The organism is Commensalibacter sp. M0133 (assembly GCF_016101485.1).
GTDB lineage: Bacteria > Pseudomonadota > Alphaproteobacteria > Acetobacterales > Acetobacteraceae > Commensalibacter > Commensalibacter melissae.
This window is the reverse complement of sequence record NZ_JACFQI010000004.1, coordinates 1-57,671: the sequence shown is the minus strand read 5'-3', so window position 1 is coordinate 57,671 and position 57,671 is coordinate 1. Positions and strand designations below refer to the sequence as shown.

45 protein-coding genes, 1 tRNA gene, 1 other RNA gene and 1 pseudogene (1 of these 48 running past the window's edge) are annotated in these 57,671 nt (G+C 35.4%); 35 read left to right on the top strand and 13 right to left on the bottom strand.

Annotation, left to right across the window (positions count from 1 at the left end; all coding sequences use genetic code 11):
* The 3 genes in view from thyX to H3T46_RS07640 are tightly spaced (at most 38 nt apart) and all read left to right on the top strand, a layout consistent with a single transcriptional unit that may run on beyond the window.
* A protein-coding gene (gene thyX, locus H3T46_RS07650; protein ID WP_198184773.1) for an FAD-dependent thymidylate synthase crosses the window boundary here: on the top strand, window positions 1-458 show its 3' portion. 466 nt of this gene lie to the left of the window's left edge; 458 of the gene's 924 nt are visible here — the last part of the coding sequence; its start codon lies off the left edge, out of view; its stop codon occupies window positions 456-458.
* 38 nt (window positions 459-496) lie between these two features.
* Window positions 497-637, top strand: a complete 141-nt coding sequence (locus H3T46_RS07645) for a hypothetical protein (protein ID WP_155565153.1) — start codon at window positions 497-499, stop codon at window positions 635-637.
* Window positions 638-663: 26 nt separating this feature from the next.
* Window positions 664-1,026 (top strand): hypothetical protein, encoded by a 363-nt coding sequence (locus H3T46_RS07640; protein ID WP_155569000.1) that lies wholly within the window; start codon window positions 664-666, stop codon window positions 1,024-1,026.
* Between the two features lie 19 nt (window positions 1,027-1,045).
* Here the strand turns inward: H3T46_RS07640 and H3T46_RS07635 are convergent, their stop codons facing one another.
* Window positions 1,046-2,215 (bottom strand): Mrp/NBP35 family ATP-binding protein, encoded by a 1,170-nt coding sequence (locus H3T46_RS07635; RefSeq protein ID WP_198197027.1) that lies wholly within the window; start codon window positions 2,213-2,215, stop codon window positions 1,046-1,048.
* 134 nt (window positions 2,216-2,349) lie between these two features.
* Here H3T46_RS07635 and H3T46_RS07630 point away from each other — a divergent pair, with 134 nt between their 5' ends.
* From H3T46_RS07630 to H3T46_RS07620, 3 genes are all read left to right on the top strand, one after another.
* Window positions 2,350-3,501, top strand: coding sequence for an OpgC domain-containing protein (locus H3T46_RS07630; protein ID WP_347401012.1), 1,152 nt, complete (start codon window positions 2,350-2,352; stop codon window positions 3,499-3,501).
* Window positions 3,502-3,764: 263 nt separating this feature from the next.
* Window positions 3,765-5,333 (top strand): Do family serine endopeptidase, encoded by a 1,569-nt coding sequence (locus H3T46_RS07625; protein ID WP_232349969.1) that lies wholly within the window; start codon window positions 3,765-3,767, stop codon window positions 5,331-5,333.
* Window positions 5,334-5,380: 47 nt separating this feature from the next.
* Window positions 5,381-6,400 carry an aromatic acid exporter family protein gene (locus tag H3T46_RS07620; RefSeq protein ID WP_155569001.1) on the top strand — a complete coding sequence of 340 codons (1,020 nt, stop codon included), beginning with the start codon at window positions 5,381-5,383 and terminating at the stop codon, window positions 6,398-6,400.
* A 16-nt stretch (window positions 6,401-6,416) separates the two neighbouring features.
* On the opposite strand, the gene H3T46_RS07615 is transcribed toward H3T46_RS07620, so the two are convergent.
* Together H3T46_RS07615 and H3T46_RS07610 are read right to left on the bottom strand one after the other, a co-directional pair.
* Window positions 6,417-6,635, bottom strand: a complete 219-nt coding sequence (locus H3T46_RS07615) for a Trm112 family protein (RefSeq protein ID WP_155569002.1) — start codon at window positions 6,633-6,635, stop codon at window positions 6,417-6,419.
* Window positions 6,636-6,681: 46 nt separating this feature from the next.
* Window positions 6,682-7,659, bottom strand: a complete 978-nt coding sequence (locus H3T46_RS07610) for a co-chaperone YbbN (RefSeq protein WP_198197028.1) — start codon at window positions 7,657-7,659, stop codon at window positions 6,682-6,684.
* 189 nt (window positions 7,660-7,848) lie between these two features.
* On the opposite strand from H3T46_RS07610, the gene H3T46_RS07605 reads away from it, so the two are divergent.
* The 4 genes and pseudogenes from H3T46_RS07605 to H3T46_RS07585 all read left to right on the top strand — a co-directional run bounded on the left by H3T46_RS07605 (window position 7,849) and on the right by H3T46_RS07585 (window position 11,144).
* Window positions 7,849-7,923: transfer RNA gene (locus H3T46_RS07605), tRNA-Gly, on the top strand.
* A 574-nt stretch (window positions 7,924-8,497) separates the two neighbouring features.
* Window positions 8,498-9,235 carry a DNA/RNA non-specific endonuclease gene (locus H3T46_RS07600; RefSeq protein ID WP_198197029.1) on the top strand — a complete coding sequence of 246 codons (738 nt, stop codon included), beginning with the start codon at window positions 8,498-8,500 and terminating at the stop codon, window positions 9,233-9,235.
* Between the two features lie 90 nt (window positions 9,236-9,325).
* Window positions 9,326-9,925 (top strand): annotated as a pseudogene (locus tag H3T46_RS07590) (LysE family transporter).
* 100 nt (window positions 9,926-10,025) lie between these two features.
* Window positions 10,026-11,144, top strand: coding sequence for a glycerol dehydrogenase (locus H3T46_RS07585; protein WP_198197031.1), 1,119 nt, complete (start codon window positions 10,026-10,028; stop codon window positions 11,142-11,144).
* A 51-nt stretch (window positions 11,145-11,195) separates the two neighbouring features.
* On the opposite strand, the gene H3T46_RS07580 is transcribed toward H3T46_RS07585, so the two are convergent.
* The 3 genes from H3T46_RS07580 to H3T46_RS07570 form a co-directional block, all read right to left on the bottom strand.
* Complete coding sequence (locus H3T46_RS07580; protein WP_198197032.1) at window positions 11,196-11,657, bottom strand: hypothetical protein; 462 nt, start codon at window positions 11,655-11,657, stop codon at window positions 11,196-11,198.
* A complete protein-coding gene (locus H3T46_RS07575; protein ID WP_198197033.1) occupies window positions 11,654-12,172 on the bottom strand; it encodes a hypothetical protein in 519 nt (172 codons plus the stop codon). The genes H3T46_RS07580 and H3T46_RS07575 overlap by 4 nt, the downstream gene beginning before the upstream one ends.
* A 164-nt stretch (window positions 12,173-12,336) precedes the next feature.
* A complete protein-coding gene (locus tag H3T46_RS07570) occupies window positions 12,337-13,458 on the bottom strand; it encodes an asparaginase (protein WP_232349968.1) in 1,122 nt (373 codons plus the stop codon).
* A 142-nt stretch (window positions 13,459-13,600) separates the two neighbouring features.
* Between H3T46_RS07570 and H3T46_RS07565 the strand changes: the two genes are divergently transcribed.
* Window positions 13,601-15,313 (top strand): hypothetical protein, encoded by a 1,713-nt coding sequence (locus H3T46_RS07565; RefSeq protein ID WP_198197034.1) that lies wholly within the window; start codon window positions 13,601-13,603, stop codon window positions 15,311-15,313.
* A 244-nt stretch (window positions 15,314-15,557) separates the two neighbouring features.
* Here H3T46_RS07565 and H3T46_RS07560 read toward each other — a convergent pair whose 3' ends face one another.
* A complete protein-coding gene (locus H3T46_RS07560) occupies window positions 15,558-16,043 on the bottom strand; it encodes an ecotin (RefSeq protein ID WP_198197035.1) in 486 nt (161 codons plus the stop codon).
* A gap of 184 nt (window positions 16,044-16,227) precedes the next feature.
* On the opposite strand from H3T46_RS07560, the gene grxB reads away from it, so the two are divergent.
* Window positions 16,228-16,878 (top strand): glutaredoxin 2, encoded by a 651-nt coding sequence (gene grxB / locus H3T46_RS07555; protein ID WP_122123307.1) that lies wholly within the window; start codon window positions 16,228-16,230, stop codon window positions 16,876-16,878.
* Between the two features lie 7 nt (window positions 16,879-16,885).
* On the opposite strand, the gene cysG is transcribed toward grxB, so the two are convergent.
* Window positions 16,886-18,277 (bottom strand): siroheme synthase CysG, encoded by a 1,392-nt coding sequence (gene cysG, locus H3T46_RS07550; protein ID WP_232349966.1) that lies wholly within the window; start codon window positions 18,275-18,277, stop codon window positions 16,886-16,888.
* 461 nt (window positions 18,278-18,738) lie between these two features.
* On the opposite strand from cysG, the gene H3T46_RS07545 reads away from it, so the two are divergent.
* On the top strand, window positions 18,739-20,295 hold the full coding sequence (locus tag H3T46_RS07545) for an inorganic phosphate transporter (protein ID WP_198197613.1): 1,557 nt from the start codon (window positions 18,739-18,741) through the stop codon (window positions 20,293-20,295).
* A gap of 336 nt (window positions 20,296-20,631) precedes the next feature.
* On the opposite strand, the gene H3T46_RS07540 is transcribed toward H3T46_RS07545, so the two are convergent.
* The gene (locus H3T46_RS07540; protein ID WP_122123309.1) at window positions 20,632-21,213 is read right to left on the bottom strand and encodes a YqgE/AlgH family protein; all 582 of its coding nucleotides are present in this window, start codon (window positions 21,211-21,213) and stop codon (window positions 20,632-20,634) included.
* A 187-nt stretch (window positions 21,214-21,400) separates the two neighbouring features.
* Here H3T46_RS07540 and H3T46_RS07535 point away from each other — a divergent pair, with 187 nt between their 5' ends.
* From H3T46_RS07535 to H3T46_RS07525, 3 genes are read left to right on the top strand one after another with little or no spacing between them, the layout of a single operon-like run.
* A complete protein-coding gene (locus H3T46_RS07535) occupies window positions 21,401-22,156 on the top strand; it encodes an SDR family NAD(P)-dependent oxidoreductase (RefSeq protein WP_198197037.1) in 756 nt (251 codons plus the stop codon).
* A 41-nt stretch (window positions 22,157-22,197) separates the two neighbouring features.
* Entirely contained in the window at window positions 22,198-23,181 is a 984-nt protein-coding gene (locus tag H3T46_RS07530; protein WP_198197038.1) for a PPK2 family polyphosphate kinase, read from the top strand.
* Window positions 23,182-23,187: 6 nt separating this feature from the next.
* Window positions 23,188-23,658, top strand: a complete 471-nt coding sequence (locus H3T46_RS07525) for a DUF3465 domain-containing protein (protein WP_198197039.1) — start codon at window positions 23,188-23,190, stop codon at window positions 23,656-23,658.
* 78 nt (window positions 23,659-23,736) lie between these two features.
* On the opposite strand, the gene clpA is transcribed toward H3T46_RS07525, so the two are convergent.
* Window positions 23,737-26,064: an ATP-dependent Clp protease ATP-binding subunit ClpA gene (gene clpA, locus H3T46_RS07520; RefSeq protein WP_198197615.1), complete on the bottom strand. Its 2,328-nt coding sequence runs from the start codon at window positions 26,062-26,064 to the stop codon at window positions 23,737-23,739.
* Window positions 26,065-26,187: 123 nt separating this feature from the next.
* Entirely contained in the window at window positions 26,188-26,508 is a 321-nt protein-coding gene (clpS, locus tag H3T46_RS07515) for an ATP-dependent Clp protease adapter ClpS (RefSeq protein WP_196424101.1), read from the bottom strand.
* A gap of 532 nt (window positions 26,509-27,040) precedes the next feature.
* Here clpS and H3T46_RS07510 point away from each other — a divergent pair.
* The 3 genes from H3T46_RS07510 to H3T46_RS07500 all read left to right on the top strand — a co-directional run bounded on the left by H3T46_RS07510 (window position 27,041) and on the right by H3T46_RS07500 (window position 31,075).
* Window positions 27,041-27,997 carry a D-alanyl-D-alanine carboxypeptidase family protein gene (locus tag H3T46_RS07510; RefSeq protein WP_230873038.1) on the top strand — a complete coding sequence of 319 codons (957 nt, stop codon included), beginning with the start codon at window positions 27,041-27,043 and terminating at the stop codon, window positions 27,995-27,997.
* A gap of 107 nt (window positions 27,998-28,104) precedes the next feature.
* On the top strand, window positions 28,105-28,893 hold the full coding sequence (map, locus tag H3T46_RS07505; RefSeq protein WP_232349963.1) for a type I methionyl aminopeptidase: 789 nt from the start codon (window positions 28,105-28,107) through the stop codon (window positions 28,891-28,893).
* A 520-nt stretch (window positions 28,894-29,413) separates the two neighbouring features.
* Window positions 29,414-31,075, top strand: coding sequence for a dihydroxyacetone kinase subunit DhaK (locus tag H3T46_RS07500; protein WP_198197040.1), 1,662 nt, complete (start codon window positions 29,414-29,416; stop codon window positions 31,073-31,075).
* 79 nt (window positions 31,076-31,154) lie between these two features.
* On the opposite strand, the gene H3T46_RS07495 is transcribed toward H3T46_RS07500, so the two are convergent.
* Complete coding sequence (locus H3T46_RS07495; protein ID WP_198197041.1) at window positions 31,155-32,504, bottom strand: discoidin domain-containing protein; 1,350 nt, start codon at window positions 32,502-32,504, stop codon at window positions 31,155-31,157.
* Window positions 32,505-32,683: 179 nt separating this feature from the next.
* Here H3T46_RS07495 and ggt point away from each other — a divergent pair, with 179 nt between their 5' ends.
* The 7 genes from ggt to folB all read left to right on the top strand — a co-directional run bounded on the left by ggt (window position 32,684) and on the right by folB (window position 39,123).
* Entirely contained in the window at window positions 32,684-34,519 is a 1,836-nt protein-coding gene (gene ggt, locus H3T46_RS07490; protein ID WP_198197042.1) for a gamma-glutamyltransferase, read from the top strand.
* A 90-nt stretch (window positions 34,520-34,609) separates the two neighbouring features.
* An RNA gene (ffs, locus tag H3T46_RS07485) (signal recognition particle sRNA small type) lies at window positions 34,610-34,704 on the top strand.
* Between the two features lie 95 nt (window positions 34,705-34,799).
* Window positions 34,800-36,794 carry a DNA polymerase III subunit gamma/tau gene (locus H3T46_RS07480; protein ID WP_198197043.1) on the top strand — a complete coding sequence of 665 codons (1,995 nt, stop codon included), beginning with the start codon at window positions 34,800-34,802 and terminating at the stop codon, window positions 36,792-36,794.
* Between the two features lie 30 nt (window positions 36,795-36,824).
* Window positions 36,825-37,148: a YbaB/EbfC family nucleoid-associated protein gene (locus tag H3T46_RS07475; RefSeq protein WP_110438740.1), complete on the top strand. Its 324-nt coding sequence runs from the start codon at window positions 36,825-36,827 to the stop codon at window positions 37,146-37,148.
* A gap of 80 nt (window positions 37,149-37,228) precedes the next feature.
* Window positions 37,229-37,822 (top strand): recombination mediator RecR, encoded by a 594-nt coding sequence (gene recR / locus H3T46_RS07470; RefSeq protein WP_198197044.1) that lies wholly within the window; start codon window positions 37,229-37,231, stop codon window positions 37,820-37,822.
* Between the two features lie 84 nt (window positions 37,823-37,906).
* The gene (locus H3T46_RS07465; protein ID WP_198197045.1) at window positions 37,907-38,713 is read left to right on the top strand and encodes an SDR family oxidoreductase; all 807 of its coding nucleotides are present in this window, start codon (window positions 37,907-37,909) and stop codon (window positions 38,711-38,713) included.
* A 14-nt stretch (window positions 38,714-38,727) separates the two neighbouring features.
* Window positions 38,728-39,123: a dihydroneopterin aldolase gene (gene folB / locus H3T46_RS07460; protein WP_198197046.1), complete on the top strand. Its 396-nt coding sequence runs from the start codon at window positions 38,728-38,730 to the stop codon at window positions 39,121-39,123.
* A 174-nt stretch (window positions 39,124-39,297) separates the two neighbouring features.
* Here the strand turns inward: folB and H3T46_RS07455 are convergent, their stop codons facing one another.
* Entirely contained in the window at window positions 39,298-39,621 is a 324-nt protein-coding gene (locus tag H3T46_RS07455) for a TIGR02300 family protein (protein ID WP_122123317.1), read from the bottom strand.
* 155 nt (window positions 39,622-39,776) lie between these two features.
* Between H3T46_RS07455 and aroA the strand changes: the two genes are divergently transcribed.
* The 9 genes from aroA to H3T46_RS07410 all read left to right on the top strand — a co-directional run bounded on the left by aroA (window position 39,777) and on the right by H3T46_RS07410 (window position 57,549).
* A complete protein-coding gene (gene aroA, locus H3T46_RS07450; RefSeq protein ID WP_198197047.1) occupies window positions 39,777-41,120 on the top strand; it encodes a 3-phosphoshikimate 1-carboxyvinyltransferase in 1,344 nt (447 codons plus the stop codon).
* Window positions 41,121-41,162: 42 nt separating this feature from the next.
* Window positions 41,163-41,807: a (d)CMP kinase gene (gene cmk / locus H3T46_RS07445; protein ID WP_198197048.1), complete on the top strand. Its 645-nt coding sequence runs from the start codon at window positions 41,163-41,165 to the stop codon at window positions 41,805-41,807.
* A gap of 244 nt (window positions 41,808-42,051) precedes the next feature.
* The gene (gene rpsA / locus H3T46_RS07440; protein WP_110438746.1) at window positions 42,052-43,779 is read left to right on the top strand and encodes a 30S ribosomal protein S1; all 1,728 of its coding nucleotides are present in this window, start codon (window positions 42,052-42,054) and stop codon (window positions 43,777-43,779) included.
* Window positions 43,780-44,022: 243 nt separating this feature from the next.
* A complete protein-coding gene (locus H3T46_RS07435; protein WP_198197049.1) occupies window positions 44,023-47,376 on the top strand; it encodes a glycosyltransferase in 3,354 nt (1,117 codons plus the stop codon).
* Between the two features lie 95 nt (window positions 47,377-47,471).
* Window positions 47,472-52,544, top strand: coding sequence for a glycosyltransferase (locus H3T46_RS09040; protein WP_198197050.1), 5,073 nt, complete (start codon window positions 47,472-47,474; stop codon window positions 52,542-52,544).
* Window positions 52,545-52,553: 9 nt separating this feature from the next.
* The gene (locus tag H3T46_RS07425) at window positions 52,554-53,558 is read left to right on the top strand and encodes a glycosyltransferase (RefSeq protein ID WP_198197051.1); all 1,005 of its coding nucleotides are present in this window, start codon (window positions 52,554-52,556) and stop codon (window positions 53,556-53,558) included.
* 60 nt (window positions 53,559-53,618) lie between these two features.
* Window positions 53,619-54,305 carry a DUF805 domain-containing protein gene (locus tag H3T46_RS07420; RefSeq protein ID WP_198197052.1) on the top strand — a complete coding sequence of 229 codons (687 nt, stop codon included), beginning with the start codon at window positions 53,619-53,621 and terminating at the stop codon, window positions 54,303-54,305.
* 326 nt (window positions 54,306-54,631) lie between these two features.
* Window positions 54,632-55,090 (top strand): DUF805 domain-containing protein, encoded by a 459-nt coding sequence (locus H3T46_RS07415; protein ID WP_198197053.1) that lies wholly within the window; start codon window positions 54,632-54,634, stop codon window positions 55,088-55,090.
* Window positions 55,091-55,185: 95 nt separating this feature from the next.
* Complete coding sequence (locus tag H3T46_RS07410; protein ID WP_198197054.1) at window positions 55,186-57,549, top strand: P-loop NTPase fold protein; 2,364 nt, start codon at window positions 55,186-55,188, stop codon at window positions 57,547-57,549.
* Window positions 57,550-57,671: the final 122 nt, after the last annotated feature.

The following is a 57,671-nucleotide window of genomic DNA, read 5'->3' as shown; positions in this document are numbered from 1 at the left end:
CTGCTGACCAATCAGAGGCAGTTTTATCGCTTTTACGTAATGATGCGCAAAAATGCTATGATGATTATGAAAAAATGCTTCGTACTCCTGAAGAAAATGGTTTTGGGCTGGCTCGTGAGCTTGCCAGAATGAACTTGACCTTGAACAGTTATAGTCAATGGTACTGGAAGGTTAACTTACATAATTTATTTCATTTCTTGCAGCTAAGAATTGACTCGCATGCACAATATGAAATCCGTGTTTATGCCGAAGTAATGCTGAAAACGGTTCGGGCATGGGTTCCTCTGGCTTGTGAGGCATTTGAAGATTATCGCAAAGGGGCTGTAACTTTTTCCTCGACCATGATGAGTGTTATTGGCAAGTTGTTAAATGGACAATCTGTTGATCAAGCTGACAGTGGATTAAGCAAACGTGAATGGACAGAAATGATGCAGATTCTGGATCATTACAAATCCTAGAGTTAATGTGTATATAAAATCTCTTGGAAAGATTGAAAATGGAAAAACTTTTATATGTTGCTGGTATTATCATTTTATTTATCGGCATTGTTGCAGCGATGTGGTTTCTTCCTTTTGGACGTAATCTGGATGCGGATAATCAGTATCTACATGAGACTTTTTATACAAAGAAAAAATGAACTATGGTAAATATTTGATTATAAATATGAAAGTAGTTGAAAATTTCATTATGGATTATAAAGATAAAAAGAATCTTCCTGTCGATGAATATGAGTATGAATTACCTGGTGAATCCGTCCATTCGTCATCTGAATCAATGGGAGAAAGTTTTTTTACCCAACCTTCAAATCTTGATTCTGACATTAAACCTCTAGATCCAAATCAAAAAATTGAATTTGCCACTTTACGTCCTTGGTATATTGCCTGTACTTTCGTTTTGGTTTTGGGGTTGATTTTTGAATTTGGAATTTTAGGAAAAAACGGAAAGCAGGGACCTTTATGTCGGTATATGCCAAAAAATAAGGTTTGTTATGTTTTGGCAGGTCCTGGATCTTCTTTAGAGAAATAGATTCGGGGTGACAGGGTTTTTAGGAATTTTTGCTATTTGCAAGTCCTGTTTTACAAATGGCGGGATAAATTAAATCTGCAATAGCATGGTAGGCTTGACTTTCTGGGCCATCAGGTTGTTGAACGGTTATGGGAATTCCCTCATCTGATGCCGTACGGATCGCAGGTAAAATAGGTATTTCCCCCAAAAAAGGTATATTCAAAGCTTTGGCTTCTTTTTTAACACCATCCTGTCCAAATATATAGGTTTTTTCCTGACAACGAGGGCAAAGAAAATAAGACATATTTTCAATGATACCCAATATAGGGGTTCGCGTTTTCTGAAAAAGAGAAATACCTCTTTTGGCATCCAATAAAGCAATATCCTGAGGTGTGGAAACCATTATCGCACCATCTAATTTAATGGATTGGCCAAGGGTAATTTGAACATCACCCGTTCCAGGAGGCATATCAATCAACATGATATCCAACTCTCCCCATTTTACGTCTGACAACAGTTGTTTGACCGCCCCCATTACCATGGGTCCCCGCCATATAACCGCCTGATTCGTGGGAACCAGCATGCCAATGGAAATTGCTGAAATACCCCATGCCGTCATTGGGATCAGTTTGTGGTCTCTTACTTCTACCTTGCCTTTTAGATCAAGCATATGTGGAATGGAAGGGCCATAGATATCAGCGTCCATGATGCCAACCTTTAATCCTTTTTGGGACAAGGCAATCGCAAGATTGACAGTTGTTGAGGATTTTCCAACACCTCCTTTTCCTGAAGCGATTGCAATGACACATTTAACCGAATTGAGAGCTTCAATGGGTTTGGCATTTTTTATATTATTTGCTTTTATTGAAGTTGTATCTGATTTGGTATGACCGGTTTGTTTGGGTGGGAATACCAAGCGTTTTGATATGGTTGGATCATGTAAGCCGGAAGAAATTGCATTCATAAAAACACGGGCTTGTTCCACATTTTTAAGCTGACTTAAATGGTGTTCGATTTTTGCCCGTAATGGTTCCACTTGAGTGGGATCGACATTGGGGACTTTTAACGTTATATGTATTTTTTGGTTTTCAATATGAAGCGTTTCAATCAAATCAGTGTCTAGCAACCGAATATGGGGAGACCATGGAAGCGTAAAATCTTTCAAAGCCTCTTTGACTTTTTGCCGGTTAATTGAAATAGGGTTATTCATGTAAAACCTTGAAGAAACAATCATTAAAAAATGTAATTATCAAGTTTATTTTAAAAAGTATATAACAGATTTGTAAAGTTGTAATGAAGCTCTGAAACTAATTTTCTTCATTTTATTTAGAAAGAAAATGTAGAATAAATTGGAAAGAATCGTTAAGGAATAAAGTTCTGATCAAACAGCAAAAAAAATCAAAAAGGGATCATCGTATCGATGCTTTGCGTGGATTGGCGCTGATCATGATGTATATTGACCATATTCCTGAAAATCTTCTAAATCGTTTTACCATGCGGAATGTAGGGTTTGCCGATGCAGCAGAAATTTTCGTATTATTAGCTGGATATGCTTCCTGGCTTGCATATGGAAGAAGGATTCCGCTTGACGGGTTTTGGAAAATTTGCAAAAGGATTTTTGCACGTTGCTGGAAAATTTATCTTTTTCAGATAGGCTTGGTATTAATTACATTATTCAGCATTTATCAGTGGCGTCGGATATGGATACTGCCAGTTGATTTTTTAGAGCCTGAATTGGCGCATGGTCACAGTATCTTAAGAGTATTCTGGCGGTTGTTACTTCTGGATGCATTGCCAAGTAATTTGAATATTTTGCCACTCTATATCATTTTACTCGCCTTTTTTCCCATCCTTTATTTAATCATGAAATATCGTTGGTGGTTGGCGTTGGGAATAAGTTTTTTGCTATGGAGTTGGGTTAATCTTGATCCATGGTTCAATTTTCCTAACTGGCTCGATCCTGATGGTTGGTTTTTTAACCCTTTAGCATGGCAGTTTTTATTCACGCTTGGGGTTTATGGTTCTATTCTCGCAGGTAAGCATGAAGGTGATTTTCCATATTTTATATGGTTACAGGGACTTGCTATCGCTTATTTAATCTTTTCTTTCCTAGAAGCGTTTCCATGGGGATATTGGGGATTACCCGATTTGAGATTGATAGAACTGCATACTCCTGCAAAGGCTTATCTTTCACCATTGCGATTGATGGACGTTATCGCAATATTTTATCTTGTTCAATCTTCAAAATGGACCAAACATTTTTCCGAAAATAAAATTGGGCAGCTTTTGGCTTTATATGGTCGACATTCGCTGGAGGTTTTTTCCTTGAGTACGGTTTTTGATCTATGGGGGCGTTTGATGTTCGCTAGCTGGGGACAATCAGTATTTTTGCAGCTAGGTATAAATTGTATCGCAATATATATTCTTTATCTCCTGTCTTTATATCTTGATAAAAAAAGACAACGATTAAGAACTATCAATCTAAGATCCCAATAATATTATTAAAGTTCAATAATTTCAAAAATCAGGATTTATTCAGAAATAAGCTTATCATGAATTCATGTCTAAGATGTTAGAATTTTAAAACAGTGTAACCATAAAATCATGATTTTAGATAGATTTATATTTATTTTAATGAATTTTATGGTTAAATTAATTCAGTTATTTGATCTCTACATGATTTTTAGAAAAGAGATAAGTTTGCGCATGAAGTAACCTGTAATAATGCTGTTATTATTTTTAATGAATAAAGAATAAGTATGTCAAAAAATCTTTTTCAAGGGGATTTGACACGTTGTTTGATCCTTACCATGGGGATATTCGGTTTTGTTTCAACTCATCGGTTGCAAGCTCAACCTGCTGTTAATTTACCTTTTATAGGTCGTTTAACTTGGCTAGATAAATTTAGTTCTCGATGTTCTTCTGGTAGTTTTGCAAATGTTGCCGAAAAATTATTGCCGACGGTGGTTAATATCTCAACCAGTCGAGTTCTTAAACCGGGGCAGCATGACGATGAAGATGATGACAATACGGAGGATACCGCTTCTGATCCAGATTCCCCTTTCGAAAAATTCTTTCAAAACTATATGAATGGCAAGAGTGGTCCTGATGACGGTATGGATCATCTTCAGGCGTTGGGTTCTGGTTTCATTATTGATTCATCAGGTCTTATCGTTACAAATTATCATGTTATTAAAGATGCCGACCAGATTTTGATAACTTTACAGGACAATCGGACGGTTAAAGCGGTATTGAAGGGATATGACGAAAGAACAGATATTGCCTTACTTAAGATTAATGTGAAAGAACCATTAACCATTGCGCATTTTGGCAATAGTGATTATTCAAGGATAGGTGACTGGGTTTTGGCAATTGGTAACCCATATGGTTTATCTGGAACCGTGACATTCGGTATTATTTCATCAAGGGGAAGGGATATAGAGCAGGGGCCATATGACGATTTTATTCAGACAGATGCCCCAATCAACAAGGGAAATTCCGGAGGTCCCTTATTTAACATCAAAGGAGAGGTCATAGGCATTAATACAGCTATTTTTTCACCTTCTGGAGGGTCAATAGGCATTGCTTTCGCCATACCTGCCAATGAGGCAAGGGATATTATCAATCAGCTTCGTGTAAACGGCAAGGTGACTCGTGGATGGATTGGTGTTCGTATTCAGGAAATTAATGAAAGTATAGCGAGTAGCCTGAATGTAAAACCGTTTCAGGGAGCCTTGGTTGTAAAAATTGAGAAGGGTAGCCCTGCTGATAAAGCTGGATTAAAATCTGGCGATATCATAGAAAAAATAAATAGCCAGGTTGTTACAGCCCACACAATGCCAAGGATGGTTGCTGCCGCTCCCATTCATTCACAAATTAATTTAACAGTTATAAGACGGGGAAAAGTTGTTGATTTACCCATAGGGATACAAAATCTTGAAGAAAATGAGGAAAGTAAGGAGAGTGATATTCAGGATGAAAAGGCAAGGGTATTAGTAATTAAAGATCTGAATATTACGGTCAGTACGATAACGAATTTACTAAGACAGAAATATAATCTGGCAGAAAAACAGCAGGGCGTTGTAGTGACCACCGTACATCATAAAGAGAAAAATTTGATGCAGCGTTTAAAGCCTGGAGATGTAATTGTGGGAACAAATACTAAAACTGTAAATGATGTTGATATGCTTCAACAGGCAATCACAAGTGCAAAAAAAGAAAACAGGAATCCCACTTCAATGCTTTTGCTGGTTCAAAGCGGTTCCGTTATGCATTGGGTTGCAGTCCCGTTCGTTTCCGAAAGAAACAAAAGCGATCATAAACGATAATTCTGATCATGAATTCCAGGATTTACGGTTAATCGAGCAAGGTATAAATGAGGTTTGGAATTAAAAGGCTGAATTTATATCCCGCTGTTATTCAAAGTGTTCGGTTATTATTATCTGTAGCAACAGCAAGTCTACTTGCACATCTATGTAAATTGAACGAACCTTATTGGGCTTTAATTACAGCTGTTATCGTGACGCAAAGTCGTATCGCTCAAACTCTTCAGACCAGTCGTGATCAAATTATTGGTTCTCTGATTGGTGGAATTGCAGGGATCATAGCCATTGCCTTGCAGATTTATTGTGGCTGGTCACCGATTATAGTGTTTACAATCGTAATGATTCCGATGGTTATGTTCGTTTCATGGCGTCCCACCATGAGGCTTGGAGTTGTGACACTTGCAGTCGTTTTTCTATTCCCTTCACCCGGAGGGATTTTTGAAAGACCTTTTGATCGTATCTTTTCAATTGTTGTAGGTGTATTGGCCTCTTTATTGGTTAGTTATTGTATATTGAGACCTCAGGCTAGATATCATGCCTTTTTACATGCCAAGGAAGCTTTTAGTAAATTATATAAATTATTGCACGCTGTATTGATTGAAGGAATTTCATGGGATGCTGTTGAAGCCAAAAATGATGAAATCATTACAGAACTTCGCGAATTGGCCAGTGATATAGATGAAGCACGTAAAGAACGGCCTACCTGTGTTTTGGAAGAAACGGATCCTGTGCTTGTGCAGTTATTCCCAATTTTGCGACGTTTGCAAAGTGATAGTATTTTCGTGGCAAGAGCAATGGAGGCTTATGGTCAAAAATTACATCCCAATACCGAAAAAGCCTTGGAACATGCCTTAAAAGAAATATTTTATTTTTTTAAGATTCAGTCTGTAAGGCAGGCCAACGGCAAACATAAAAAATTGCCGAATGCCTGTGATATTCATGTTGATTTTGATTCCTTGTTAAATCCACTGCTGGAAGAGGCTAAAAAATCTTGCCCTTCCATCATTCAATTTACATTAAAGGCGCTTTGTAATGATTTTTGCAGAGGTCATGATATCTTTTCCTCATGAAATGCTTTTAACGATATTATTTTGGTTTCTTATAGTTTGAGATTTCATCATCGCTTAATGTTCTTGCTTCATTGGCAAGCATTATTGGTATGCCATCCCTAATTGGATAAGCCAGACCTGCATTGCAACTGATCAGTTCATCAGCTTCACGATCATAAATAAGAGGGCCTTTTGTCACAGGACAGACAAGGATTGAAAGCAGTTTTGGATCAATGGGAGGGGTATTTTGAGACATTTGTTTATCCTTTAATGAATCAGATAAATTCTATTGGCAATCGGGCTTAAGAAAATAATAAGGTTGATAATTGACGACGTCCCTGCAACGTGGCTGGATCGTCAAATCCCCAAGATTCAAAAAAACGTAACAATTGTTTTTTTGCCGCTTCATCATTCCAGTTTTTGTCTCTTTTCATAATTTCAAGCAATTCATGTGCGGCTTCATTTTTTTTTCCGGCACCATTTAAAGCGGTAGCCAGTTCATAGCGAGCCTGATAATTATCTGGATCCGATTTGATTTTATCCATTAATGCCTGTGTATCCCCAGTGTTTTTTTTACCTTCCAAAGCAAGGTCAATGGCAGATTTTGCACCTATAATTTCGGCATGATCCTGTATGGATTCCGGAATTTGATCAAGACTTTCCTGTGCCGCTTCTGGTCCTGCACTGGCAAGAATTGATCGTATCAACCCGCCCCATGCTTCCGGTTTTTCAGGTTCCAGTTCAAGGGCTTGGGAAAAAACACCCATTGCCTCATCGAATTTTTTGTCATGCAACAATGTTTGTCCCTGTTCAATTAAATCCGTGCTGGGCATTGCACTGCCAGCGGTTTTTAATAATTGACTGACAAATTGTTGAATTGCACTTTCAGCTTGCACCCCTTGAAATAAATCGACTATTTGCCCCTTCCAAAAAGCAGCAACCAGAGGGATAGACTGAATGGGAAGGCCGATTTGCATCAATTGTTGGACAAGGGCTTGATTTGCGTCTATATCGATTTTTACAAGTTTCACGCGTCCTTGAGTGGCATTTGCAATTTTTTCCAATAATGGTGTAAGTTGTTTGCAAGGGTTGCACCAATTCGCCCAAAAATCAACTAAAACAGGAATTTTTTGGCTGGCTTCAACGACTTCCTGAACAAAGCTATTTTGATTACCTTCAATAATACTCGTTTTGGAAGAAGAAGCCGATGAAATGGCTGTTCCATGTTCAGTCAAAAGTTGACCTTTTGCAGGTTGGGACGGGGAGTTAAAAAGCGCCATAAATCATATCCTGTTTCATTTAAATGAAAAATTTGATTCTCATATGTTTAACAATTTCTAGATATTAGAATTGATTTTTGTATATATTATAGTGGATGAGAGACAGGAAATAAAAATAATTTTTAATTTTTGTTTTTTCCGCTTGCATCTTTAATAGAAATATCATAAAAGGCTTTTACGTTCTTCAGAGCGGGCGTAGCTCAGGGGTAGAGCACAACCTTGCCAAGGTTGGGGTCGTGGGTTCGAATCCCATCGCCCGCTCCAATTAATAATTTATTAAGTTAAATCTTACTTAATATAGATTAATTTTTTAATCAAATAATCATTATATTTTCTGTAGCGTACAAAAGAAATTATATGAAATTAATTCATATATTGTTATTAAATGTATAAATGCTTGAGAATAAGATATTATCGTCATAACTTGGTTTTTATTTTAAATATTCCAACTAAATATAGTTCGTAATAAATTCAAAAGATTATATGATTTTCTATTTCAAAAATAATTTATAGAAACTGAAAATTTCCATTATTGATTTTTCTCGGAATTTATTATTTGAATTTCTATCAGAAAAATTTGTTATTCCAAACAAGTGTATATCGTTATTTTTAAGTTAATATAATAAAGTTATCGTAATTAGTGTTTTAAGGCTGTTATGGTCTTTACATGACAAAAAATTGATAATTTTAAAAAAACCAAATTTTATAATTTTTAAATATGGTTCAAGAGATTAAATTTAATCAGAAAAAATTGCCTTTATATTGTGCAATAGGTTCGCAGTAATTATGTATCAATCATTATTTTTTTAATGGACTAGATAAAGATTGAAGAGTAATTGTGAAAAAAAAGTTATTGGTTTTACTTTTTATTTTATTGGGATTTGGAATTTGTGTTCAAGCGCAAAATCCATGTCAAAATAAGTTTTTATATGGAAAACCGCCAGTTATTGAATGGCCGATAAAAACAGTCTGCTTCAAAGATTATGCCGCTTCTTTTTCAGATATAACTTTGGGGAATATTTATTCAGCTGAATTTTTGACAAAAAATCAGGTAATGGCCAGTAAGAATATGAAAAGATATGGTAAATTTGATAATCGTGATCCTGTTATCAGGGATTACAGAGGATCAGGTTTTGATCGTGGTCATATGACGCCTAGTGGGGATATGCCTGATTATCAATCTCAGGTACAGACTTTTATCTCCAGTAATATTGTACCTCAGACAAAGCAGCTGAATAGTGGAAAATGGAACTGGATTGAACATAATGTAAGGAAAATGGCAATATCCTACGATCAGTTATATGTTATAACAGGTTCTTATTTTCAGGAACCGGTCAAAAGAATCGGTTATGACGGAGTATGGGTTCCGTATGCGGTCTGGAAAGCGGTTTATATTCCTTCCTTAAAAAAGGGTGGGGTTTATTTTTGTAAAAATTCACATAGGCCTGTATGTTATCGCATGAGTATAGCTTTTTTCATTAACAAAACCGGGATTGATCCTTTTCCAGCGTTATCCAATGATATCAAGGAAAATAAATTTCCCTTGCCTAAACCTGTTCGTCTAAGGGTTAAGTAATATTTTTTATATTTTGAAGACAAGAATTGAATTTAATATGGAATACTGTTTCTGACCTTTTTGAATAGTTAATGAGAATTTTATTGTATTATGCTTTTTATCAGCATATTTTTCATACACTTATGTGTATTGGTAGTACCGGGCCCTGATTTTCTATTAAATTTAAGAACAGGGTTAACAGGCAATAAAAAAGCTGTCATTCAAGTTGTAACGGGTACAACATTGGGGGCAATTATCTGGGCTTTGTTCTCGTTGTTGGGATTGCACCTTATTTTTTAATATTATCCTTTTTTACGTGAATTAGTTTTATTTGGCGGGTTAGTTTATTTATTTTATATGGCATGTCAGATTTACAGATCGGCTGATTTACCATTGCCGGTAAAGCACGGCATTGGTCATTCATATTTTTTTACCGGATTGTTTACCAATTTAACCAACCCGAAAGCTTTACTTTATTTTTCAAGTATTTTTTCAATTATTCATTTTGGGTTAAATCCTTTTACTGTTTTTTTTATTTTTATTATGATAACGCTTGAAACCCTGATCCGGTTTCTTTTTGTAGGATTGGCTTTTTCACATTCCGGGATACAGGCCTTTTATCAAATCTATAAATCCAGGATAGATAGATTATCAGCATGTGTTTTTGTTATGTTTGCATGCTCAATTATATTTAAATTATTTGTAAAATAAATTATCCTTATTATGTATAATTAAGTTGGTTTTAAACTATTTAGTATATTCCATGGTTGTGAATATTTGAAAATAGGAACACATAATCAGAGGATTTGTGATGTTAACGATTATTCAATCTCCGTCAAAATATATCCAAGGTGCTGGTGCACTTGAAAAAGTTGGTAAATATGCCTTGATGCTGGCCAATAGTTATTTGGTTGTCGCTGATAGTTTTGTAATGAATTTGACACAAGCCACATTGGAAAAAAGTTTCCAGATTTCCTCGGTGCAGGCATATTTTAAAATTTTTAGGGGAGAGTGTTGTAAAAAAGAGATTAATCGTTTAGGGGAAATTCTAAAGAGACACGGTTGCAAAGGAGTTGTCGGTGTTGGTGGCGGGAAAGCCCTTGATACAGCGAAAGCCATTGCGTTTTATAATAAGGTTCCGGTTATAATTGTTCCGACAGCTGCATCGAATGATGCGCCAACCAGCGCTTTATCTGTAATTTATACCGAAGATGGCGGTTTTGAGGAATATTTGATGTATCCTTCCAATCCTGATATGGTAATTATGGATAGCACAATTGTTGCCAATGCACCTCTTCGTTTATTGATTTCAGGAATGGGAGATGCATTATCTACCTATTTTGAAGCCAGAGCCTGTTATGAGGCAAGAGCTGTCTCCATGGCAGGGGGGCAATCAACATTGGCAGCCTTGAATTTGGCCAGGTTATGTTATGAAACCTTGTTGGAGGAAGGATTGAAGGCGAAAGCGGCTGTCGAGGCTGGAGTTGCTATAAAAGCTGTCGACAACATTATCGAGGCGAATACGTATTTAAGTGGTATCGGATTTGAAAGTTCTGGCCTGGCAGGTGCACATGCAATCCATAATGGATTAACCGTTCTTGAAGAATGTCATTCCATGTTACACGGTGAAAAAGTTGCATTCGGCACTTTAGCCCAGCTTGTACTTGAAAATGCGAAACAGGAAGAATTGGAAACCGTTCTTGATTTTTGTGTACAAATAGGTTTACCGGTTACTCTTGACCAAATTGGTATACAGGATAATGATGATCTTAAGGGAAAAATAATGAAAGTGGCAAAGGCAAGTTGTGCAAAAGATGACACTATACACAACATGCCTTTCGAAGTTTCTGAAGATCAGGTTTATGCCGCTATTATGGCTGCTGATAGAATTGGTCATAAATGGTTAAAAAACTATAATATTGTTTTGTAGCTGCATTCAATCATACGCAATTTCGTGAGATTGTGTATGATATTTTGTTAATTATTCTGTATTAGATTGAAAATCAATTTTTCTTAAATTAGAAAGCGCCCTAAAATTACATTCCTTGACATGATAAATCATACATGCTTCAGTTTCATGTGGATTTTTTAGGGATTGTCCATCCTGGTCAAAAAATATCCTGCATTTTTTATAGCTGATAATTAATTTATTTTTCTTGAGTGCAAAAGGGTCAACAAAACCTGTTATCTCAATTTTGCAGCTTGGAGTGTTATAATGAATCATGCCATAAGCCGGATAGTATGGCATATAACCTACAGCCGCATAATTAACCTGAGTTCTGTTTTCATAGAGGATCAGATTAACGGGATCCTTTTCGACAGTTTGTTCTGTAATAGATTGTGAGGAATGAGAAGGATTCATTGCCATTGTGGGTAAAGATAAAATAATGCAGATAATTGTATATGCATATTTTATTTTTGATATCAAGGATAAGGATTTCATTTGGGTTGACCCTTTTCTTCGGATTTGCTTGAAGAAATATTCTCTTTAATCGTTATCGGATAAATACGGTTTACTATTGGCAATGTTTCAAAAGAGCAAAAATCCCCATGCCATGTACTACAAGGAATTGTCTCACTAAGTATTTTCAATTGATGGTTTTTTGTAATTTGCATAGATATTTTGCAATAGGGATCTTCTTTGGCAGTGAATTCTAGTTTTGATGGATCATGATGGTTGAGTACCGTATTTCCATGGGTATTGGCCTGACAGGTAGGAGAATTGTAGGCTATTAAAGTTGCTCCAGGATGGATGGGATCTAAGGCTATAATATAATTTTTGCTTATGCCGACATGGCTTTCGAAAATTTCTATTTGTGGTAAGATGCTAGACGATTTATTTAATGGACCGATTTTAACACTGGATTTTGTATTTACAGATCTTGCATATGTCAAATTCGATAAAACAGTCAAAGAGATTATTAGAGACAGGATTGTATACGATAAAAATTTTATCAATCTAAAACTCCACATTTGGGTTTTAATAAAAATTATTCTAAATGAAGATTTAGGATAAGCGTAATCTTGTTCTGATTTCAAGCTTGTAAAAAAATTAAAGCTTACGAATCAAATTGTGAAAATTAGGATGCCATATTTATAATAATAATGGCATTTATTTTAAATCAGTTCATTTCATAAAAAAGTTGTTGAATAGTATCTAATTCATTAATCTTGTTTGCCAAGATAAGTTGTAACAAAATTCTGGCTTTTTGCGGGTTTAAATCAGCTGCGGCTATAAATTTGTTGGCATCATCATTAACTTCAACATTACGATTGACAAATCCGCTTCCCGTTCTGCTGGATCGAACAACAATAACACCCTTGCTGGCGACCTCTTTCAATGCTTGTATTGCCTGGGTTGATGTATTTCCATCACCAACGCCAGCAAGGATTATGCCTTTTGCACCTCTTTTGACCGCATCATGAATAAGATCTCCATCCATCTGGATATGAGAATAAATAATTTCAACACGCGGAAAAGGGGCTTTCTCAGGTATGGCGTAAATATGTTTCCTTGCATTACTGGACGTACGGTAAAAATATACATGATCATTATTGATAATGCCGATTGGCCCTGTATTGGGGGATTGAAAAGTTTGGAGGCTGGTTGTATGGCTTTTTTGAACAGAATGTGCATCATAAATCATGTCATTCATTACAATCATGACAGGTTGGTGATAAGCCTCGGGGCGTGTAGCCAATTTAACAGCATTGACAAGATTGGATGCACCATCTGAACTGATAAAATTGGTCGGGCGCATTGCACCCGTCAAAATAATTGGTTTTTTCGAATTTATAAGTTTATCAAGAAAAAACGCGGTTTCTTCCATGGTATCAGTGCCATGGGTAATGACAATTCCTGATACTGAAGGATCATTTTCAGCAGCCTGAACTTTTTTGGCCAATTTTAACAAAATTGTATCAGACATATCCTGAGAACCGATTTGCGCCACGGGATCAACATGAATTTTTGCCATGTTTTGCAAAGCAGGTATGGAAGCGACAAGATCTTCTCCTTTGGTGTTGCCTGCTTTATATTCGAGCTCGTCTGTTGTCGCTGATCCTGCGATGGTTCCTCCGGTAGTTAGTACAAGAACCTGTTTTTTTTCAGGCCTGATAACACGATCTATATCATTCATCGGTTTATCTTTCTCAGTTTTTGCATAAGAAGGGGAAAGTAAAATCAGACTTAATCCCATGGGGATAATTAAAAACTGAAAGAGGGATCTAGGTAAAATATTCATTATATCAGAATTAATTTTATATAATTTAATTATATTGATTGATCCAGGTTACTACCCTACCCATATTCAATATACTATTTTTCTATTAATTAAAAATATTATTATTAATATGCTCTAATAAAGAGACAAGGTACAGGTTAAAATGGTTTTGAGTGTGTTCAAAAAAGGCTGTAAACGGTTCATGATGCCTTATTTTTCACAGTGGAAGATGACAATTTTACCTGTTTTGCAAAAAGGATATAAAACAGATTTTATACAGGTAACTGAAAATTGTGACATGACCTGTTTAATTGATCTATCTTACGCCCTGCATCCACAATCATTCATTAATACGATAGAATTTGAATGTGGAGATCCTACGATAATTCTGAATGAATTCTTGATTTCAAAACGTAAATTTTCAGTCAATATTTCCGGAGGAAAAATAAATACGAAATCGACGATTGCATTGAAAATCATTACTGATACAGGATTAGAGCAAATTTTTACGGTTTTACTGGATGTTATTGGTCAAAATAAAACAGTTTATAATCAAAAGCATGGTTTAAGAAAACCTGAATTATGGGTTATTAACAGCGATCCAGATCAACATTATAAGCAGGAATTTGGATTGTCCTGGATTGAAGGTGATTTATTATTAAATCTTAAAACACACAATCTCTGGCAATATGACCCTAAAATTAATTCAAAATGGTTCAAGATTTTTACAATGCAGGGGGTCGTTAAGCCGATTTCAATTGAATATAACCTTTTTGACAAGTCTTATCTATCGCAAATTGAAAAATCATCAAGTCCTGATATAAAAAGGAATTCATTGTGTAATGAGAATATTGATGTCAAGTCCATTCATACAGATGCATTTATATCTGGGAATCCTATAGGAAAAGGAATTTCTGTCGTTACAGAAGGAATGATTGCCGGACAAAGTCTTTATATTGGAACAGCAAGAATAAAACCTAAAAATATTTATCTTGGTTGTAACGGGGTTGTTTCGACTAAACATCTTTCAGCAGATTTTTTGCAGCTCGCATTCTTCTCCATTAAAGAACTACCAAATTATGTTCCAATAGGCACATTAATTTTATGTCATGATTATCCAGGTTATTCTTCACCAGTTTTACTTTGCTCCATCAAGGATAAACCGAAAAATTCTGGGGAATGGAATATTGTTAATGATAAAGTCTTGGTAAAAAATAACATATCGGGAAAACCGGATTTAACTGTAGTTTCTTCCAATTTATCATTATTGGATGATGATAAAATTGTAGAGATAAGACCCTCGGTCACAAACAATTCAAATCGGATTGTCAAGCCTGTTCCATCAGAAAAATCTTTTTCTGCAAATAATCACCATTATATAAGGTTGTCATTCAAAGATTTAATCATTCCACATTCAAAGAAAATAGAAAATTCATGGACTAAACTTAAACTGGATAAAATATCCCTTGTTCAAAACATTTCAGATGAGTGGCAAAGTAAAAATGAATTATGGCGGATTCCCGCAACGGGCTTGTTACAAATAAATGGCTCATTCATATTCAAGGAAGAAAATATGGATTTGTCAGGACCAATCTCTTTTCATGGTGGCGATCAATTAATTTTAAAAATTGTTAAAACCGATAAAACAATTCGGTTTCAACCTGTTAATCAAATTGAATTTCCCCTGATTCCTTATATCAACGATGTGATGAATACAATTTGTGCCAGTGCAAAGCTAACTTTTTCTAATGCGATTCCTGTAACAAAAGGAGATCAAATAAGTTTTGAAACGGTTTATTTGCATCAGCCTGATACCTTGAAAAACAATCTGGACCTGAAAATTAGTAAAGCTGTTTTCGAGATATATATTTTATAAGTAATTTTATCAGGTTCAAAGTGAAAAATAGTTGAATAACCATATGATTCTATAGCCTGAAACATATACTCATCGATAAATCCAAATTTGTTTGTAAAATATATGACGTTATGACCAAAGCATATAAATCTTATAAATCAATGGGAAGTTATTTAAATAAATATTCAGTTTTGCTGAGGTAGATGAACCAAAAAATTTTGTTTCAATCTTATCTTTGTTGTTTCTATGAAGTTATGCCGCAAATTTATTTATTTCTAGCTTGATGCATTGAAGAAGATGTCCAAATCCGATAAGCAAGAGTTATATCGTCTGGCACATAGACAACGAGGGGTAGTTTACTATTGTAGTTTATAAAGGTTAAATTGGTCGTAATTGAAACCTGCTTCTCTTGTTTAATGATCTGTGGACAGGCCATCAGGGTGGAAGCCGGTTTGCTGATTTTGTCTAATCTGTAAAAATCATATCCCCATCCTTGAATTGTTTGTGTTGTAATATGACCATGGATTATGACCGTGTTACAGTCTGATTTAATTTTTTTCTGGGGAATCAATTCAACACGTGCATTGTATTCATTGGAGAGGGGTGGTAGTTGAATTACGATTCTTTGATATCCTTTTTCTGCTTTAGGCCATATGGATAGTTGATTTTTACCAAGATTAGCAGAAGCGTGATATAGTGGTATTAAATAACACATGGATAAAAGAAGAAGAAATTGTTTTCGAATTAACATTTTTATTTCCTAAATGATAATTTTAGTTTTTAATTATAAGTTATGATAGTAAAATTATTCAACAAGACCTTGTAATTTTATTTTCAAATATAATTTTTAATTAAAGTAAAAGGGATTTAAATATATTAATTTAAATTTTGATAATTTGCAGGGTTGATCATTTGAGGGGTGTTGTTTAATTGCTATGAAACTTTATATTTACGAACATTGTCCTTTTTGTGTTATGACAAAAATGATTTTTGTTTTAAAAAATTATCCCGTCGAAATATCATATTTACTATATGATGACATTCATGGTCCCATGCAAATGGTAGGGCGTAAACAGTTGCCTATATTGGAATATCAGCAAAATCGCTTTATGCCGGAAAGTCGTGATATTATTAACTATATTGATACAACCATAGATAAGCCAAAGATTACGTTGCCTGATAATGAAGAAATTATGGAATGGATCAGTCATGTTCAACGTTTTATTTATCGCTTGACCTATCCTCGTTGGGTAAATGCACCGTTTCCTGAATTTTCCACAGAAGAGGCAAAGAAATATTACCGTAAAAAAAAGGACCCCTCTGGCGGGGGATTTGTTTCTGATCTGGCTGATCCGAGCTTGATCCAGAGAACTCAAAAGGCGATTGACTGTCTGGAACCCTTAATGAAAAATTATCCTTTGTTGGATTTGAAACGGCAGCTATCTTGGAACGACTTTTCACTTTACAGTATGCTTCACTCGCTATCGATTATCAAGGGGATTACCTATGGCGTCAATGTTGATCGATGGCGTAAGAAAGTTTCTGAAACATGTTCCATTCCCTTGAATGATGCTTTTGCAAACTGAATGTGTTTTATGTAACTCTGTGATGAATGACTTGACCGATTATTATTAAAACGGGACTACCTATTTTTTTTTGCATAACCAAATCAGGTAAGGTTTTTAAATTTCCGATAATTACCTGCTGATCGTGAAAGGTACCTTTTTCAATCGCAGCAGCAGGCCATGTTTGTTCCAATCCCTTATCAATTAGTGTTTTACATAAAAGAGGTAAAGAAGAAAGTCCCATATAAATAACCAAGGTTTGGTCTTTAAATATCATGTTCTCCCACGGTAGGTTAAGTTGATCTGTTTTCTTGGTATGACCGGTTAAAAATAAGCAGGCCTGTGCACATTCACGATGTGTTAGGGGAATTCCGGCATATGCCGCACAACCATTAGAAGCGGAGATGCCGGGTATAATTTTAAATGGAATTCCAGCATGCATTAATGCCTCGGCCTCTTCCCCACCGCGGCCAAATATAAAAGGATCACCACCTTTCAATCGTAAAACACGTTTGCCTTGTCGTGCATATTTGATTAGTGAATCATTTATTTCTTCTTGTTTTAAAGTATGGTGATTTTTTTGTTTTCCTACAAAAAATAATAATGCATCACGACGTATGTAATCTAGGATTTTGGGTGATAATAAATTATCATATAAAATGACATCAGCATTTTGCAGGTGATGAAGTGCTTTTATGGTTAGTAAATCCGGATCACCCGGTCCTGCCCCAACCAGCCATACCTCACCTTTATTTAAAAAAGGTTCTTTTGCAATATTCTTGAGAAAATCAAATGCTTGTTTTTCTTTTTGTTGGCTAATAAGGGAAGTGCCATAGCCATCAATGAATCTTTCCCATAACCGTTGTCGTTCTTGATGGGTTGATAATATTTCCTTGGCCCAATTCCTGTGTTTTCCGATGAATGAAGCTAATGGACCGATGACTTGTCCGAGTAGAGGTTCAATTTTTTGACGTATTCGCCGTCCCAATACAGGAGCGCAACCTCCTGTGGAGATGGCGATCTGTACAGGATCACGATCAATAATCGAAGGGGTGATAAAGGTAGATAATTCCGCATTATCAACGGTGCAGACAGGAATATTTAATTTTTTTGCCCATAGGGAAATAAGAGTATTATATTCATGATTGTCAGTTGTGATAAAAATTAAGGTAGCGTCTTTCGCATTTTGAATAAAATCATTTTCGTTTAGTAAAGGGGGACAAAATTTAATCAGTTTTTCTTTTTCATAGGTTTGCAATTCTTTATTAAAGGTTTGCGCATAAACTTCAATTTGTACATTTTTCCTTAATAAAAGCCTGATTTTACGTGCTGCAATTCTACCCCCGCCAATTATCACTATTCGCGTTCCATCTATACGCAAAGTTATTGGAAAATAAGAGGGAACTTCCGAATTTATCAAATTGTCATTCATGGATAGTAGAGAGTAAATAGAGTTTCAACTGAAGAAATTTATCTGACAAAAAGCCTCATATTTATTTAAACAAATAATTTGTAAAAATAAAGAGAAAACAGAAAAAACACGTAAGAAAATAGTTCTTAATTGTTCGGGGTGTATCTTTGCGATGACGGATATGATTTTTTTATTCATAAATGTGAAAGATATAAATCTCATATCTTGAGAAGCATATTTTTCTTTTGTAAAAAAAGATTGATGATGATAAATATGAAAACATTATAAATTAAGGTTTGGATGACTATATGAAGACCTATGATAAAGGGGTCAGGCCATTGTAAACAATTAATCTATCCGTAAACAATTCTATCCAACTAAATTGTAGCGTTTCTGAAATAAAGTTAATTTTATGATCAATTTGATGATGCAAGAAACGGATTTTGTCTATAGTGAAAAAAGCCTTGAATATGATCCTACCTAATAATCCACGTTTCAACAAGATCGCTTTTATCTTAGTTTTATTGGGTAGCATAATCTACATTATCCTTCATTTGCGTGAAGATATAATAGGCGTTACCAATCCATCTTTTTTGGCATTTGTATTATTGGCTCTGGCTCTTGTTATTGCTTTGGGTTTTGAATTCATAAACGGTTTTCATGACACGGCCAATGCTGTTGCAACTGTAATTTACAGCAATTCCTTGCCGCCAATTGTAGCTGTTGTTTGGTCAGGTTTATGGAATTTTTTGGGTGTTTTGTGTTCAAGCGGCGCTGTTGCTTTTACAATAGTTTCTCTTTTACCTGTTGAATTAGTTCTCAAGGTTGGAAGTGAAGCTGGATTTTCAATGGTTTTTGCATTACTTCTGGCTGCAGTGATCTGGAATCTGGTAACCTGGTTTTTCGGGATTCCGAATTCTTCATCTCATACTTTAATTGGTTCGATTTTGGGCGTTGGTCTAATGAATCAGTTGCTTATGGGAAATAACAGGGCAAGTGGTGTTGACTGGGGACAGGCTTTACAGGTTTTCAAGGCCCTTGTATTCAGTCCTTTGGCAGGATTTACGATTGCATTACTGGGAATGTTTCTGTTGAAGAATTTTTTGCCCATCACCTCTTTTTACAAAGTACCTGAAGCAGGAAGGACACCTCCTTGGCCGATCCGTTTATTATTGATTCTTACATGTACCGGTGTAAGCTTTAGTCATGGTTCAAATGATGGGCAAAAGGGTATGGGATTAATCATGCTTATTTTGATAGGAACCGTACCAACCGCATATGCGTTGAATAATGCGGTTTCATCAAAACAAGTCGAGAATTTCATGAATAAAGCGGTAGTTATTGATCAAGTTCTCATGAAATATAATAATAATCCTGATTTACCTACAATTGATCAAAGTCGTCAAATTCTGACAAAAACAATTCAGTCCAGTAAAATTTTTCCCGAAACTATTCCTGCTATTCGGATGATGTTGCAATCCATTCAGCATGATGTAAATAACAAGGAAACTTTTAAGCAAGTCCCTGTTGAATATCAGGCCAATTTAAGAAACGATTTGTATTTGGTTGAACAGAATCTGGTGCATTTTACCAAGGTATCTCCCCTGACATCTTCTCAAAAGGATTTATTTGAAAAATTCGAGAAAGAGATTGTCACGGCAATACAATTCATTCCTCCGTGGGTCAAGGCTGTAATTGCAATTGCCCTAGGTTTGGGAACAATGGTTGGATGGAAAAGAGTGGTTGTTACAGTAGGCAGGAAAATTGGTAAAAATGAAATGAGCTATGGTCAAGGTGCGGTTGCTGAAACTGTCGCAATGACAATGATACAAATGGGAAATCAGTTTCATATGCCTATTAGCACCACTCATGTCGTGACTTCTGCGGTGGCAGGAACTGCATTGGCCAACGGTGATGGTATTCAATGGAGAACAATACGTAATATGGCAATGGCGTGGATTTTAACCTTGCCTGTTTCAATTATGTTATCTGCAGTTCTATTTTGGATATTTTTAAAATTATTTTAGTTTGGGATTTATGTTCAATAAACGAATAAAATTTTTGTGTAAAATGTCTATCTACTACTTGAAATAAATAAAAAATCTGTAAATAATTTGGTAAAATTACATATCGTTTTTCTATATTTGTATATAGAAAAACGTAAAGATAAAAATCTGTTTATTGTATGTTTTTATTTCATTCAATAACAAATTGTAAGGGCTAACAAATGTATCATTAAATAATCAAACTTGTTTTGTCATATTAGAAAAAAAATCATAACATGCTTTGTTAAAGTTGAGCTGGCTATTCAGGAAAGGGAAACGATTAAATATTTGAGTTATTTTTTTATGTATCAAACTAAATCACGCTTCTCCGGAATATAAAGATATTTTTCTTGGATTTGTTAGAATGGATTTATAGCAGTCTGACCATTTATTCTTGAAATTTTTGTTGTATAAAATGCTTTCCTGACAGGGAGCAACATACCAAAGATTATTATTAAGTTCCTCTTCCAGCTGTCCTGGTGACCAATTGGCATGACCAAGGGCTAGTAACGCTTTTGAAGGACCATGCCCTTCTGATAAATCACGTAAGATATCCAGGCTTGTACTCAATTTGATTTGTTTTGTTACATAGACTGATTCCTTACCTTTCCAGTCATTTGTGTGCAGAACCAGACCATGGGCATTTTCAATTGGACCACCCGCTGTAATGGAAAAATTATTTGATGTTGGCATCGTTTTAATTCCAAGCTGATTTAGCAATTCTTTTGGGGTTGGTTTGGCAATATGACGGTTAATGACAATGCCCATTGTACCTTCCTTCGGAGAATATGCACAAATAAAAACAACTGTCTGTGCAAATGCGGGTGAGGTTGTAAAAGGACTTGACATTAGAAAACAGCCTGCCAATCCTTTGGTAAGATCAAGGAAAGAATGTGTCATTTTTCAAAGAAACCAAATATAATAATTTATTTAAAATGAGATGATTCAAATTAAACTATACTATCAGATTTAATGAAATGTAAATGAACAGCTTTTAATGGTCCGTTTCAAAAAAATAATTTATAATTGCGGTGATGTAATTATTATAATTTACTTAGTTTTTTTAATAGTTAGGGGAACGAAAATCATGAGGGGAACGGTACTGGTCACAGGTGCATCGGCTGGATTTGGAATGGCAATAGCCGAAGTATTGGTGCAGGAGGGTTATCAGGTTGTTGCAGCGGCACGTAGGATGAATAAATTGGAATCCCTATCAAGCAAACATCCTGGAAAAATTTTTCCACTTGAAATGGATATGACCAAATCAGAATTGTTTTTGCGTCAATTGGGTAGTTTACCAGCCAAATTTCAGAATATTGATGTTTTGGTCAATAATGCAGGATTGGCACTTGGCGTGGAGCCAATTCCCAATATTGATTTAAAGGATTGGGATCGGATGGTTCAAACAAATATTATTGGATTAATTCATTTGACTCAGTTGGTTATTAGTGGAATGCTTGAAAGAAAGAGGGGACATATTATTTCCTTGGGCAGTATTGCAGGTACGTATCCATATCGTGGTGGGAATGTTTACGGTGCGACAAAGGCATTTGTTAAACAGTTTATGTTAAATCTTAAAACTGATCTGGTTGGCACTGCATTGAAGGTAACAAATATTGAACCGGGTCTTTGTGGTGGAACCGAATTTAGCGAGGTAAGACTAAAAGATTCTGCTAAAGGTAAAGAAGTTTACAAAGGTACAATTCCCTTAACAGCTATGGATATTGCTGAAACGGTACGTTGGATTTTAAGTCTTCCCTCTCATTTCAATGTTAATCGAATTGAACTTATGCCTGTTTGCCAAGCGCCGGGTGGGGTTGCAGTAGTAAAAACAGGAAATTGATATATCGTAATAATTTATCGTTAACATTAAAGGAGCTTTAAATGTCGGATCAATCAATACGTGAGTTGTTAAGAACAAAATATCGTGTAGAGGATGGAAAAAAATTTCTTATAACGGATTATAATGCGGATGATACTGCCGGATTATCCCTATCTCCCAAAGAAGCAAAAAAAGTGCTGAAGAAACGTATTAAACGGTTAAGCTATTTACAAGAGCTGTTATTTGCGAATGGGCATTCAGCTTTATTGCTCGCTTTGCAGGGTATGGATACTTCTGGTAAGGACGGTACGATTAAACATGTCACTTCTGGAATAAATCCGCAGGGCATTACGATAACTTCATTTAAGCAGCCTGGTCCTGTAGAATTGATGCATGATTATTTGTGGCGTATTCATATGGCCGTTCCTTCCAGAGGTAAGATTACGATTTTTAATCGAAGTCATTATGAGGAAGTGCTTGTTACCAAGGTTCATCCCTCTATTTTGGCCAATCAAAAACTACCGTTGCGGGTACTTAACAATAAAAATTTCTGGTCTGACCGTTATGAAGATATTCGTAATTTCGAAAAATATATTTATCGACAAGGTATTGGAATAGTTAAATGTTTTTTAAATATATCCAAAGAGGAACAGCGCAAGCGTTTATTGGCACGTTTGGAAAATAAAGAAAAACAATGGAAATTTTCCCCCAATGATCCAAAAGAGCGTCAATTTTGGGAAGAATATCAAGGTGCATATCAAGAGGTTATTGTGCAGACAGCGGCACCAAACGCCCCCTGGTTTGTGATTCCTGCCAACAACAAATGGTTTGCACGTTTGGTTGTTGCGGAAATCATGATTGATGAATTGGAAAAACTTCATATTCCAGAACCCAAGCCAAGTCAAGAAGTTCTGGAATCTTTAAATTCACTGAAAGCTGAATTAGGAGGTAAATTTTCTGATAATAAAGTAGGAAAAAAAATCAAAAAGAATAATAAAATCGGTAAAGATAAAAAAATAAAAAATCTAAATAAGTCTAAGGAATAATCTTCAATGATTATTGAAACTCGTTTTTTTTCTTGGCTGTTCATATTGTCCAGCCTCTTTTTTTACTCTTTTCAAAGTCTGGCACAACCTGTTTCTGATAAATGTGATAATGAAAATTTTTTACATATTCAACAAGAGTATGAAAATAATATTGAACATTTAACTTTTAAGGATGTTCCTGTTCATCTTTGTGGTAAGGTGATCACAGTAAGTGATGCACGTTATACCAGAAGTGGCTTACATGGCTATTTTTATCTTTATGTCGGGAAAGGTGTATCCATTCGAATTGTGAATAATCTCGATGAAATGAAAGCTCCAACCTGGCCTTGGGTAAAAAGAGGGGACTATGCTGAAGTTGTCGGGCGATATTATTATGATAGTCCAAGACATCAGGGAGTTGATTGGACGCATAAGGGAGCAAGGAGAAAATGGCCCTATCCAGGTTATGTGATTATAAATGGTATAAAATATTATTAATTCAATTAGAATTTTAAATATAATAATAAGATTATGCGTTTTGAAACATCATTTTTTTGATGATAAAGTAAAATTTATTTAAACCAGCTCGTTTTTTCTTGATAGAATTGAATTTATTTTTTTTAAGCAATTAAGGGATATTTTATTATTTTTTACTACTACATGAACTTTGCCACCTTTTGTTAATGTACCAAACAATATTTCATTAGAGAGGGGTTTGTTAATAAAGTCCTGAATAATACGATGCATAGGACGTGCTCCATACAATGGATCATATCCATTTTCAACCAGCCAATCCTTTGCCGATTTGGAAATTTCTATAATAATGTTTTTATTTGATAATCTAGTGTTTAGTTCATTAATGAATTTATCTACAATTTGAGCAACGATTGGTTTTGATAAAGGTCTAAAATTAATAATCGCATCGAGACGATTTCTGAATTCTGGTGAGAATTTTTCGTTTATGGCCTCGTTTGCATATCCAGCTTGATGATTTTTTACAAAACCAATTGCTGAACGAGTAAATTCTGTTGCCCCTGTATTGGTGGTCATAATAAGGATAATATTTCGAAAATTAATTTCCTTACCATTATGATCTGTTAAAATACCATGATCCATTACCTGTAAAAGAATATTATGTAAATCAGGATGAGCTTTTTCAATTTCATCAAGAAGAAGAATGGCATAGGGATTCTGGTCAATTATATCTGTCAACAATCCGCCCTGATCAAAACCGATATAACCGGGTGGTGCACCAATCATTCTTGAAACAGAGTGTTTTTCCATATATTCAGACATGTCGTATCGGATGAGCTTGATGCCAAGATGAATTGAAAGTTGTCGAGCGATTTCTGTTTTTCCAACGCCTGTTGGTCCTGCAAAGAGGTAGTTACCTATTGGTTTTCTTTCGGAACGCAACCCGGCACGGGAAATTCTTATGGCTGAAGCTAATGTCTCAATTGCTTGATCCTGCCCAAAAATAACTTTTTTCAGTTTATTATCAATTTGAGAGAGAACCTTTTTATCACTGGTTGAAACAGTATTTTCAGGAATGCGGGCGATATTAGCAATTGTTTTTTCAATGTCATTGACTGTAATCGTTTTTTTGCGTTTTTTGGCAGGGGAAATGGCCTGTATAGCACCAACCTCATCAATTATGTCTAATGCTTTATCCGGAAATTTACGGTCATGGATATATCTGGCAGATAAGGTAACCGCTGTTTCAAGAGCATCATGAGTGTATTTTACATTGTGATATTTTTCATAATTTTTTTTAAGACCTTTTAAGATGTTGATTGTTTCATCTATCGAAGGTTCGGGAATATCGATTTTTTGAAATCTTCTGACTAAGGCATGATCTTTTTCAATATATTGCCGATATTCCTTATAGGTAGTTGATCCGATACATCTTAAACTGCCTTCGGCGAGTGCTGGTTTTAAAAGGTTTGATGCATCCATGGATCCGTTTGTAGTGGAACCAGCTCCGACTATTGTATGAATTTCATCAATAAAAAGAATGGCATTTTTTTCTTGTTTAATGGATTGAATGAGGGATTTTAAACGTTCCTCAAAATCACCTCTATATCGTGTACCAGCCAATAAAACTCCCATGTCTAATGCATAAATTATAGAATTATGCAATAACTCAGGTGCTGTCTTGTTTACAATCTGTAAGGCCAGACCTTCTATGATAGCGGTTTTTCCTACACCAGGATTTCCAACCATTAACGGATTGTTTTTTGTCCGGCGTGCCAATATTTGGATTGCACGCTGAATTTCATATTGCCTTCCAATCAAGGGATCAATACGGTTTTGACGGGCTTTATCGTTTAGATTAACGCAATAAAGTTGTAAGGGATTGGTATTCTTAGAGTTTGAATTTTCTTTTTCACTATAGGTAAACAGATCATTCAACTGGTTATCGATATCATTCTGAGGTAAAAAATTTGATCCAAAAAAATGGGTGGATTCTGTATTTTTTGTTATACCATGTGCGATAAAATTCAGAATGTCCAATTTTGACAAATTATGCATTTGTAAAAAGTAAACCGCATGACTTTCCTGCTCAGAAAAAAGAGCAATTAAAACATGCACGGCACTAATTTTTTCACTTGGGTCTGAAGAAAGATGGACAGACGCGTTTTGAATGACCCTTTGAAATGCATGCGTGGGTTTGGGGGATGGTTTTTTTTCGGTTACTAGAATATTCAGGTCATTTTTAATAAATGTGAAGATATCTTGACGTAATTTTTCAAGATTTATCTGACAGGCTTCAAAAATTACAATAGCATCGGGATCGCCTGTCAATGCATAGAGCAAATGTTCAAGCGTCATGTATTCATGTTGAAAATTTAAAGCAAACTCAAAAGCTTGTCGTAAGGAATGTTCTAAGTTATCAGATAACATCATTTAAACTTTCAAACTGTGAAATATCGAAAGAGAAATCCTGCATATTCCTTTTATTTATTATATAGTTATTGAAAAGGGTTTATACAGTTAATATTTTGATCAAATCATATTTAATTAAATTTATTCTTTTTCTAATAGGCATTGCAGTGGATATTGATGTTGTTTGGCAAGATTCATAACCTGCATAACTTTTGTTTCAGCAACCTCGTATGTGAATATACCACATATTCCTATTCCATTGTGATGGATTTTTAACATGATTGAAACAGCATTTTCAGTTGTTTTTCTGAATATTGTTTCCAATGTGTAAATGACAAAATTCATGGGAGTGAAATCATCATTGAGCATAAGAACTTTATACAGGGTGGGTTTCTTCAAATTTGTTTTTGTCAGCGTTTTTGTGTTCTTTCTAGAATCATGCTGGTTCTGGTTGGAAGTCATACAATAAAGAGAAAATGATTTACTAAAGGGATTCATTATGATGTATTTGGAGTGCATTTTATAAATTTCATAAAATATTTTGTTAAGGTTCAAATTAAGGAAGAATCTAATTGAATGATTTTGATTTGGACTTGTATGGTTGCAAAATATGGCGTAAATTCAGATGTATATTTTTTATATGAATATAAAGTCCCAAATATATATTCGTAAAGATAGTGGTGTAATTTCTTGTAACGTTTTGTTTAACATGGGGATTTGATTCCAAAAATAAACAAAACAATTTAAGAAGTAAATCATTTTTAAAGGTCGAGTAAACGTTTAATGAAAAAGAAGCTGGAAAATTAAAGTGTCCACTTATTGCAATCATATAAAAAAATTGAAACAGTTAAACTTTACCGTAAGTCTTAAGAAAATTATGAGAAAAACGTCTAGGAATTTTTTCTTAGTTTTTTTTACGGCTGTATATTCTTATACACTATTTTATGCGCATTGTGCGCATGCCCAGTATGTAGGAAGAATCAGTTCAATTGTAATGGACGTTAATGGCCGAGTCTTGTCAGAACAAGATGCTGATTTGAAACGGTTTCCAGCCAGTTTGACAAAAATGATGACCTTATATATGGCATTTCGTGCCTTAAATGCCAATGCCATACGATTTGATCAGAGAATTCCTATAACCATTCATGCAGCTTCAATGGAACCTTCCAAATTAGGAGTCCGTCCAGGTTCATATATTACTGTCAGGGAAGCTGTTTTAGGCTTGATTACTAAATCCGCGAATGATGCGGCTAGCGCTCTTGGCGAATTTATTGGAGGTGGAGACGAAGAACGCTTTGCCAAAATGATGACACAACAGGCCAAAGTTTTGGGAATGAATCGGACACGTTTTTATAATGCTTCTGGCCTTCCAAATCCTGGGCAACTAACAACTGCGCGTGATTTGGCAATTTTGGCACAACATTTGATTTCGGATTTTCCTCAATACTATCCTTTGTTCAGAACACCTTACTTTTATTTTCGTGGACGGACAATTCCCAATCACGATCCCCTGTTAAAAGGTTATGCTGGTGCGGATGGGTTAAAAACAGGTTATACAGCTGCGGCAGGGCATAATCTTGTAGGATCAGCCGTTCATGATAATGTCCGTTTGATTGGTGTTGTTATGGGTGCATCAAGTAATGGTTCACGAAATCAATACATGATGAGTGCACTAGATGACGGGTTTGCAAAAAGTGGTGTGGCTCCTGTTGCTAGACCGGTTTATCTGGCAAGAACAAATTCCTTGAAAAAACACCCACGTTATAATAAACATCCAAAAGTAATTCTTGTTCGTGCAACCCGTACTACAAGAGGTAAAAAGTCGGTTGAAGTGGCACAGGCCTCGTCACGTACTTCAATTGCAAAAAAACGGGATTCGATTTTTAAGCGTAATATCAAAAAGGCGGCTGTGAGACATCATACCATATCCAGACATAATCGGAAAAAGTAAGACTGGACAGGGATCATAATCCTAGCTAGGTATATAAGAAAAGTTCGTAAATTATACCAGGTTATTTATTATTGGTAATTTGATAAAGTCTTATTGGAGAGTTAGGAATGACAGATCGTCGCATGATGTTTTACACTCAAGAGGATTTTGTTGGGTTAAGAGCTGTGGGACGTTTGGCAGCAGAAACACTTGACATGATTACTCCTCATGTTCAGGAAGGTGTTACAACAGACGAACTTAACCAGATTATTCATGATTATACAATTGATAAAGGTGCCATTCCAGCACCACTTAACTATCATGGTTTTCCAAAATCTTGTTGTATATCTATCAATCATATAGTTTGTCACGGTATTCCTGGAGATCGTAAATTAAAAAATGGAGATATTGTTAATATCGATGTTACATCTATTCTTGATGGATGGTTTGGTGACAGTAGCCGTATGTATGTCGTTGGCAAGGCCTCACGCTTGGCACAACGATTGATAGATGTAACCTATGAAAGTCTGAAAAGGGCAATAGATATTGTTAAACCCGGGAACACTTTGGGAGATATAGGTTACGTCATTCAGCAATATGCAGAATCACAGCGTTTTTCTGTTGTACGCGATTTTTGTGGTCATGGAATTGGACGCGTTTTTCATCAAGAACCCAATGTATTGCATTATGGAAAAAAGGGGCAGGGACTTGTGTTAAAACCAGGAATGGTTTTCACTATTGAACCTATGTTAAACGCTGGTAAGGCAGACGTTAAAATTCTTGATGATGACTGGACAGCCGTAACGCGTGATCGATCTCTCAGTGCGCAATTTGAACATATGATGGGAGTAACTGAAGATGGATGTGAAGTATTCACCTATTCACCCAAAGGTTGGAATTGTCCTCCTTATATTTGATGATTTTTATCAAAATGGAAATTAATAAATCAAAATTTGATAAAGAGTTATATAAAATGAATATTTGTTTGAAATTCTAATTTAAGACTAATAAATTCATCAAAACAATATAGATGAGAATTTCAAAAACGTTGTAATATTGAGTTATTTAGAATTTTTAAACAGAGTTGAAACTTAGTTTCAATCAAGTTTTTTATTTTTGGAAACTCCAAATAATTATTTATTTATAAAATTATTATAAATTAAAGTATTTACCATAGGATAAGAATGCTTTGGTCTTGTATTTAAACAATATATCAAGACCAAAAGTTTTAATTAGTGTTTTAAAAACGTTCATTAAACTGGCATTATTATAAAATTGACTATCGAGCATTATAAATGATGTTAATTTGTTTAGTTCAATTAAAATTATAAATAATAAAACAAACGGTTGTCTTATTAAGTCTTTATTTAATTATTATATATAGATATTATAAGTCAATTTATAGTGATTTGAACTTTCAAAAATGAAAGATATAAAATGTCCAATTTCTTTTTTAATGATCGTGCTTCATTAGTGAATGATGCTATTGAAGGTACATTAGTCACAGCTCCCTATAATAATCTTGTGAAACTTGATACTGACCCTTCTATGCGAATTGTGGTTCGTAAAGACTGGGATAAGAAAAAAGTTGCCGTTATTTCGGGGGGGGGATCTGGACATGAGCCTACTCATTTGGGATTTGTCGGTAAAGGGATGTTGACAGCCGCTGTATGTGGCGATTTGTTTGCCTCTCCTTCAGTTGATGCCGTATTGACCGCCATTACAACAGTAACAGGTGAAGCTGGCTGTTTATTGGTAATCAAAAATTATACAGGAGATCGTCTAAATTTTGGACTTGCGGCTGAAAAGGCAAAACAGTTAGGCTACAAGGTGGAAGTTGTTATGGTTAAGGATGATATTTCTTTACCTGAAAATAAACAGCCACGTGGTATTGCTGGCACTATTTTTGTCCATAAAATGGCCGGTTATGCTGCCGAGACCGGGTATTCTCTTGAGGAAGTTAAAAAATTTGTTGATTATGCAAATAGGCAGATTTTTAGCCTGGGAGTTGCCATGACTGGGTGTGATTTACCCCAGTCCCAAAGTGATGATAAACGAATTCCGGAAGGGTCTATTGAACTGGGTCTTGGTATTCATGGTGAACCAGGCGCCACGACAATTAATACTCAAAATAGTCGTGAAATCATGGATATCATGACAGCAAAAATCAAGGCTTGTATAAATGATTCGGATCGTCTTGCCGTCATGTTGAATAATCTGGGCGGTGTTTCGGTTACAGAAATGGCCATTTTGGCTAAAGAACTTTCATATTCTGCACTTGCTTCAAATATTGACTGGATTGTAGGACCAGACTGGTTTACGACAGCGCTTGACATGAAGGGTTTTTCATTATCAGCCATGGTTTTGGATGACAAGATCGTCAGCGCTTTGACAGCACCTGTTGAAATTACAGGATCTTTTAAGGCTGTTCAACCTGCTAAAATTGTACATATGCCTGTTAATCCTGTTGAAACTAAAGTGCAATTCACACCTTCTGATAATCCAGTTGTGGCAAATGTTATCGCCGTTGTTACAAAGACATTAATTGATCTTGAAGGAAAATTGAATGATCTGGATGCCAAGGTTGGGGATGGAGATACAGGTTCAACATTTGCTGCAGGGGCAAGAGGTATTGCCGAATTGTTAAATACCAATCAATTACCCCTAAACGATCTGACAAAACTATGTCTAGTCATTGGTGAAAGACTGGCTGTTGTTATGGGGGGCTCCAGTGGCGTTTTAATGTCGATTTTCTTTACTGCAACAGGTCAAAAAATTGCTGAAGGTTCATCATTTGTTGAAGGTCTTGTATTTGGCTTAAAACAGATGAAACATTATGGTGGGGCTGACCTTGGGGATCGTACGATGATTGATGCGTTACAACCTGCTTTGGAAATATTGCTTAAAGATCAGAATGATTTAAAAGGCGCCGTTCAAGCGGCTGAAAAAGGCGTTGAAAATACGGCAAAAGCAACGAAAGCAAATGCAGGACGTTCATCCTATTTGAACAGTGGTAGTTTGGCGGGAAATCCTGATCCGGGTGCTGTAGCTGTCGCAGATGTTTTTACAGCCTTGTCAAAACAGTGTCCAAATAGATAAGTTATAAATTATTCTTGAAAAGCTGGCTATGTTGTAATAACAAGCTAGCTTTAATTTTTGGATAATGAGAAATCAAATTTTATTGGTCATATACTTCTACTTGATTTAAATGTAATATACTTTCGTCATAAAGACTTATTTTGACATACTGGGCGTTAATATTATTTACTCTTATAATTAATGGATTGCCATCGGCTCCACCAAAAATAATTCCGTCAGGATAATCAGCGACAATTATCCAGTTTTCGTGATCATCAGATATTTCAACTTTTATTTTTGAGGCACGATCTTCAAAGTTTAGACGGTTATAAATTATTATATGTTTAATGTTGATTGTGCGAGGTAATTCCAGTTTCCACCAAGGGTTATATTCCGTTGCAGTATGAAAATTGTAATCTGGACCAATACGTCCATTAACTGCGCCCGCAGCATCTTTGTATATATCATTGAATTTTGAATGTGCACAAACGGATGATTGTGAAGCTTTACCACCAAGCGCCCAGTTCACGGCCTCAGGTTTTTTTATCCATCTTTCCTGAAGTGCAATTTCATTGAATTGTTGATAAAAACCCACATTTCCTGTCTTTTTTATTGTATCATGAATATATTGATAAAAGTCACATGGCTTAAGATTCTTTAGACCTCTTCTTAATGAAGAACGTGGATTGAAAATTGGATTGATACCGTCATGTGTTATGCAACGTTCCACAAAATCTTTGCCTTTGACAGGATGGCATATCGTTCCATGAATATTAACATATGGATCAAGATAGTAATAACCACTACAAAAATCATATGGTTGTAATTTGCAGAAATTGCGCAATTCTTCTACAATAGGGTTTTCCATTTCAAAAACAGCTGATGGAATAAATCCCTCACAATATGGCCATATGATGGAATTATCATTATTGTATAGGTGTGAAATTTCCTGTTTTTTTATAAGAAGATGGTCAATTGCCCGGGCGGATAGTGCCAATACCGGTAAAAAACAATATTTAGAATTTTTAAAATAGGGTGTTATCGTATCTTTGAAAACCCAATGATCTGGTATACTTAAAATGTTGTGGGCAATTATATCTGTCTGTTTTTTTTCAAGGGATGTTATTAAAGGGTCTAGATTAATATTTATTAAGACATCATTTTCAATCATTATATAATGATTATAGTTAGGCAATGCTTTGCGTAAGGCATATAAAGGATAATCAGCGTTATACCATAAAGTTTTTTGACCGGGAATATTCGGGATATTGAATTCAGAAAAATCAGAGGTATGACCTATTTTAGGAAAATCACCTACATCCAAGATCTCCCTGCTTTCATCAGCAAGAATAACAAAATCAGCTTTGCTAAAAGAACCTTTAAGGCGTCTTGCCATATATTCGATATCATCATTCCAAATATGAGTTCTAAATGCAATAATAACACTCATTGAAAAAACCTTAAAATAAAATATTGAAAGTTAATATATATTTTGTAAGTGTTATTTTGTCTATTTTTATATTAAAAATAAAATTGTGTTATGTTTGTTTATGCAAGATATAAAAAATATTTCTTTAATAGATTTTTTCAGAAATATTTTAATTAAATAATACACGTTCAGGAAGTGATATGAAAAGCGTAATCAAAGAAATAAGACAAAAAAAATATAAATATTTATTAGGTATATTACTCCTTTCAAGTGGTTGTTTTTCAGGGACAGTTTATGCGCAGGTTGGTAATGGGGTTGATGCCTTAGCATTTGGTAAAGTTGTTCAAGAAACCATGTCTCCAGAACCTGTTGTGGCATCAAAAGGAATGGTTGTTTCAGCAAGTAATCTTGCTGCAAAAATTGGATCTGAGGTTTTAAAGAATGGCGGAAATGCAGCTGATGCAGCTGTGGCAGTTGCCTATGCAATGGCGGTTACCTATCCTGCCGCTGGAAATTTAGGAGGCGGGGGGTTCCTCACGCTTCGTTTACCAAATGGGCAGGCTTATTTTATAGATTTTCGAGAGAAGGCGCCAAAGGCAGCAACTTCCAAAATGTTTGTTGACAGTAATGGTAAGAAAATTCCCAATGCCTCTATATTGGGATGGAAAGCTGTTGCTATTCCCGGAACGGTGGCAGGTATGGAAATGTTGCGTAAACGATGGGGAAGCAAGTCTCGTGCGGAATTAATGGCTCCAGCTATTAAACTTGCGCAAAATGGATATATCCTGACGCAGGAAGATATCGATCTGATGGCGACTTCTCTGTCTGATTTTGCCAAAGATCGCAATGCAGCTAAAATTTTTCTTAAATCAGACGGAAATCCATGGAAAAAAGGGGATATCTTTCGTCAAAAAGATTTGGCAGATACCTTGCAAACTATTTTAAAGCATGGGGAAGATGTTTTCTATCATGGTTCAATTGCAAAAAAAATAGTTGATGCCAGTAAAAAGCATGGTGGAATATTGTCCTTGAAAGATTTTGAAAATTATCATCCACGAATGATGCTGCCATTAACCTGTTCTTATCGAGGTTATCATATTGATACAGCCCCACCTCCAAGTGGTGGGGGAATAGCTTTGTGCGAAATGTTAAATATTTTATCCGGTTATGATTTACATAAAATGGGTCTTCAGACAGTTCCTGCGGTGGAAAGACAGGTTGAAGCAATGCGTCGGGCCTATTCAGATCGGAGAGATTTGGGGGATCCAGAATTTGTTGATAATCCTGTAAAACACCTGAATGATCCCGATTATGCAGAAAAAATACGCAAAAGCTTGACCTTTAAAAAAGCGGTTGTTTCCTCCGATTTGGTTCCAGGAAAGGTTACCGAGGCAACATCGTTGAATAAGAAGGAAAGAAAAGCATTACTATCACATGAAAGGAATGAAACGACGCATTTTTCTGTGATTGACAAGGATGGCATGGCGGTTTCATTAACCTATACGCTTAATGGCTGGTATGGAGCGAGGGTTGTTGCTGGCAATACCGGTATAATTATGAATGACGAAATGGATGATTTTACTACGGTGCCAGGTGAAGCAAATATGTATGGAATAATCGGGGGTAAGGCTAATGAAATTGCCCCGGGGAAAACGCCCTTATCTTCAATGACACCAACAATAGTTTCCAAAGACAATAAGGTCTTTATGGTTATAGGCAGCCCTGGGGGGTCAAGAATTCCCACTATTATTCTTTCTGTAATAACAGGTGTCATTGATTACAAAATGAATATTCAGCAGGCGATTAATCTCCCCCGTATACATGAACAATGGCAGCCTCAGGGAATTCAGCTTGAACATAATGCGTTAAGCGGTCAAGTTCGTAAAATTTTAAAAAGAAAAAACTATCTCTTGGATCTTTACTCTACTTGGGGAATTGCCGAAGGGATTCTTGTTGGACGTGATAAAAACGGAAAGACTGTTTATTATGGCGGGGTGGATTATCGTCATGCTGGCGGGGGAGCTATAGGATACTAATTTTTTTGATTATTCATATGAAAAATAATTTTTTTGAAAAATCAAAAAAAATACTTGCCAATTTTTTTTAATTTGTAATAGAAAGAAACTGGAAAGTTTGGGTGGACGAACACCTTGTGAACTCGGTCAGGTCCGGAAGGAAGCAGCCATCACGAGTTTCGTTTGGGTCATTCAAGCTTTCCCTGGATTTAAGACAAATAAATTAGAATCTCAGGTAATTTAGTGGTATAATCAAAATTCGCAAAAACTGGTTTTATCATATTTTCTGGAATGGTTGTTAATGAAAGATATTCCGGACGAGCAATTACCCGCCCCAGATATTGAGCCCGCTGGATTATTTGAATCCTTATCGAGCGATGATTCTGAGATCAAATCATCATCTGATGAAAAGTCCTATCGTGTCTTGGCACGAAAATATAGACCTCGGGATTTCAAGGATTTGATCGGTCAAGAAACAATGGTACGCACTCTGCGCAATGCTTTTGCAATGGGTAGAGTTGCTCATGCTTTTATGCTTACGGGAGTTAGAGGAGTTGGCAAAACAACAACCGCCCGTATTATCGCGCGTGCATTAAATTGTATAGGAATTGATGGTCAGGGTGGACCTACGGCAGACCCCTGTGGTGTTTGTCCAAATTGCAAGGCAATTTTGGCAGATCGACATCCTGATGTATTGGAGATTGATGCAGCTTCTCATACGGGTGTTGATGATGTAAGGGAAATTATAGACGGTTCACGTTTCCGTCCTATTCAGGCCAGGATGAAGGTTTATATCATTGATGAAGTTCATATGTTATCGCGTAATGCGTTTAATGCATTGTTGAAAACACTCGAGGAGCCACCTGACCAGGTTACATTCATTTTTGCAACAACTGAAATTCGCAAGGTTCCCGTAACGGTATTATCACGTTGTCAACGGTTTGATCTGCGACGTGTCCCGCAGGATCAGCTAAGTCAATTTTTTCAAAAAATTTCAAAACGGGAAAAAGTAAACATATCTGATGAGGCTATTCATTTGATTGCGCGTGCAGCTGATGGATCGGTCCGGGATGGTTTATCCTTGTTAGATCAGGCTATTGCACTTGGCCGTGCCACTATTCCTGATCAGCAAGAAAATGATAAACTGGATCATGAAATAACGGCTGAAGCTGTTTCAGGCATGTTGGGATTTGCGGATAAAACCCTAATATTCGATTTACTTGAAGCAATTATGTCAGGAAAAGCTGATCAGGTTCTAAGCTTGACTGAACAGGCTTATGCAGGCGGCGTTGACCTAGGTGTGTTATTATCCGATCTTCTGGAACTAATTCATCTTCTTTCAAGAATGAAATCATTGCCAAATCTGCGAAATGGTTCTGAATTATCAGAACTTGAACGAAATCGTGGTGGTCATATGGCTTCCATGCTTTCCATACCCGTATTGGGTCGCGCATGGCAAATGCTGCTTAAAGGGATCAAGGAGGTTGATATGGCTCCCAATCGTAAGGCAGCAGCTGAAATGATTTTGATACGTTTATGTTTTATAGCCGATTTACCCACTCCTGGTGAAATAATCAATCATTTATCCAATTCCCCGGAACAGAAGTCAGACCAATATTCTCATCATTCCTCATTATCATTTTCAGATATGCAATCATCAAAGCCAACGTCATTGGTATCTGTATCAAAAGGGGGTAGCAATTTTCATGGATATGGTAAAGCTTATGCCTCAAATTCATTGATAAAATCAAAATCTGAAGTTCAGTCATTGCCTAAACAAAATTCCGAGATCAAAAACCCCCAAATTTTATGGAACAGTTGGCGGGAAATCATATCTTTTGTAAAGCAGCAACAGGCTGCAATTTTGCATGCCCATTTACGTAACGCGGTTCATCTGGTTAAATTCGCACCACCAATGATTGAAATAAGAATTGAAGATAGGGTTCCAGCAAATCTTCCCCAACAATTATCAAGATTGTTGAATGAACATTCAGGGTTGCGATGGACAATTGTTCTTTCCCAGCAAAAGGGTGAACCAACCTTGATGGAACAGGAATCTTTACAGGTTCAAGCCGATTTTGACAAAGTTGCATCTGAACCAATCGTAAAAGAAATTATGCGTATTTTTCCTGGGGCTGTTGTTAATAAGGTTATCAATCCACATCTTGATGAATATGGTCTATTTCCAGAACACAATTCATTTACAGACAGGGATGAGCAAAGTATGCCATCAGATCTTGAAACTGAAAAAAATTTAGCAATGATAGATGATTTTGACGAATTGACATATAATTAATCCCAAAATTAAATTTTGAAAGAGAATTGAATGAAAAATTTTGCCAATCTTATGAAACAAGCTTCTCAAATGCAAAGCAAGATGACCGAGATGCAAGAAAAGCTTGCCGCCATTACGATTGAGGGTGTTTCAGGGGCCGGTATGGTAACTGTAACATTGGGTGGAAAAGGTGACATGAAATCTATAAAAATTGACCCGAAATTGGCTGATCCGGCTGAAATGGAAATGTTGCAGGATCTTATTGTTGCAGCTTATAGTGATGCACGTAGGCGACTTGATGAAACAACACAGGAGGAAATGCAGAAAGTTACCGGGGGAATAAATCTTCCTGAAGGTTTAAAATTTCCTTTCTGATTGACCAGAAGTTATCTTGTGAATATTGGTAATAAAGGTAATTCGTTGTTAGTTAATTATCTTGGTAAGAAGAGGGTATCGTGGGTGGTCCGGAAATTGAACGGCTAATTACTTTATTTGGTAAATTACCTGGTTTTGGACCACGTTCGGCGCGTCGTGTTGTTTTGTCATTACTAAAACAGCCACATTCCCGTATGATTCCCTTGGCAAACGCGTTAGAACAGGCAGCCAAGATGGTGAGAATCTGTTCTTCTTGTGGTAATTTGGATAGCAGTGACCCATGCCAGATCTGTAATGATTTAAATCGTAATCGTGAATTGATTTGTATCGTTGAGACAGTTGGGGATTTATGGGCACTGGAAAAAACCGGAGCGTTCAGGGGCTATTATCAGGTGTTGGGCGGCACTTTATCCCCCTTGGTTGGGGTAGGGCCAGAGGATTTAAATCTAGCGCCTCTTTTAAAACGGTTAAAGCGCAATGAAGTCAAGGAAATTATTCTTGCACTTGGTGCTACGGTTGAGGGTGTAACAACTATGCATTGGCTATATGATCAATTATTACCCTGGCATGTAAAAATAACCCGTGTTGGTCAAGGCATTCCAATGGGTGGCTCACTGGAAATTCTTGATGAAGGAACCCTGACAGCGGCTTTGACTGCCAGACGTCCAGCTTAGTTGTGCAAATTCGTAATTTTTTACTGCAAAAATCATGTTGTTTATGATAATAAGTTGCATCTTTACAAAATAAAGGAAATTTTTGTGTTTAATCAAGGGAGATCAACTAATTTTTTCCCAGTTTCTGATTCACTCCCTAAAGTTGCTTTTATTACAGGGGCGACCGTAAGGTTAGGGCGTGAAATTGCTTTAACCTTGGCAAGATTTGGATTTGATATTGTTTTACATGCCCGTAAGCGCACTCAAGAAGCTGAAACATTGATAGAGGAAATTCGGCAGCTTGGGAGAAATGTAATTCTACTGACAGCCGATCTTTCCGATGCTGATCAGGTTAAACGTTTGATTGAACTGGCAGTAGATCAATTGGGATCAATAGGTATTCTGATTAATAATGCAAGTGTATTTGAGCGCGATGAATGGGATAGTGTAACCTTGCAATCCTGGCAAGAACATTTAATGCCCAATTTATGGGCTCCTTTTCAGTTAATTCAGGATTTTGCAAAATTATTACCGAAGCAATCTAGTGGATGTGTTATTAATTTGCTTGATCAACGCGTATGGTCTCTAACACCACATTTTGTCAGTTATACAGTTTCCAAATCCGCATTATGGACATTAACACAAACAATGGCCCTAGCATTGGCTCATAAATCAATTCGAGTTAATGCTGTTGGGCCCGGTCCAGCAATGGCCCATAAACGTCAAACCGCCGAACAATTTGCCAATCAATGCAAATCTGTTCCGTTGCAGCGTGGCACGTCTGCACAGGAAGTGGCGCGAGCGGTACTAAGCTTGATATGTTTACCCTCTGTGACGGGACAGATGATCGCTTTGGATGGAGGGCAACATTTACAGTGGTCACCGACATTAATGCCAGATAAAAACGAGTAAAACAGGATTTATTTATGAATTTTTCCCTAGTATGGTCAGGGCATTATGACATACCCTTACGTCGAATTTTTATTCGTGACTTAATTTTGATGGCACGTATAGGTGTTTATGATTTTGAACAAAAAAAAACTCAGCGTATTCAATTGAATATTTCCATTGGAATTCAGGAGGAAAAAGGCGTTGGTCCAGATATTTTATCCCGGACGGTATCCTATGCGGATATTGTTGACGATGTAAAACACACTGTTCTTCAGACCCATTTTCATTTGGTCGAAACGTTGGCTGAGACCTTGGCTGATCGTATCTTGAAGGATAAGAGGATTCAGGTTGTTCGCGTCATGATTGAAAAACTGGATATTATTCCGGAGACAGCTGGGGTCGGCGTAGAGATTGAACGATGGAATAGATAAAGTCTGCTATTAATACCAGAAAATTTGCAAAATACTTTTTTATCTTCAATTGATTAAATACAAATTTATTAAAATTCAAGTTTGTTATGATATCAAATGCGATTTAAATGGAAAGATTGGTTGATGTATTTATAACCAGAAAAGAGGAATTCATAATGAATTCCTGTATCATTTTTAAGAATCGTTATCGTCGTCGTTATTTTTAATTGCTTCTATTTCAGAGCCGATAGCATCAACATCGTCCTCAAGATCTGAAGCATCCTCAATTACATCATCGACATCAGCATCTGAATTTTCCAGATCATCAGTATCAATCATGGTATCGATTTCTTTTTCTTCGTCCAGATTGCCGCTTCCTTCAATTTGACGATGACGAGGTAATTCAATGGGTTGTTCAGTGCCACATTTTGGGCATACAGGTAACATTTTGTTTAAATCATAAAAACGAGTCCCACAAGCACAACATGTTCTTTTAATACCCAATTCTAGCTTGACCATTTATGTATCCTGTTCTCTGATCGAAAAAATAAAACATAAATATGGCGAAATGCCAGTTTATTGTCTTATTGTCAAATGATAAAATACGATTTGTTGATTTAAATCAAAAGTTTTTTTGTTTTTATACTCTATTTGTTAAATTGGAAAATAAAATTATGACAGTTACTCACTCAAAACAACCACTTGTTGTTTCTTTTCTACAACAGCCTTTGAAAGGTAAAGTGAATGTTCCAGGTGACAAATCAATCAGCCATCGTGCTCTAATGTTATCGGCTCTGGCAAATGGAGAAACAAAAATCACGGGATTGCTTGAGGGTGAGGATGTTATGCAAACCGCTCAGGTCATGCGTGCTTTGGGAGCAATTATTCGTCAAAAGGCACCCGGTGAATGGCAGGTTATAGGCAAGGGGGTTGGATATCTGAATGAACCCGATGATGTTTTGAATATGGGAAATTCCGGAACGTCGGCGCGGTTGTTGAGTGGGATTTTATCAACACATAATATTTTCAGCGTTATGACAGGTGATTGCAGTTTGAGAAAACGCCCCATGAGAAGAGTTATAGAACCCTTGAGCCAGACTGGTGCCCAGTTTAGTACGCGCGATGGGGGACGTTTGCCTATGGCGATCAAGGGAGTGGAAAAGGCTAATCCCGTTACATACCGGTTACCTGTTGCGTCTGCCCAGGTAAAATCCGCCATTTTGTTGGCGGGTCTAAATGCCAATGGTATGACAATTGTAGAAGAACCGATTGCAACAAGAGATCATACAGAAAATATGTTGAATCATTTTGGGGTAAAGGTTGATATTAGCACCTTAGCTGAAAAAGGGCGCAAAATCTGTTTGCAAGGCCCAACAAAACTAGTAGCTAAAGATGTTAATGTTCCAGGTGATCCATCCTCTGCTGCATTTTTGATGGTAGCTGGCTTGATTATTTCCGGATCAGAAATACTGATAGAGAATGTTGGACTTAATCCTTTGAGAACCGGGATAATTGAAGCGTTGAAAATGATGGGAGCAAATTTGCAGATATCTAATAAGCGTCAGGAAGGTGGTGAAATAACGGGTGATATCATTGTTAAAAACACGACATTAAAGGGTGTTGACCTTCCGGCTTCAATTGTCCCATCCATGATAGATGAATTTCCAATTCTATCGGTTGCTGCTGCGTATGCCAAAGGCGAGAGCCGTTTTAGAGGATTGGCAGAATTACGGGTTAAGGAAAGTGATCGGTTTAATAGCATCATAAACATGTTGCGGAAAAATGGTGTTTCTGTTGAATCTCATGGAGATGATATGATTATTGAGGGTACCTTTGGTAATATTCCAGGGGGAGGCGAAGTTGAAACCCATATGGATCATCGATTGGCAATGAGCGCTTCAATCTTGGGATTGGTTGCAAAAAAAACGATAACTATCGATGATATTCGTTTTATACGCACCAGTTTTCCTGGATATTTTGAATTGATGAATTCACTGGGGTGTGGATTTCAAATATAAAATATAATTATAACTTAATATAAAGGCTAATGAATATTCATTATGGATAAAAATATAATTATAGCAATCGATGGACCTTCAGGTGTGGGAAAGGGAACATTGGCCAAGTCAGTAGCTGATTATTTTCATTTACCTTATCTTGATACGGGATTGCTTTATCGGGCAGTTGGTAGAAAAATGCTGGATGCAGGTGAAAAACCAGATTCCAAATCTGTCCTGGCTTTTGCTGAAAATCTTCGAGAAAAAGATTGGTTAAGAAATGATCTGCGTATGCCTGAAGTGGATAAAGCGGCCAGCCAGGTTGCTGCCAATCCAAAAATCAGAGCCGCTTTATTAAATGTTCAACGCAATTTCGCCATGTTAAGAGGCGGGGTTATGGATGGTCGGGATATTGGAACGGTTATTTTTCCTTCCGCTGATTTTAAATTTTATCTTACGGCTTCACCAAGGATACGGGCAGAAAGACGCTGGTTGCAATTTGCTAATTCTTCAAAAGCCGAAAATAAAGAACAGCAGATTAACAAAATAGAGATGGATTTGAAAACCAGGGATGAAATGGATTCGTCTCGAGAAGTAGCTCCGTTAGAACCTGCAGAGGATGCTATTGTAATTGATACAGATCATTTGACAGCTCTGGAGGTTCTAGAAAAAGTGGTTAATAAAGTAAAAAGACATAATAATTGTTAAAAAGATAAGAAATTTAAATTTATCTTTAATAAATTATTGAAAAAAAAGTAACTTCCTTATATGCTCCCCTCTATTCTTAAAGAATAGAATAAAATATTTTTTCGTTGAAATTGTTTCATGAATTCAATCGTGAAAAAGTCGTATTTTTATAAATAGATTCATTCTATTTTGGAAACGCGCAAATTAAAGTCTGTATATAAAAGGCAATATTTGTCTTTAAATGTGACTGGGATTACAGAAACTCATGGCTGCAGCCACCACACAAACCCCTAATGATCATTTTGGTGGGGAAGATTTTGCTACGCTTTTAGATGAAACCCTTGGACAAGATATTGGGTTCGAAGGCTCCGTTGTTGTAGGTAAAATTGTTCGTTTAACGGATGATTATGCGATCGTTGATGTCGGTTTAAAAAGTGAAGGACGTGTTCCTTTAAAAGAATTCGCGCCTGCGGGTGTAAAGGCAGAAGTTAAACCAGGCGATATGGTTGAACTTTATGTGGAACGTTATGAGGATCGTGACGGTTCAATTCTGCTTTCACGTGAAAAGGCACGTCGTGAAGAGGCATGGTCTGCTCTTGAAAAAGCATTTGAAAATAATCAACGCATAAACGGAACCATTTTCGGCCGTGTCAAAGGTGGATTTACTGTTGATTTAGGTGGGGCAATGGCTTTCTTACCTGGATCACAAGTTGATATTCGTCCTATCCGTGACATCAACCCCATGATTGGTGTGGCACAGCCTTTCCAAATTTTGAAAATGGATCGTGCCCGTGGGAATATTGTTGTTTCTCGTCGTGCGGTATTGGAGGAAACACGTGCTGAACAACGCAGCGAGTTGATACAAGGATTAAAAGAGGGCATGATTCTGGATGGTGTTGTAAAGAACATCACGGATTATGGCGCCTTTGTTGATTTGGGTGGTGTTGACGGATTATTGCATGTCACGGATATAGCCTGGAAACGTGTCAATCATCCAGCTGAAGCTTTACAGATTGGTCAGCCGGTACGTGTTCAGGTTATTCGTTTCAATCCTGAAACTCATCGTATTTCATTGGGTATGAAACAGCTTGAAGCTGATCCATGGGAAAATGTCACAACAAAATATCCTGTTGGCTCACGATTTACTGGTCGCGTTACAAACATCACGGATTATGGTGCTTTTGTTGAATTGGAACCTGGAGTCGAGGGGCTTGTTCATATTTCCGAAATGTCTTGGACAAAGAAAAATGTTCATCCTGGCAAAATTGTATCAACATCTCAGGAAGTTGATATTGTTGTATTGGATGTTGACAGTTCAAAACGTCGTATTTCATTAGGTCTGAAACAGGTTCAACCAAATCCTTGGCAACAGTTTGCTGATACACATCAGGTTGGTTCTGAAATTGAAGGTGAAATCCGCAATATCACCGAATTCGGTCTGTTTATCGGTCTATCAGCCGATATTGATGGTATGGTTCATATGTCTGATCTTTCGTGGGATGAACCTGGTGAAGTTGCTATTACTCACTTTAAAAAAGGTGACGTTGTTAAAGCAAAAGTACTTGATGTGGATGTTGAAAAAGAACGTATTTCATTGGGTATCAAACAGTTAAGTGAAGATTCTGTTGCAGATGCACTTGCAAAAGTCAACAAGGGCAGTATTGTTACATGTACCATTACTGGTATTCAACAAAATGGTATTGATGTAAGTGTTAATGACATTTTAAGTGGATTCATACGACGTACCGAACTTTCTCGTGACAAGGCGGAACAACGTCCGGAACGTTTTAATGTTGGTGACCGTGTAGATGCTAAGGTTGTTTCAATTGATAAAAATGCACGTCGTTTAACCTTAACGATTAAAGGACGTGAAGTTGAAGAGGATAAACAGGCTATTTCTGATTATGGGTCTTCAGATAGTGGCGCTTCCTTGGGAGACATTCTTGGAGCAGCTTTCCGACGACGGAATGAAAACGAGCCGGATGTAGAATAGGATTTTTATATTTTTAACTTTTAAAAAACAGGCTTTGTAAAAAGTCTGTTTTTTTTATTGATACAATTTATTCTTTTAATGAAAACTGTTAAAAGATAATTTTTATAATTTTAAAAAATTATAATTCAAATTGGTTGTGATTACGCAATCTTTTGTAGTATATCGTATATAAATTATATTTTTTACTAAAATCATAGATTTTGTTACTTTTTCTAATTAATTAAGAATTATTAAGTATTTATCATGGCAGTCATTTACAATACAAATTATACGCATAACTCTAATTCTTACTTAACTCTTGCTGTTTTTTGGGCAGCAAAAAAACTATGGGGGGAAGATAATGTTGTTGTAGTTGATAATATGGATATCTTGTCAGTTGCAGCAAGTGGAGAACATGAAGTTATTATTTGTATTGATGGACAGCGAACTGATTATGAATTGATGAAAAGGCTTAGACCGTGTTTTAAAACCATGATTTTCTGGGCTTTTGAAGATCCCTTCATGTTGGATTTCAATGTTCAGGTAACGACTATTTTTGATTATGTGTTTACAAACGACCCTATTTGCGTGAAGGCCTATCAAACAGAAGCATTTTATTTACCTTTGGCTGCAAGTGATCAAATTCATTATCGTAAAGTGAAAGAAACTGATGCGCTGGATTATGATATATGTTTTGCGGGTACAATGTGGCCAAACCGTGTTGATATTTTACGTCGTGTTATAATTGCCTTTCCCCAGGCAAGGTATAAATTGATTTGTCCTGGAAATGAATATTTGCCACCTTTGCCAGCTGATTTGAGTGAAAGGGTTATACATAGACCTGTAAGTATTGAAGCGTTTACTGATTTTGCCAACGCAAGTAAAGTTACCTTAACAATGTTTCGCAATTATGCCAGTCATGGAGATATAGGGCAGGCAACTGCACCTGGCCCACGTCTATATGAATTGGGTTTGGCTGGTACAGCACAGATTGTGGAATTGCCAGCAGGTATGAATGAGAAATATTTAAAAGAGATTAATGGCGTTGCTATTGCCCATAATACTGAAGAGATCATTAAACAGATCGCAGAGGTGATTGAAAAAAAGAATATCAGAAAGAAAATGGCGATTTCCTCCCAGCAATCTGTAATGAAATCACATTTGTATCAAAATCGTCTGAAAGTTATTGAAGATGTGACTCAGGCGGATTTTTCTTTAAAGAAAAAAGAGAAAAAAATTATTGTTGAATCTCAGTTTAAAAAAAAATTGAAGGTCTTATTTGTCACGCATTCCACTATTCGTGAACAAGTATGGGGTGGCATTGAAGTATATCAGCAGATTATTTCTTTTGGACTAGTAAAAGATGTGGAATTTTATTATTGGCTTCGTCGAAGAGGTGCATGTACGCTAACAGATTCCAATGGTCAAGAATTGGAACGGTTTGACATGCCAGATGTGGGCTGGTTGGATTCCATGAATGATGCCGGGGAAGAAACTGCCTTTTCGAATGTAATTAATCAATATGGATTTGATGTGGTCCACATTCAGCATTTAGGCCATCACACTCTTTCTTTACCGATTATAGCCAAGGCTTGCGGTATTGGAACGGTTTTTTCTTTTCATGATTTTCTGGCGGTTTGTTCTCATTATAATCTTTTGAATTACGAACAACGTTATTGTCGTATTGAAGAAAATAAAGATGTTGGAACTTGTGATGTTTGCCTTAAAATTTCTGAAAAGCTGGATTTTGGTGTGCAACAGACACGACGTGCATTTGTTGGAAAAGTCATGAAATCCATTGATGCGTTTTTATATGGAACACAACATTCGTTTGATGTGGCAAAATATATTTATCCTGTTGTGGAAAGTAAAAAAAATTATATTCTTGGTATCCCTTCGCCAGACACAACAATACCATTGATAAAAAAAGAGTTCAAACCCTTGGAAGGCAGAAAACTGAAAGTTGCGACTGTTGGTAATTTTATCCGTTCAAAGGGTGCAGATACGATTTTATCCATATTACAGACTGCCAATCCAAATTTGTATGAATTTCATATTTTTGGATATATGCAGCCTGACTATGAATCTGTCCTAAAAGATTTGAAACTTGATAATATTATATTGCATGGTTCATATGGATTGGGTGAAGTTTCGGCATTGCAGGTAGCAGATGTAGCCCTGATATTGTCAATATGGCCCGAAACATATTGTATATCGCTTTCTGAAGTTTGGCAGAATGGGTTAATTCCCATTGTGACAGATGTTGGTGCGTTAAAAGATCGTGTGCAGGATGGAATTAATGGATTTACGGTTCCCATCGGGGATGTGAATCTGGTTATTGATCGATTGGAACTGATACGTTCGGATGAAATATTGCGTCAGAAGCTTATCAATAACATTTCACCTGATTTATGGGTCAATTCAAAAGATTATGCTGAAAAATTATTGCAAGTTTACGATGAAGTCGTTCCTATAAATATGTTGGGTAACAGCGGGTTGCGATGGGATATAGGGCGGCTTAATTATATTCCACATGCATCTTGGAAAGAGCAGGCACCACCTCGTCATATTTTTGATGCGCCCACAAGTAGCAGTCTTTATATCGAGCTTCCACAGGAAATTGAAGATTGGGCAGTTGTACAGGGAGCACATTTTTATATTGATGATATCTGTTATCATATTCTTAATGTCGATGATGACAGCAAATTTAAAGAGGCAGATGAATTCCATATTCGTGGATGGTTTATTTATCCTGATATGTCCAATGCAGGAAATTTGTATACGGTTTTGATTCATCAGGATAGTGATTTGACAATTTTCTTAAAATGCGATCGAGAAAGTCGGGAGGATGTGGCATCTAATTTTGTTAATGCTCCTGTACGAAATGGATTTTCGTGTAAATCAGCATTGAGAGGAAAATGGTGTGAGGGCCGTTTCAGAATTGGCTTGATTAATGTTGTCAATGGAATAGCGGCATTTCAACTGGCTGGTTACGAAATAAAGGTTAACGCCGGAAAAGTTGTTAAAATCTATAATGAATTTCATGATAATCAGGTTATATTAGATGATTTTCTGCGTATTACTGAAAAAGATGGTATTATGCGTGGAATAAAACTAAGTGATATTTCTGAAAATAGATTGTTTCATAAAAATTTAGGTAAACTAGAATATTATATTCAAAATTTATCTACGGATGTTAATCCGGAAAATGAAAAAGCAGGGAATTTGCTTAAAATTTCTGGATGGGCCTTTGATCGCACAACAAGTAAGGCAGGGCAGATATATCTTGCCTTTGTTAATGAATCTTTTAAAAACTGTTTTTTTGTTGCCACATCAAGATTTATTCGTCATGAAACAATTTCAGTTTTTCAAAATGTTCCATTAAACAATGGCTTTTACATACAATTGGATTTACAGAAAGGATATTCTCTAAAATTAGAAGGAAAATTTCAAATTTTTCTGATTAATCTCATTCATAATGAATTTTTGGTTGTTCCAGTGAATATTTCTGTGAATTTTAAAAATAACCAGGTCAGTAATATTATGGATGATATAATAAATGAAGATACAATTGATCAATATACGGATTTTTTGAAAAGAAAATTATTTAGGGAGTGATTTTAATTAATAAAAATAATTTCAAATAAATTTTAACTAGCGATAAGTATAATTATTTAAGTAGCTATTTTAATTAAAATATAAGGTGGTAAATTGTGTATGATAGTGAAGAAAAACAACCCAAATGGATGGTTTTCGACTTAGAATGGTATCGTAATCGGTATAAAAGTTTTTCGTTACTGATACAGGATATATATCAAGGCGATGTTTTTGCTTATCATTCAACTAATGGGTATAAGGTTGGAAATTCGCCCAATCCGTATTTTGATGAAAAATGGTATTTGACAAAATATTATGATGTAAAGGAGCTTATAAAAAAAGGGAAATACACTTCTGGATTTGATCATTACTGTAAAATTGGCTTTAAAGATCATTCACCACATTGGTTATTTTCAGAAACATTTTATAAAAAGCATAATCCAGAAATAAATGACCTAATTGGCGAGGGAAAACCTTATATTAATGGTTATGATCATTATTTACGGGTTGGAGATAAATCCTGTCTTAAAGGAAGTTTTTTTTTCAATCCCTGTTTATATTTATCCCAAAAAGAGAATTTAGACGAAATCACAGAATATGGTCCATATCAATATGTTTTAACAAATGATACGGATGATTTTGATAAATTCAGACTTTCATGGTTTTTTGATCCAAAATGGTATGGAAATACATATTCAAAGGAAACATTAAAAACCACCAATTATCAATACTTGAATCTTCTCCATCATTATCTATCCAATCCAACACCAACATTATTCTCGCCTTTGGAACAATTTTCCGAACAATTTTATCTTGAAAATTATAAGGATTTATCTCCTTCGATTTTGATGGATGGTCATGGACTTTTTCGAAATGGTTATGAACATTTTATTGTATGTGGATGCAAGGAAAAACGAAAACCATTGAAGGATTTTGATTATAATCAATTTTCTGATGAGATATTTGAAAAAATTGCAAAAGACAATCTATATCTGAATATATTTGAATATTGGGTGGCTCAACAGGATTTGCATCTTTTAAATAAATTCATGGAAATCCAAAAAAAATATTCAAACGATAAAGACAAAATTGAAAATAGTTTTAATATACAAAAATCAGTAAAGAATCAAGAGACCGTTGAATCTGAGGATGTTTCAGACTCCATATCTACGCGAAAAAATGAAAAAGGGTTTCCAGTTATCGAGGATAACATTTCTAATATTGAAAAGGAAATAGCCTCATCAGATTATATGCCAATATGGCAGGCTTTTGATGAAAAATGGTATGTTCACAAATATGATCATGTAACTTCAAAAATGAAGGCACTGGAAGTTGATAGTGTTGAAGAATATTATAAAACATTTGGTTGTTTTGAAGGTCATTCTCCCAATCCTTATTTTGATGAGGAATGGTATTTACAGAAATATCCTGATGTAAAATTAATGGTTGATCGCCATCAATTTAGCAGTGGTTTTCAACATTATTGCAAGGAGGGATATCATACTCATGATCCACATTGGTTATTTTCTGAAAAATATTACAAAAAAGTAAATCCACATTTGACAAATGAGAATTTGGAAAGGAATGGATTTGTTAATGGATATGACCATTTTCTGAAAGTGGGAGATATTGAGGGAAATAGTGGCAGTCTTTTTTTTAACAGTAATTTTTTCATTGGAAAATATCAACAGGCCATTAAGGAAGGGTTATCGCCTTATCAACATTATCTAAAATATTTGGATGAAATTGATGGTAAAATACAGGTATCCTGGTATTTTGATCCAGAATGGTATGCGCAGAATTATCCAGAAATAACAAAGGCAATTTCAGAAGGAATATTCAACAATTATATTCATCATTATCTAGTAAACAATCAAGCTTTCAATTTCAATCCAAATGCCTGGTTTGATGAATCCTTTTATGATCAAAAATATAAAAGCCAGCTTGAAAATGTTCAAGCGTTCAAAAAATATAGAAATGGATATGCTCATTTTATTTACGAGGGAATACAGCTTTTATGGGATCCCTGTGAAGAAATAAATTTACAGCAATATGCTGCGGATAAAGCTGTAAAACAGGATATTCAAAAGGGACTTTATCCAAATGCCTATATTCGATTGCTAGCTAGCGGAACAAATTATGGGGGACGGAATAAGGATTTATCTGTTTCGTCACAATCTGATAGTTTGCCAATTCAAAAAAATATAGAAAATGACAAGAATGCAGTTGATCAAGCATTATGGGCTAAATTTGATGGGGAATGGTATATAAAAACCTATCCTGACCTAAGTGAAAGAATGAAAAATTGTGGTTTGGATGATGTGGAAATTTATTATAATCAGGTAGGTTCAATTTTAGGACATTCTCCCAATCCCTACTTTGATGAGGAATGGTATTTACAACGATATCCTGAATTAAGAAAAAATATTGATCGTGGAGCGTTTAAATCAGGTTTTGAGCATTATTGTAATCAGGGTTATTTGACACATGATCCTCACTGGCTTTTTTCAACACATTATTATTTAAAAAATAACGCTGATTTTATTCATGAAGTTATTAATGATTCCCAATATATTAATGCCTATGATCATTATTTGAAAAAAGGGGATGGATTACGTCGTACAGGATCCTTGTTATTCGATCCTTCAATCTATCAACAGGCATGTTATGAACGTGAAGATGTAAAGCGCAGTCAAAATCCTTATAGAAATTTTCTTTATTATCTTAGTGATGTTGAAAAAAATACAAATGTCTCTCTTTATTTTGATACATCATGGTATTTAGAAAAATATCCTGATGTAAAACAAAAAATTGCTGATGGTGAATATCTATGTGCTTTACATCATTATTGTTTGAATGAAACACCAAAACTATTTAATCCATCTCCATGGTTTGAAGAAGAATTTTACCTAGATCATTATAAGGATATAAATCAAGCCATTGAATCAACAGCAAGTTTTAGAAACGGCTATGATCATTTCATACATTATGGTGCGTTAGAACTTCGTTCTCCAAGGATCGATATTAGTCTGCACGAATATTATCTATCAGGGGATATTCGTGATAAGGTTGAAACGGGTATATTCAGGGATGCTTTTGCAGCTTATGTATTTGAACAAAAACTTGATCAGTGGATAAATAAGCAACCTGATGATTCTCATTATCGCTTAACTAATGAAACAAAGGAAAGCAGAACATATTTTAAAAAAAAATCAAGACTTGTTTTACCATCGGTTGTTCATGAAAAGCTTGATTTCTCCTATAATGGTCAGGCGGATATCTGTGTAATTATGTTGATGCACAATAATCTGACGGTAACATTGACCGCGTTGGCATCCCTTCGTTCTAATTTTAATGGAAATATACAATTACTCTTGGGTGATAATCACTCGATAGATGACAGTCAATTTATCCAAGGTTGTTTGATCGGTGCTTCCGTAAACCGTTTTCCCTATAATTTTGGCTTTGGTAAGGCATGCAACATATTGATGGAAGACGTTGATGCTCCGATTGTTATCTTTTTGAATAATGACATTAATTTATTGCCGGGAGCAATTGATGCACTTTGTAAACGGTTGACTTCAGCAGATAATATTGGTGCAGTCGGAGGTAAAATAATTCATCCAGATGGATTGCTTCAAGAGGCAGGCCAGATTATTTGGCGGGATGGAACAACGACAGGGTATTTGAGGGGAAAAGACCCATTGATTCCCGAGGCGAATTTTGTTCGGGATGTTGATTACTGTTCAGCGGCGATGTTGGCTGTAAAATCAAAAGTGCTGAAGGAATTGAATGGATTTTCTCCTATTTATTATCCAGCCTACTTTGAGGATACGGACTTTTGTGTTCGGATGATAAAGGCGGGATATCGTATTGTATATGATCCCAATGCAGTTGTGGAACATATGGAGTATTGTTCAAGTAATCCGATTATTTCAAGTGGTTTGATAAAGCGAAACCATCGATTATTTGCCAGAGAACATGCGGATTTTTTAAGGTTTCAATCTCCCCGGCATAGTGATAATATTTTAATTGCGCGACAGAGACGAAATATAAATAAAAGAATTTTATTCATTGAGGATAGGGTTCCTTTAAAACATCTGGGGTCTGGGTATATTCGTTCAAATGACATTATCTTCCAAATGTCTGAATTAGGGTATGAAGTGACGGTTTATCCTATAAATTACTTTTATCCCCATGTTTATCAGATTTATTCAAGCATGCCTGATACGGTTGAGGTGTTGTTCAATCATACAGTTGAACATCTTCGTGATTTCTTTAAGGAAAGAGCGGGATATTATGATTTGGTCTGGATAGGAAGAACTCATAATTTAAATAGAATATTGCCCATGATGGGTGAAGCTAGCCGTTATTTACCCCAGGAAATAATCCTTGATACAGAGGTTGTTGCGACACCCCGGACACGATTGCAGGCAAAGCTATTGGAAAAGGAAATAGACGAAAATTTTCAACAGGCTCTGGAGGAGGAGTTATCCTGTGCAAAACATTGTCAAGAAATTGTAGCCGTTAATGAAATTGATGCAAATTATATTAGACAGGCAGGATTTAACAATGTCGATATCCTCGGACATAGTATCAACATACGCAAATCACAAAAGGAATGGAAAGAGCGCAAAAATATTCTTTTTGTTGGCGCTTTGCATGATGATCAGGCACCTAATTATGACAGTTTGAAATGGTTTATAACTTCTGTGATGCCGATTTTGATTGATAAAATGGGATCGGATCTTACTTTTTCAATTGCAGGCTATGTAAATCCCTCTGTTGATATATCCGCCTTGATTAATTATCCTGATATAGATTTTTTGGGAATGGTGCCAGATTTGTCCAGTTTATATGATGATCATCGTGTCTATATCGCACCAACGAGATTTGCGGGTGGCATTCCCTATAAGTTACATGAAGCTGCATCCTATGGAATTCCTATCGTGGCGTCAAATTTATTGGTGGAACAACTGGGATGGCAAGATGAAAGGGATATTCTTGCAGCCTCCACGGATAATCCGGAATTTTTTGCCTCGCAAATTATTAGGTTGTACCAGACGGAGGAATTATGGAATCAACTGCGTCAAAATGCCCTTGATCGTATTGCTCGCGAATGCAATCGTGAACGGTTTAAGGAGCAGTTGCAGTCAATTTTATCAAAAGTTATTTTACACAGGTGTTAAAAGGTTCATATGGCTATAAAATCAAAAAATAAATTGCAAAAAACTAAAAATGAAAAAGTAATGGTATGCAGTGGTGGACGTTATGAATCGCAGGCCAATGCGCAGATCCGTGAAGCCATTATATCAGGTTGGGAAAGTGTTTTTGGTGAAGGTAATGTAATTTCCACGAATATTGCAGGAGCCGCGGCTGCAATTGAGTATATAAAACCTAAGATTGTTTTTTCAATTGGATCATATTTGCCGGAAAGCACCTATTTTGGAGAAGTATGTCACAGGGCAAAAAAATTCGGTGCGATCACCATTTTTTGGGCGACAGAAGATCCATATGAACAAGATGCCAATTACAGAATTATTGACGATTTCGATGTAATATTTTCCTGTGATCGTTGGGGAACGAATTTTTATAATCATCCACATACCCATTTTTTACCTTTGGCAGCTTGTGAAAAGTTGCATTACCGTCCCATTGACGAAATCATTGAAAAAACGGTTGATGTTATGTTTTGTGGTGTTGCATTTGGTAGCCGCAAGGATGTCATGCGCAGCATAAAACCAGCCCTGACAAATCTAAAAGTAAAAATTATCGGCCCGGGTTGGGGTGAATTCGGGATTGGCTTTTCAGATGCCAGGATAGAGAAAGATCAGTTAATTGAGTTATATCAGCGCTCGAAAATTGTTCTTAATTTGGGTCGTAGCCTTCATTTTGAAAATAAACGGTATATGATTATGCCTTCAAACCCTGGACCAAGAACGTTCGAGGCATCTGCTGCAGGTGCTATGCAGCTTTTTCATGAAGATAATTATGCAATTCATGATTTTTATGAACGGGATGAGGTCCCGGTTTTTTCAACACGTTATGATTTTCAACAACAACTTGATAAATATTTGAATGATCCAGATTTATTATTGGAAACGGCTAAAAAAGCACAGGCACGCACTCTGCGGGATCATCTTTATAATAACCGTATTCAGACTGTTATGGAAATTTTGAAAAATGATGGATTTCTAGATTAGATTATATTTTAGAAAAATTATTTGATATCATTTATTTAAGACAGGAAAAAAATTTTAAATATGCGGGGATTTATACTCAATTTTATCATTCAGACTAATACAGGGTATATCTCAGGCGATGATGGGCAGCGTTACGAATTTAGTGGCGATGAATGGAAGGAAAATATCGCCCCTCAAAAAGGGACCTATGTTGATTTTCAAGTCAATCAACTCGGTAGGGCTGTTGCAGTTTTTATATTAATTGATGATAAAAATGTTCATTTTATGAATAAAATTCAATCACGGACCCAATATGAACAACAACTTGAAAAAGAAAAAAACTATACGATCATAGGATGGTTTAATAAATGCATCAGAAATTATGTTAATTTTGAAGGAAGGGCCAGAAGAACAGAATTTTGGTCGTTTCAAATTTGTTACTGGGCTGTTTTTTTTATTGGACTACTCATAATTGGCCTGTTATTTTCTGCTACTGTAGTTCAAACGGATACTTCATTCGATGGAATACTAATTTTTGAGGTCTGTCTATATCTATCAATATTCTTGTGGAGTGTATTTAGCATTGTAATGTTTATTCCCATGATTTCCGTTGCGGTCAGACGTCTTCATGATATTAATTTGTCAGGTTTTTGGTTGTTGCTTCATTTCATACCCGTTGGTTCAATTGCTGTTTGGATCATGTTTTGTATTGATACTAAATATGAGGATAATCAATGGGGGCTTCCAGCAAAATTAAAATATAGATAACTGATTTTCATCCCTTTTCTTTAACAGTTTTACAGAAAAGGGATTTTTGTTATCAGTCTGGATAATATAAAATAAAAAAAAGATATAAAATTATCTATGTAAATAATTTTAACAGTATTGTTTGTAATTCTATAGAAATATTAATTCTATTATTAAGAAATTATTTTGGTTGTTTGTATAATTATTTATTATTACAATATAAATATAAAGATTGGAATATTCCGGAATATTGACCAGAATATTCAATAATCAGGTGTTTCTGATAATTCGGTGAATGCAAAAAGTCCACCATTTATCTTTACTGAAAAGGGTGCAAACAGATGAACATGTCAGAGAATAACATTGATGTATCTAACCAATATGATAATGAAGAAAATTATACAATCATTGATTGGTTTAATAGATGTATAAAAAATTATTTGACAATAGAGGGAAGGGCTGGAAGAAAGGAATTCTGGTATTTTCTGCTTATCTTTCTTGCCGTTCTGGTTATAAGCACGGTTGTTCTTTTTTATGTTGTATATAATATAGGATCATCATCCCATCCAGTCTTGTCAATTCTTGTATGGGTTATTTATCTTTTTATTTTCTGTTGGCTTTTATTTACGTTCATTCCCCTGATTTCGGTTTCAATCAGGCGTTTGCATGATATTAATCTATCGGGGTGGTGGTTATTGCTATATTTTACCGTCATAGGGTCATTAGCCCTTATTATCATGTTTTGTATTGATAGCAAACCAACGGAAAACAGATGGGGAAAGCCTGCCCATAATATAAATCAATAGTGATTACTTGATTATGAAATAATATCTCATTCATTCAAATTTCAGGTTAAAATATTACAAAATCAAAATAAGTGATATTATGAATGAGATATACTGTGGATAAATTTTCTGACATTTTAGGTGGTGATAATCAACATATCACGGAGTATTTGGATTATTATGTTTTTGATAAAAAAGAGCCAGAATTTGCTGTATTGTTAACTGGTAAATGGGGCATCGGTAAAACATATTATATCGATGCATATTCAGGGGCTGATAAATTACAAAATAGCAAAATCATTTTAAATGAAAGTGAATTACCGAAAAAAAAACGAAATTGGTTTATAATATATTTGGTATTTATCTTTCGAAAGTTGGTATCCGTTGGTATAAAATTTGATCATTATCTTGCATTCGAACCTGATCGATTAAATAAAGTATTATCAAGAAATGAAAAATTAAAAAAATATAATATACGATTGATCAAGATCAGCGTATTCGGTATCAAAACTGTAGAAGAGCTTGAAAGTAGATTGACTAAATCAATTTTTGGTAATTTTAATATTCTATCAGATATTGCTTCCTTATTGATTAAAAATGCAAATATTTCTAATTTTGCCAACCCTTATTTTTCCTTACTCAAGGCATTTATTCCATTAACAACTTTTCCAGATTTTAAAAAAAGATTGAAATCTATTATTTCATCAGTGAAAAAACATAATCTGGTTTTTATTTTTGATGATTTGGAAAGATCGGATATTCCCTTAAAAGAGTTTCTGGGCTGGATCAATCAAGTTGTAGAGATTGAAAAAATGAAAGTTATCCTTATAGCGAATGAGGAAAAGCTTTTGATTGAACAATCTGGAATTTCTGAGATTGAGGATAACGAAAAAAACAACAAAGACAGAAACAGGCAACCTGATAATGTAAATCAGGTTAATGTAATTGATCGCAATAAACAGGCTGTAGATCCTGAAATTCTGAAAAAATCCTATTTATATAAAGAATTTAAAGAGAAAGTTATTGGGAAAACTTTCAAAATTCATTCCAATTTTGAAGCTGTAGTGGATTATTTTTTATTTACTGGCGAGAATGGCACGGAACCCAACAAATATAAAAAGCTTATCGTACAACATCATGATTTTATTAAACGGATTTATAAAGATGGTCAGATTGCCACACCAAATTTAAGAGGGCTTAAACAGGCCATAGATGATTGTGAATATTTGTTACAAAATATCAAAGACGATTATTATCCCCTGGAAAAGGATAATGAATTAACGGGTGAAGAAAGAGTAGATAATGAAATAAAAAGAAAATTTATTGATATGTTGATTGAAAATTTTTTCATTTTAAAATTAGTAATTATTGAATGGAAAATAACGGATAATGATTTATCTGAAAAAATCATGAAAGATATAAATAAAATATCAGTTAATTTGCGCTATTCTTTTAATAATGATCCACCAGAATTAGAAGAAATTTATGCTAAAAATTATAAACTTCTGGAAATTATGGATAAAAGAGGATTTTTTTATAATAATTATTTAAAAAGATTTTTTCTTTCAATTAATTCAATACAAGTTACTATATTTGAAATGCATGTATGGGTTAATATTCTATTTAGATTAGATTTTTCTAATATAGATAAAAACATTAAAAGTTTTTTTGATAAGAATCGTAAGGATTTATTGGATAAATTATTTTTTTATAGATTATTAGATGAAAAAGATTTTCAAAATTTACTTAATGAATTTAGTGTTAATTATTTTTCGTTAAAATATTTGGATTTCCCTATATTTTTTCACTATTTAGGATTAATTATTCATTTTAATGAAAATAAATTGATTAAGGAAGATATAAAGTTAATTAAGTCGTACGCAGAAATTTATATCAGGAAATATTGCAAGACATGGATAATAAATTATGGAAATATTGTAGATTTTAATGATTTAAATTGGAATAATCCAAAAAATTATGATTTTGCATCAAGGGATAATCCTGTTTTTTCTGAAATATTGGAAGATTTTAAAGAGCCCAAAGAAGAATATATTTCTGAATTGTCTAGAGAAGAAGTAAGTGAAAAATTAAAAAAAATAATTCAGATGTTAAGGGGAGAAGAAAATAACGATTTTGATAATGTAATTTACTTTAATGATGAAAATCGGCAAAAAGAAATTTTTATCAACAATGATTATATTGCTGAATTTGTTCAGGCAATAGTAAATTGCAAAAATTCATTGATACACGATTTTCATCATGCATTACATTTACGGTATAATAGTAACCATTCTTATAATAAAGAGATTCTTATTAAAGAAGAACCTTTTTGGCAAACAGTTGTTGAAAAACTTACAAAATATATAAAAGATTACGATAGTAATAATTCTCTTAAAACCGTTAAAATTGTAAATTTGGAATTGCTGATAAAAGAAATTCAGGAATTTATAAATAAACCTCAAAAATCTCAGGAACAATAAACTAAAAAGACAAAAATTTAAAATCTGCCTATATAATAAATAGCAACAATATATAATCTTATTTCTGGTTAATTGGCCCTTTGGTAATCTGGGCGAGGTCATCAATTCTGATCCATGTTTTA

What these genes read in the sequence shown, in the direction of transcription:
- folB (WP_198197046.1), top strand. Translation starts at nt 38,728, where the DNA reads ATGAATTTTTCCCTAGTATGGTCAGGGCATTATGACATACCCTTACGT.
- H3T46_RS07610 (WP_198197028.1), bottom strand. Translation starts at nt 7,659, where the DNA reads ATGGCGCTTTTTAACTCCCCGTCCCAACCTGCAAAAGGTCAACTTTTG.
- H3T46_RS07585 (WP_198197031.1), top strand. Translation starts at nt 10,026, where the DNA reads ATGTTAACGATTATTCAATCTCCGTCAAAATATATCCAAGGTGCTGGT.
- H3T46_RS07580 (WP_198197032.1), bottom strand. Translation starts at nt 11,657, where the DNA reads ATGAAATCCTTATCCTTGATATCAAAAATAAAATATGCATATACAATT.
- H3T46_RS07425 (WP_198197051.1), top strand. Translation starts at nt 52,554, where the DNA reads ATGGCTATAAAATCAAAAAATAAATTGCAAAAAACTAAAAATGAAAAA.
- H3T46_RS07475 (WP_110438740.1), top strand. Translation starts at nt 36,825, where the DNA reads ATGAAAAATTTTGCCAATCTTATGAAACAAGCTTCTCAAATGCAAAGC.
- H3T46_RS07640 (WP_155569000.1), top strand. Translation starts at nt 664, where the DNA reads ATGAAAGTAGTTGAAAATTTCATTATGGATTATAAAGATAAAAAGAAT.
- H3T46_RS07625 (WP_232349969.1), top strand. Translation starts at nt 3,765, where the DNA reads ATGTCAAAAAATCTTTTTCAAGGGGATTTGACACGTTGTTTGATCCTT.
- H3T46_RS07545 (WP_198197613.1), top strand. Translation starts at nt 18,739, where the DNA reads ATGATCCTACCTAATAATCCACGTTTCAACAAGATCGCTTTTATCTTA.
- H3T46_RS07645 (WP_155565153.1), top strand. Translation starts at nt 497, where the DNA reads ATGGAAAAACTTTTATATGTTGCTGGTATTATCATTTTATTTATCGGC.
- clpS (WP_196424101.1), bottom strand. Translation starts at nt 26,508, where the DNA reads ATGACTTCCAACCAGAACCAGCATGATTCTAGAAAGAACACAAAAACG.
- rpsA (WP_110438746.1), top strand. Translation starts at nt 42,052, where the DNA reads ATGGCTGCAGCCACCACACAAACCCCTAATGATCATTTTGGTGGGGAA.
- H3T46_RS07565 (WP_198197034.1), top strand. Translation starts at nt 13,601, where the DNA reads ATGGTTTTGAGTGTGTTCAAAAAAGGCTGTAAACGGTTCATGATGCCT.
- cmk (WP_198197048.1), top strand. Translation starts at nt 41,163, where the DNA reads ATGGATAAAAATATAATTATAGCAATCGATGGACCTTCAGGTGTGGGA.
- clpA (WP_198197615.1), bottom strand. Translation starts at nt 26,064, where the DNA reads ATGTTATCTGATAACTTAGAACATTCCTTACGACAAGCTTTTGAGTTT.
- H3T46_RS07620 (WP_155569001.1), top strand. Translation starts at nt 5,381, where the DNA reads ATGAGGTTTGGAATTAAAAGGCTGAATTTATATCCCGCTGTTATTCAA.
- H3T46_RS07480 (WP_198197043.1), top strand. Translation starts at nt 34,800, where the DNA reads ATGAAAGATATTCCGGACGAGCAATTACCCGCCCCAGATATTGAGCCC.
- map (WP_232349963.1), top strand. Translation starts at nt 28,105, where the DNA reads ATGACAGATCGTCGCATGATGTTTTACACTCAAGAGGATTTTGTTGGG.
- H3T46_RS07560 (WP_198197035.1), bottom strand. Translation starts at nt 16,043, where the DNA reads ATGTTAATTCGAAAACAATTTCTTCTTCTTTTATCCATGTGTTATTTA.
- H3T46_RS07420 (WP_198197052.1), top strand. Translation starts at nt 53,619, where the DNA reads ATGCGGGGATTTATACTCAATTTTATCATTCAGACTAATACAGGGTAT.
- ggt (WP_198197042.1), top strand. Translation starts at nt 32,684, where the DNA reads ATGAAAAGCGTAATCAAAGAAATAAGACAAAAAAAATATAAATATTTA.
- H3T46_RS07530 (WP_198197038.1), top strand. Translation starts at nt 22,198, where the DNA reads ATGTCGGATCAATCAATACGTGAGTTGTTAAGAACAAAATATCGTGTA.
- H3T46_RS07495 (WP_198197041.1), bottom strand. Translation starts at nt 32,504, where the DNA reads ATGAGTGTTATTATTGCATTTAGAACTCATATTTGGAATGATGATATC.
- H3T46_RS07615 (WP_155569002.1), bottom strand. Translation starts at nt 6,635, where the DNA reads ATGTCTCAAAATACCCCTCCCATTGATCCAAAACTGCTTTCAATCCTT.
- H3T46_RS07435 (WP_198197049.1), top strand. Translation starts at nt 44,023, where the DNA reads ATGGCAGTCATTTACAATACAAATTATACGCATAACTCTAATTCTTAC.
- H3T46_RS07525 (WP_198197039.1), top strand. Translation starts at nt 23,188, where the DNA reads ATGATTATTGAAACTCGTTTTTTTTCTTGGCTGTTCATATTGTCCAGC.
- H3T46_RS07570 (WP_232349968.1), bottom strand. Translation starts at nt 13,458, where the DNA reads ATGAATATTTTACCTAGATCCCTCTTTCAGTTTTTAATTATCCCCATG.
- H3T46_RS07415 (WP_198197053.1), top strand. Translation starts at nt 54,632, where the DNA reads ATGTCAGAGAATAACATTGATGTATCTAACCAATATGATAATGAAGAA.
- H3T46_RS07455 (WP_122123317.1), bottom strand. Translation starts at nt 39,621, where the DNA reads ATGGTCAAGCTAGAATTGGGTATTAAAAGAACATGTTGTGCTTGTGGG.
- H3T46_RS07540 (WP_122123309.1), bottom strand. Translation starts at nt 21,213, where the DNA reads ATGACACATTCTTTCCTTGATCTTACCAAAGGATTGGCAGGCTGTTTT.
- H3T46_RS07500 (WP_198197040.1), top strand. Translation starts at nt 29,414, where the DNA reads ATGTCCAATTTCTTTTTTAATGATCGTGCTTCATTAGTGAATGATGCT.
- H3T46_RS07535 (WP_198197037.1), top strand. Translation starts at nt 21,401, where the DNA reads ATGAGGGGAACGGTACTGGTCACAGGTGCATCGGCTGGATTTGGAATG.
- grxB (WP_122123307.1), top strand. Translation starts at nt 16,228, where the DNA reads ATGAAACTTTATATTTACGAACATTGTCCTTTTTGTGTTATGACAAAA.
- H3T46_RS07510 (WP_230873038.1), top strand. Translation starts at nt 27,041, where the DNA reads ATGGACGTTAATGGCCGAGTCTTGTCAGAACAAGATGCTGATTTGAAA.
- aroA (WP_198197047.1), top strand. Translation starts at nt 39,777, where the DNA reads ATGACAGTTACTCACTCAAAACAACCACTTGTTGTTTCTTTTCTACAA.
- H3T46_RS07635 (WP_198197027.1), bottom strand. Translation starts at nt 2,215, where the DNA reads ATGAATAACCCTATTTCAATTAACCGGCAAAAAGTCAAAGAGGCTTTG.